Genomic DNA, 56314 nt, shown 5'->3' with positions numbered 1-56314 from the left:
CTGCGCCTCGACGCAGCGCCGTCCGGCCGAGGCTCCGTCACGGAGCCAGTCGAAGGCGGGCCGGTCGTCGTCGTACACACCGAACTTGCCGGCGGCCGCGGAGGGAGCCTCACCCCTCGACCACGGGTACTTCGTGCAGGCGTCGAGCGTGGCCCGGGTGAGGTTGAGTCCCACGGACTCCCCTGCCGCGTCGACCGACTTGGCCTCGAGCCGGGTGAGCAGCCTCAGCGTCTGGGCGTTGCCCTCGAAGCCGCCACACTCCGTGGCCAGCGCGGCCAGCGCCCGCTCGCCGTTGTGCCCGAACGGCGGATGGCCCAGGTCGTGCGCGAGTGCAGCGGTCTCGGTGATGTCGGGATGGGTGCCCAGCGCCCGGGACAGGTCCCGCGCGATCTGGGCCACCTCGAGGCTGTGGGTGAGCCGGTTGCGGACGAAGTCGTCGCTCTGCGGGCCGACGACCTGGGTCTTGGCTGCCAGTCGCCGGAACGAGGCCGCGTGCACCACCCGGGCCCGGTCGCGCTCGAAGGGCAACCGCTCCGGCGCCTCGACCCGCTTCGGGGGCTCGGGAACGATGCGCTCGCGCGCGTGCTCGTCGTACAGCCCCTCGACCCGGTCCACGCCGCGACCCTATCGGCGTCCTCCTCGATCCGTGGGTTCGGTGGTGGACGGCGACGTAGGATCACCTCAGGTCGAACGGACGCCGGTGCACTCGCGCCGGGGCCGTCGACTGCCAGGAGAGGCGGCGCCATGGGTGCCCCCGATTTTCCCTACCCGCACCGGGTGGCCCAGCCGCTCGGCGTGCTCCGCCTCCAGCTGACGCCGGCGTCCACCGGCGCCCCGCCGAGCGGATTGTGGTGTCCCTACAGTCGGGACCTCACGCGGGAGATCCCGCACCTGGTCGACCACTTCCCACGAGGCCGGATCGACCGCGTCGTCTACGCACCGCGCGACTGGGAGGTGGTGGCGACCGAGGTCTTCACCCGCCACGGCCGGATCAAGGTCGGCTTCCTGCCCGAGGACCGCGCGGGCGGTCTGGTGCTGCTGCGCCAGATCGGCGGCGACATCGTGCGACTGCAGGTCGCCTGGCGCGACGGGCACTGAGCACGACCCCGACGCCGGGACCGCTCAGCGGTAGGTCGTGACGTGCACGTGGTCGTAGTGGTTGGCCGTGGCCGACCCTCGGTTCGACATCCCGCGCCACCCCTCGCCCGACCGGTCGACCGACCAGATCTTCTGCGAGTAGATGACGTAGTTGACGCCGAGCGCCTGGTAGTTGGCGCGGACGAACTCCGCGATCTCCCAGCCTCGTGCACCGGAGACCATGATGTCGACCGCGAGACCCTGCGAGTGCTCGCCGTCGCTGCGGAAGGTGCCGTAGGCACTGATCTCTGGGAAGTTCGCACAGACGGCCGCGTGGACCTTCTTGATGTTGCCGCTGACGCCACCCGGCACGGTGGTGCCGTTGGTGCACGCGCCACCGAGGGTCGGAGGCTTCTCGGCACTGAGATGACCGGCGGTCACCCAGCGCGCCTTGCCCGCCACGACGATCTCGACCCGGTCGGCGTACTTGCGCCCGGTCACGAGGACCTTCTCACCGGACTCGATCTCGCCGACCTGCTTGGCCCGCTTGTCGGGGCGCGTCCAGAGGTTGAGCCCGGCCGTGGTCCAGCGCCGGGTGTCGGCTCCGGCAACGGCCGTGGCCGTGGCCTTCACGTCGATGATCCGGTCCAGCCGGGTCGTGACCGCGTCGGCGGAGCGGTCGCTGCTGCGGGAGATGACCGGCAGGTCGCGCGTGGCGTCCTGGACCGATCCGGCCGCAGCCGAGCCGTCGACCGCGAGCAGGTCGGAGTCGGAGTCGGGGGCAGAGGAGCTCATCACTCCTGCAGAGACGACCGCGCCGGTCGCCAAGGCGGCCAGGGAGCCGGCCAGAAGGGCGGCTCGCGGTGTACGTCGCGCGGTTTCCCGCTTGTGGCTGGTGGCCACGCGCTGATTCCTTTGCTGTTGCTGACAGAGACAGTCCCGAGGACCCTAGCCGGAGCCAGGGCATCGTGTGAGTGAAGCACACCGATTCAGGCTTCAATCAATTGGTGAAGGCGCTCAGGGGGTGAGCCCGATCACCCCCCGGTGGTCTCGTTCACGTCCTCCAGCGGCCCTGCCGAACCCTCGCAGAGGCCGTCGGTGTCGTCGAGCCAGCCCTCGGGGAGCACGACCTTGTGGCGGGGCGCACCCTGCCGTCCCCGGGGTGCCCCGAGCGCGGAGACCGGGAACGGCTCACTCGGGTCGAGGTCCGCGAGCATCCGGTCGAGCGCGGCCAGGGAGTCGACCAGGCCGAGGGAACGGCGCAGCTCGCCACCCGCACGGAAGCCCTTGAGGTACCACGAGACGTGCTTGCGGAACTCCTTGCAGCCGCGCTCCTCCCCCATGTGCTCGCACAGCAGCTCGGCGTGACGCCTCATCATCGCCGTGACCTCACCGAGCGTGGGCAGCACGACGGAGCCGACGCCCTCGGGACCGAAGGCCACGGCGAGGTCGCGGAACAGCCACGGCCGACCCAGGCAGCCACGGCCGACGACGACACCGGCGGCGCCGGTCTGCTCGACCATGCGGATCGCGTCCGCGGCCTCCCAGATGTCGCCGTTGCCCAGGACCGGGATGTCGACGTGCGCGACGAGCTCGGCGATGGCGTTCCAGTCCGCGTCACCGGAGTAGGCCTGCGCGACGGTCCGGCCGTGCAGCGCGATGGCGGCGCACCCGGCGTCCTGCGCGATCCGGCCGGCATCGAGGTAGGTGAGATGGTCCTCGTCCAGGCCCTTGCGGGTCTTCATGGTCACCGGGACGCCGTAGGGCGCCGCAGCGGACACCGCCTGCTCGAGGATCGCGCCGAGCAGGTTGCGCTTCCAGGGCAGCGCGCCGCCGCCACCCTTGCGGGTGACCTTGGGCACCGGGCACCCGAAGTTGAGGTCGACGTGGGCGACGCCGTACTCCTCGCAGAGGATCTTTGTCGCCTTGCCGACGTACGTCGGGTCGGTGCCGTAGAGCTGCACGGACCGGACCTGCTCGGCGTCGTCGAACACGAGCATCCGCTTGGTCGTCTCGTCGCCCTCGACCAGTCCGCGGCTGGTGATCATCTCGCAGACGTAGAGGCCGGCTCCGTGCTCGGCACACAGCCGGCGGTAGGCGGCATTGGTGATGCCGGCCATGGGCGCCAGCACCACCGGGGTGGGGACCTCGAGACTCCCCAGACGCAGACCGGTCACGACGCCGAGGCACTCGAGGTCGCGCTGGGCGTGCCGCCCGGCGTGCCGGACGGGGTGCCGGAGGGCGTCTCGATCGACTTGTCGCCCTTCTTGCCACCCTTCTTGCCGGGCTTCACCGGCTCGGTCACCGGGCTCAGCTCACCGCTCCAGGTGATCGCGTCGAGTCCACCGAAGGGTTGGAAGGACACGCCCTGGAGGGTGTGGGCCGGCGCGATGAAGTAGGTCAGGCAGATCTCGGCGGTGGCGTCCTTCACGAAGGGCGTCGGCAGCGGGTCCGCGTGACAGACCGGCAGCAACGTCGAGGCGTACGCCGTGGGCGCTTCGAGGTTCTCGCCGTCCTCGGCCCACAGCACGCTGTCGACGACATAGCCGCCGAGGTCGAGGTCGCCGAGGTTGGTGACGGTCGCGCGAACGAAGTACGGAGTGCGCGCCGCGGTGACGTCGTTGACGTTCCAGCCGTCGAAGGACTCCGTGAAGGACGTGCGCTCGATCCGGTCCACCGACACCGAGAGCACGCCGATCTCCTCCTGGCGCTTCTGGAAGGCGACCACGCCGGACTCCCCGAGCTCTAGCACCGCGCCGGGCTCGGTCAGCGAGACTCCAGCAGGCACCTCGAGATAGGGCTCCGCCGTGGTGGGCGTCGCGGACGGGCTCGTGGCCTTGTCCCCGTCGTCCGCCTCGTCGTCGCCCTGGTTGGAACCGCACCCGGCCAGCGCTGCGAGCGCGAGGCCCGCAGCGACCACCAGCCGGGTGCGCCTCAGCATCCGACGAGCCGCTCGGCGAAGTAGGAGGTGAGCTTGTCCAGGGACACCCGCTGCTGCGCCATCGAGTCGCGGTCGCGGACCGTGACGGCCTGGTCGTCGAGCGTCTCGAAGTCGACCGTGACACAGAACGGCGTGCCGATCTCGTCCTGACGGCGGTAGCGCTTGCCGATCGCACCGGCGTCGTCGAACTCGATGTTCCACAGGGCGCGGAGCTCGGTCGCGACGGCGCGGGCCTTCGGGGTGAGGTCCTCGTTGCGGCTGAGCGGGAGGACGGCGACCTTGACCGGCGCCAGGCGCGGGTCCAGACGCAGCACCGTGCGCTTGTCGACGCCGCCCTTGGTGTTGGGCGCCTCGTCCTCGGCGTAGGCGTCGACGAGGAAGGTCATCAGGCTGCGCGAGAGACCGGCCGCCGGCTCGATGACGTAGGGCACGTAGCGGGTGTTGTTGGCCTGGTCGAAGTACGACAGGTCCTTGCCGGAGTGCTCGGCGTGCGTCGAGAGGTCGAAGTCGGTGCGGTTGGCGATGCCCTCGAGCTCACCCCACTCGGAGCCGGCGAAGTTGAAGCGGTACTCGATGTCGGTCGTGCCCTTCGAGTAGTGCGACAGCTTCTCCTTCGCGTGCTCGTAGTGGCGGAGGTTGTCGGGGTTGATGCCGAGGTCGACGTACCAGGCCGTGCGGGCCTGGATCCAGTACTGGTGCCACTCCTCGTCCTCGCCCGGCTTGACGAAGAACTCCATCTCCATCTGCTCGAACTCGCGGGTGCGGAAGATGAAATTGCCGGGCGTGATCTCGTTGCGGAAGCTCTTGCCGATCTGCGCGATGCCGAACGGGGGCTTCATCCGCTGCGAGGTGACGACGTTGGCGAAGTTGAGGAAGATGCCCTGCGCGGTCTCGGGGCGCAGGTAGTGCATCCCGGACTCGTCCTCGGTGACACCGAGGTGCGTCTTGAGCATGCCGGAGAACTCGCGCGGCTCGGTCCACGCACCGCGGGTGCCGCAGTTGGCGCAGGCGACGTCCTTGAGGTCGACGGCGTCCGGGTCGTCGAGACCCTTCTTCTCGGCGTACTGCTCCTGGAGGTGGTCGAAGCGGTAGCGCTTGTGGCACGAGAGGCACTCGGTCAGGGGGTCGTTGAAGGTCGCGACGTGACCCGACGCCTCCCAGGTCTGGCGCGGCAGGATCACACTGGAGTCGAGGCCGACGACGTCGTCACGACTCTGCACCATCGAGCGCCACCACTGGCGCTTGATGTTCTCCTTGAGCTCCACGCCGAGGGGGCCGTAGTCCCAGGCCGAGCGGGTGCCGCCGTAGATCTCCCCGCAGGGGTAGACGAAGCCTCGGCGCTTCGCGAGGGAGACGACGTGGTCGACGGTGGACGGGGGCGGCTTGGCCACTGGAATTCCTCTGGTGGGACGTGCCCGACTGGCGGCCGGGCGTGACGTGTTCTGACTCGCGGAGCAAATGCCTAGGTTACGCGAGACTCCGCGACGTTCAGCACCGCATTGGGCTCGACGACCTCGTAGGCGCCGGGCTCGTCGATCGCACGGCTGAGCACGGGCACCCCGTGGAGCTTCAGGTCGTACGACGACAGGGCCCGCCGGTACGCGCCGACGTTGGCCCAGCGCGTGGTCAGCACCCACAGGTCCGGCTCGTCGAGGTTGCGCCCGATCGAGCCGTCGACGTACCCCGCCTTGTCGGCGAGCAGCTGGTGGACGTGCTCGAGGTCGGCGCGCAGCTCCTCAGGTCGCTCTCCGGCACGGAAGCGGTTCATCACCAACACCCGAGCAGCCTATCGTTGCGGGCGAGGCGAGGAGGCGGTTCGAATGCGGGTGTGGACCGGTCGTCAGCGGTCGCGGTGGTGGCGCGGCAGCGCAGCCCTCGGCGGCGTCCTGCTCCTCGGCGCCGTGACACTGGGCGCCTTCGTGCCCCAGGCGGTCCGGGCCGACGACACCTTCCGAGAGCAGGCGGTGCGCGTCGAGGCGCAGGTCGTGGACACCTCCTGCTCGTCGCGGTGCAACCGGGTCCGCTACACCGTCGACGGCACGACGTACACGGTGGAGCGCGGCGGTTGGGACCGACCACTCGGTGACCTGTTCACCGTCCATGTCGACCCTGCTGATCCCGAGCACTTCGAGATCGGGTCGTCCACGGGACGCGCACTCTGGCTCGCCACGGGCTCGATGCTCCTGCTCGTCCTGGGCGCCGGCTGCCTCAGCATGGCGATCGGCAACCGGCCACTGGTCCGGCAGGACGGACTCATCCGGCTGCCGGCGGCCCTCACCGGGCGCGCCGCCGATCTGATGCTGGCCGCGATCGCGGGACAGGTCGTGGGGCTGGGCTCGGCCGCGCTCCTCGCAGGATCCGGATGGAGCAGCGTGCTGATCGCCACCGGGTCCACATTGCTGTGCGGCGCCCTCGCCCTCCTGGTCCTCTCGACCCGGCCCTCCGCTGTCGAGCTCCGCGAGGACCGGATCGTGAGCACCGGACGTCGCCGATCTCCCGCCGTCGACCTCGGGCCCACGACGACCTGGCGCGAGCTGCGTCGCCGAGGCGGACAGGCGTCGGGCCACTGGCCCCTGCGGGTCGACGACGGGCAACGGGTCCTCCGGATCACCCCTCACCGCTGGGGCGCGGACCCGTCGCTGACCCGCCGTGTCGTCATCGACCACCTCCGGGGCCACGGGAGCCGGGAGCAGGCGGCGCGGGTCCCGTGAGCCGGGCGAGCACACCGATTTGACCGAGCGACGAGCACATATGAGAATGATTCTCATGCGCTTGTCCTCCCGCTTCGTCTCCCTGTCCGCCCTCGCCCTGCTCGCACCGGCGTTCGCAGCGTGCTCCGCGTTCAGCGAGGGCGGCGGCGACACGACCAGCGGCAACGGCGTGAGCGTCGCCGCTGCCTTCTACCCGCTGGCGTGGGTCGTGGAGGAGGTGGCTGAGGGCACCGGCACCGAGGTCGAGCTGCTCACCAGCCCCGGCGCAGAGCCGCACGACCTCGAGCTCACCGTGAAGCAGACAGCGGTCGTGGTGGATGCCGACCTCGTGCTCTACGAGTCCGGCTTCCAGCCCGCCGTGGACGACACGGTCGCCCAGAACGCCGAGGGCGCGACCCTCGACGCCGCCGGGATCGTCGACCTCATCCCGGTCGAGGAGTCCGCTGAGGAGCACGAGGAGCACGCCGACGAGGAGGGACATGACCACGATCACGACCACGGCGGCCTGGACCCCCACTTCTGGCAGGACCCGCTGCGCATGGCGGCCCTCGCCGACGCCGTCGCCGGTGAGCTCGGCGCGCTCGACGAGGAGAACGCCGACACCTACGACGAGAACGCCGCCGCACTGCGCACCGACCTGGAGGCGCTCGATGCCGAGTACGCCGCTGGCCTGACCGACTGCGAGCGTGACACCATCGTGGTGTCGCACGACGCGTTCGGCTACCTCGAGAAGTACGGGGTGCACCTCGCGTCGATCGTGGGCCTCTCCCCCGACGCCGAGCCGACCGGCGCCGTCCTGGGCGAGCTGCAGGAACTGATCGGGGAGGAGGGCATCACCACGGTGTTCAGCGAACCCCTCGAGCCCGCCCTGGGCGAGGGCCTGGCCACGGACCTGGGCCTCACCAACGGCACCCTCGACCCGATCGAGGGACTCTCGGACGCCACCTCCGGCGAGGACTACCTCTCCCTCATGACCTCCAACCTCGCCGCCATCCAGACCGCCAACGGGTGCCGATGACCGAGAACCCACCTGAGCCCGGCGTCCCGGCGGTCTCGATCAGCAACGGCAGTGTCGCCCTCGGCGGTCGCCCGGTGCTGCGCGGGATCGACCTGGAGGTCGGGAGCGGCGATTTCGTGGCGCTGATGGGCGCCAACGGATCGGGCAAGTCCACCCTGGTCCGCAGCCTGGTCGGGCTGCGGCCCCTCGTCGCCGGCGAGGTCCGCCTGTTCGGCACCCCGCTCGACGAGTACGACGAGTGGTGCCGGATCGGGTTCGTCCCCCAGCGGGCAACGGCCGCTGCCGGCGTACCCGCCTCCGTGTGGGAGGTCGTCGCCGCCGGCCGCCTCACCCGCCGCCGACTCCTCCGGCCGCTCTCGCGCGCCGACCGGGCCGCGATCACCGACGCCCTCGAGGTCGTCGGGCTGGAGCACCGTCGCCGCGACGCCGTCAGCAACCTGTCCGGCGGCCAGCAGCAGCGGGTGCTCATCGCCCGCGCCCTGGCCGGCGAGCCCGAGCTCTTCTTCCTCGACGAGCCCACCGCCGGCGTCGACCTCCCGAACCAGCAGGTCCTCGCCGACACCCTGCGCAAGCTCAAGGACCGCGGCGCCACCATCGTCCTGGTCGCCCACGAGCTCGGCCCGCTCGCCGGACTGGTCGACCGGGCGGTCGTGATGCGCGACGGGCGCATCGTCTACGACGGCGCCCCGCTCCAGGACCACGAGGTCCACCAGCCGTGGCTCGGCGAACCGCACTCGCACCATCACCACCACCCCGACCGCCCCGGGCGGGGCGACCACGTCCCCGTCGTCGCGTCACCGATCGACCGACCGGAGCGCCGATGAGTCCCGTCGAGCTGTTCTCGCTGCCGTTCATGCAGCGCGCGCTGATCGCCGCGCTGCTCACCGGATTGGCCGCGCCCGCCATCGGGACCTTCCTCGTCCAGCGGCGCCTCGCCCTGATGGGCGACGGGATCGGACACGTCGCCGTCACCGGCGTCGCGCTCGGCCTGCTCACCAACACCTCGCCGGTCTGGACCGCGGTCGTGGTCGCCGTGCTCGGTGCCGTCCTGATCGAGATCATCCGCGAACGCGGACAGACCAACGGCGACGTGGCCCTCGCGCTGCTCTTCTACGGCGGCCTCGCCGGCGGCATCTTCCTCAGCGGAGTCGACGGACAGAGCGCCGCGTCCCTGAACCGCTACCTGTTCGGCTCGCTGACCACCATCTCCGCCGACGACGTCATCGTCACCATGGTGCTGGCCATCGCGGTCGTCGGACTGTGCGTCGGGCTGGCGCCCCAGCTGTTCGCCGTCGCCCAGGACCAGGAGTTCGCCCGCGTCGCCGGTCTGCAGGTCCGGTTCTACAACGTGCTCGTCGCGGTCCTCGCCGCCGTCAGCGTCACCGTCGCGATGCGCACCGTCGGGCTCCTGCTGGTCTCCGCCCTGATGGTGGTGCCCGTGGCGACCGCCCAGCAGCTGACCCGCTCGTTCCGGGCCACCATCGTCGCCGCCATGGCACTCGGCACCGTCGCGTCGGTCGGCGGGCTCGTCGTGGCCACCTTCGCGTCGTACGAGGTCGACGTCGCGCCGGGACCGACGATCGTCCTGCTCGCCCTGGCCTGCTACGTCATCGCCTGGCCGATCGGCATCTGGTCCCGTCACCGGGCGCGGCTGCGCGAACCGTTCGCCGAGGGCCAGCTCCCCGGCCACGACGCGTGCGACGAGCACCCGCACACCCACGGACCGACCTGCGGCCACCTCGCGGTCCCCCACGACGACCACGTCGACTACGTGCACGACGGGCACCGCCACGCCGTGCACGAGGGGCACTACGACGAGCACTGAGCGCGGCCGACGGCCGCGCCGTCAGACCTCGTTCGGCACCGCTCCGCCGTAACGGCGGTCCCGCCGCGCGTAGGTGTCGATGGCCTGCCACAGGTGCCGCCGGTCGACGTCGGGCCACAGCACGTCACTGAAGACGAACTCCGAGTACGCCGCCTGGTAGAGCATGAAGTTGGAGAGCCGCTGCTCGCCGGAGGTCCGCCAGATCAGGTCGGCGTCGGGGAGCTCGGGCACGTAGAGATAACGCCCGAGCGTGCGCTCGTCGACCCGGTCGGGGTTGACCTTGCCCGCGGCGACGTCGCGCGCCAGCGCCCTGGCGGCGTCGCCGAGCTCGGCACGCCCGCCGTAGTTGACGCACATCGTGAGGGTCAGGACGTCGTTGTGCCTGGTCAGCTCCTCGGTCGTGCGCAGCTCGTCGATCACCGACTTCCACAGCTTCGGCGCCCGGCCCGCCCACCGCACGCGAATCCCGCGCTCGTGCATCTCCTCGCGACGGCGGCGGACGACGTCGCGGTTGAAGCCCATGAGGAACTTCACCTCCTCGGGACTGCGCGACCAGTTCTCGGTGGAGAACGCGTAGGCCGACACCGCCTTGACCCCGATCTCGATCGCACCCTCGACGACGTCGAACAGGCTCGACTCACCCTCCAGGTGGCCCTGGGTGCGCGGCAGGCCGCGCTCCTTGGCCCAGCGCCCGTTGCCGTCCATCACGATCGCGACGTGGTGCGGCACCAGCTCGGCCGGGACCGCCGGCGGGCGGGCACCGGAGGAGTGCGGCGTGGGCGGCAGCGGATCGGCCCGGCGGGGGGTGTCAGCAGCGCGGGCACGACGGGAGGAGCGACTCACGGGCGTCAGTCTGTCAGGCCGCCCCCGCCCGGTGGCTCAGCGTTCGACGTAGGCGAGCGAACGCAGGCCCCGCTCGAGCTGCCACTGGACGAAGGCCGCAACGAGGCCGTTGGCCTCACGGACGTGCCGGGGGTCGGCCGCCTCCACCACGGCCCAGCTCCCGGCCAGGAGCGCGCCCAGCAGGGTCAGCGTCTCGGGGGCCGGGGTCGCGGAGCCGGGGATGCGGCAGGTGGAGCAGAGCACCCCGCCCATCGAGGGGTTGAACCAGCGGTGGTGGCCGAGCTCGCCGGTGGCGGTCACGGGAGGCCGGCCGCAGTGGGCGCAGTCGACGAACGAGGGCGTGTAGCCGGCGATCGCGAGGGCGCGCAGGAGGTAGGAGTCCATGACGTGGCCGGGCAGCCGCTCGCCCCCGGCCATGGCGTTGAGCCCGCCGAGCAGCAGTCCGAACTGCTGGCGCGCCGGCTCCCGCTCCTCCACGACCAGTCGTTCTGCCGTCTCGAGCATCGCCGTCCCCGCGGTGTAGCGGTCGTAGTCGCAGCCGATCGTGGCGGCGTAGGCGCCGCGGGTCTCGGCCTGGGTGACCACGTCGAGGTTGCGTCCTTCGGCGAGCTGCAGGTCGACGTGGGTGAAGGGCTCGAGGCGAGAGCCCCACCGCGACGTCGTCCGACGCACGCCCTTGGCCACCGCACGGACCCGGCCGTTCTCCCTGGTCAGCAACGTGATGATGCGGTCCGCCTCACCCAGTTTGTGGGTGCGCAGGACGATCGCTTCGTCACGGTAGAGGACCACCCTCCTATTGTGCGCTCATGGCACCGACAGATCCCTCCGCCACCCCGCACGGCAGCGGACCTCCTCGCCGACCCGGGAAACCGGCGGCACCTCCCGTCAGCTTCATCGACTGGGCGATGCTCGTGCTCGCCATCGTCTCGGTCGCCCTGCTGGTGTGGATCACGTTCTGGGACGTCAGCGACGAGGTGCACGACCGGGTGGTCCGCCTCGACTACGCCATCTGTGCGGTGTTCGCGCTCGAGTTCGCCTGGCGCTGGCGGCGCTCCCGGATGGGATGGCGGTTCCTGCGGTCGTACTGGTACGAGGTGCTCGGCATGATCCCGCTCTCGGACCCGGCCTTCCGCAGCTTCCGGTTGCTGCGGATCGTGGTGATCCTGGCCCGGCTGGGACGGGCCGCGGACCGGGCGTTCGGGGACCGTGCGACGGCGTACGTCGTCAGCCGGTTCGCCGACACCATCGTCACCATCATCCGACGGCCGGTGACGGTCGCGGTGCTCGACGAGGTGATCGCGGTCGTGCAGACCGGGCACTACGCCGAGCACGTCGCGGCAGCCATCCAGGAGAACCGCGCCGAGCTGGACGCACTGATCGTGGAGCTGATCCGGGAGGACCAGACCACCGGCCGGTTGAAGTTCGTCCCCTTCCACGACGACATCGTCCGGCTGGTCAGCGACACGGTCTTCCGGATCGTCGAGGGCGGCCTGGCCGATCCCCGCGTGCACGAGCTGATCTCGGACGCGATCCGGGAGTCGGCGGTCCAGCTCCGCGCCAACGTGCGGGGCCGGATGCACGAGGAGGTCCGGGGACTGCCGGAGAAGGTGGGGACGTAACGGCGGGGGCCGCCCCCGCGTTGTGACGTCGTGCGACGCATCCTGATCGGCCTGGTCCTGCTCACTGCCACCCTCGTGGCCGGACCGGGACCGCTGACGGCCGCGCCGGCCCGGGCTGGGGCCACCTCGCCGTCGTACGCGCCGCTCGACCGGCCGGGGCCTGCGCTGTCGGTGCCGGCCGCGACGCTGGACGCCGCGCTGGACTGCCACGGCGATCCCGCGACCGGACCGCGGCCGATCCTGCTCAACCCGGCCACGAGCGTGACCCCGGTCGAGAACTACTCGTGGAACTGGTCCAAGGTGTTCGCCGCCCAAGGTCGCTACACCTGCACCGTGACGATGCCCTTCCACACCTTCGGCGACATCCAGGTCGCCGCCGAGTACCTCGTGCACGCGATCCGCACCATGCACCAGCGCACAGGCAGGAAGATCGCGATCCTCGGCCACAGCCAGGGCGGCATGAGCCCCCGGTGGGCGCTGCGCTTCTGGCCGGACGTGCGTCCCCAGGTGGCCGAGGTCATCGGCATGGCTCCCTCGAACCACGGCACCGCGGTCCTGCTCGGCTGCATCCCCGGGCTGACCAGGTGCGTCCCGGCTGTGTGGCAGCAGAAGGCCGGATCGGCGTTCATGAAGGCGTTGAACAGCGGCGCCGAGACCTTCAGCGGCATCGACTACACGAACGTCTACACGATGCTCGACGAGGTGGTCGTCCCGGCGCCGTCGTCGGCGCTGACGACCGGCTCCGGTCGGATCAGCAACGTCAAGGTCCAGTCCGTCTGCCCGCTCGAACCCTACGAGCACGTCCTGATGGGCACGGTCAGCCCGACGGTGCACGCCATCGTGATGGACGCGCTCGACCACGACGGACCTGCGCAGGTCGCGCGGGTCGACCGATCGGCCTGCACCAAACTCTTCATGCCCGGCATCGACCCGACTGACGTCGCGTCCTTCGTGCCGGTGCTGACGGCGCTGCCGAGCCTGCTCACCACGGTGCTCCCGAACGTCACCTTCAGCGGTGCCCCGCTGGTCCCGAAGGAGCCGGCGCTGCGCTGCTACGTGCTCGCCGCGGGCTGCTGAAGGGCAGGCCTCCGGGCTGGGCCGTCAGGCTCCCGAGGAGCGGGTACGACGTCCGCGCAGCGTCGTGCGGGAGCACTCCCGCGCGAACCTGGTGACCACCAGGTCGATGCGCTCGGGGCGACGGCGCCACTCCAGGGGCACCTCGGCGTGCTCGAGCGTGGCGCCGGAGATCTCGCCGGCGACCATCTCCGCGTCGCCGACGGGATGGAACAGGTCGCGTGGGCGGGACAGGACCAGCGTCCGGGCACTGATCGAGGAGCGTTCCTCCGCCGACGGCGCGAGGCGACCGAACAGCACGCCGTGGATGACAGCGGCGACGGTGCCGGGGCGCTGGTCGAGGGTCTCGCGGCTCAGGCGCACCCACTCCGGCAGCACCCGGGACGGCAGGGGTCGCGACGCGAGGCGCAGGGCACTGAGGGCGAGCGGCACGAACCGGGCGGCGTACATCACCGGCCCGAGGACGGCGAGCTGCGCGGCGAGGGCGTTGTCGAGCACGGGGCCGTCGAGAAGCAGTCCGGCGACGCGCTCGGGCGCGGTCACGGCGACCTCGAGCGCGATGTTGGCTCCGATCGAGCTGCCGCCGATCACGGCACGGGTCGCCCCGACGTGGTCGAGGAGCGCGACGACCTGCTCGGCGAACGTGGTCACGGAGTAGGCCAGCGGATCAGCGGGCCGGTCGGACCGTCCGTGGCCCAGCGGATCGAGGACGAGCACGTGCAGACCCGACGACGCGAGGGTGCGCGCGGTCTGGTCGTGCACCGAGCGCGGGACCAGCAACGGCGGCACGAGCACGACCCAGGCCTCCCCGGCGCCGTACTCGGTGAACTCGAGGCGGTCCCGTCCGCGCCGGCTCTCGACGAAGAACTGACCGACCTGCTCCGAAGCCAGCGCCGCTCGCGCCATCTCAGACCACCTCTCGTGAGAATGCCGAGGCTCGCTCCACCTGCTCCGGGGTCGCGGTGACCCCGGTGTAGAGCCGGAACTGCTCGGCTGCCTGCAAGGCAATCACCTCTGCACCCGTGATGACCAGCCTGTTCGCACCGTGGGCAGCCCGCACGAGGGGCGTGTCGGCAGGAAACGCCACCACGTCGAGGACCACCGCGGCCGCCGCCACGGCTGCGTCGTCGAAGGACTGCACCCCGGCGTCCGGCCCCCGCATCCCCAACGGGGTGGCGTTGACGAGCACTGCCGCCCGCACGTCGCCGACCTCGGGGAGCCAGGAGGCGTCGTACCGGTTGGCCAGCGCCCGCCCGGCCTCGGGGTTGCGCGCGACCACGGTGACGTCATCGAACCCGGTCTCGGAGAGAGCGGCGAGCACGGCCCGGGCCATGCCGCCGCTCCCCCGCAGGAGCACGCTCGACGACGGGTCGACCTCCCGGTCCCGCAGCAGGGTGGCCACGGCCAGGACGTCGGTGTTGTAGCCGGTGAGCACACCGTCGTCGTTGACGATCGTGTTGACGGAGTCGATCGTGCGCGCACTCCGGTCGAGCCCGTCGAGAAGCGGGATCACCGCTTCCTTGAAGGGCATCGACACCGATGCTCCACGGATCGGCAGCCCGCGCACGCCGGCGACGGCCTGCCCGAGGTCACGCGGTGCGAACGCCTTGTAGACGAAGGGCAGGCCCAGCTCGTCGTACAGGAAGTTGTGGAACCGCGTGCCGATGTTGCTCGGGCGGGCAGCCAGCGAGACGCAGAGCTGCTGATCCTTGTGGAGGACGGGCATCAGCGGGCGTCGCCCAGGTCAGCCGACAGGCGCGATGGGTGTCGCCGGGATGGTGGTCGCGCGCGCCCGGTTGGCCGCACACACCACTGCCCGGAGCGAGGCCGTGACGATGTTGTGGTGGATGCCGATGCCCCACACGATCTCGCCGGAGATCTCGCACTCGACGTAGGCCGCCGCCACCGCATCGCCCCCGGACGAGAGGGCGTGCTCGGCGTAGTCGAGCACGCGGATCTCGGCTCCTGCCTGACGCATCCCGTCGACGAACGCCGCGACGGGTCCGTTGCCCATGCCGGTGAAGGTCTGGTCCTCGCCACGGACGCGGAGCTGGACCTCCTGGCGGTCGTCCCCGCCCTGGTCGGTCGTCGAGGAGAAGGCGACCAGGTCGTAGGGCTCGTCGCGGTCGAGGTACTCCTTGCGGAAGATCGCCCAGATGGCCTCCGGCGTGACCTCGCCGCCCTGGGCGTCGGTGTGCTGCTGGATGACCCGGCTGAACTCGATCTGGGCGCGCCGCGGCAGGTCGAGGCTGTGCTCGGCCTTGAGGACGTAGGCCACGCCCCCCTTGCCGGACTGGCTGTTGACCCGGATCACGGCTTCGTAGGTGCGGCCGACGTCCTTCGGGTCGATCGGCAGGTACGGCGCCTCCCACGGGATCTCGCCGACCGGCACGCCCTGCTCGGCGGCGATCTTGTCGAGGTCCTCCAGACCCTTCTTGATCGCGTCCTGGTGCGAGCCGGAGAAGGCCGTGTAGACGAGGTCGCCGGCGTACGGGTGCCGGGGGTGGACGGGCAGCTGCGTGCAGTACTCCACCGTGCGGCGGATCTCGTCGATGTCGGACAGGTCGACCTGCGGGTCGATGCCCTGGCTGAACAGGTTCATCGCCAGGGTGACCAGGTCGACGTTGCCGGTGCGCTCGCCGTGGCCGAACAGGCAGCCCTCGACCCGGTCCGCTCCGGCCATCATCGCCAGCTCGGTCGCGGCCACGGCCGTGCCACGGTCGTTGTGCGGGTGCAGGCTGATCGCGCTGTGGGCACGACGGCTCAGGTGGCGCGAGAAGTACTCGATCTGGTCGGCGTAGGTGTTCGGGGTGGACATCTCGACGGTGGCCGGCAGGTTGAGGATGATCTCGCGACCCTCCTCCGGCTGCCACACGTCCGAGACGCGCTCGCAGACCTCGATGGCGAAGTCGGTCGGCGTCTGGGTGAAGATCTCCGGGCTGTACTGGTAGCCGAAGCTCGTTCCGTCGAGCAGCTGGTCGGCGTACTTCATCACCCACTCGGTGCCGCGCGTCGCGATCGCGATGCACTCGGCCTCGGTGACGCCGAAGACGACGCGCTGGAACAGCGGCGCGGTCGCGTTGTAGAGGTGCACGGTGGCCTGCGCCGCGCCGGCGAGCGAGGAGACCGTGCGCTCGATCAGGTCCTCGCGGGCCTGGGTCAGCACCGAGATCCGGACGTCGTCGGGGATCCGGTCCTCCTCGACGAGCTGGCGCACGAAGTCGAAGTCGGTCTGGCTCGCGGCCGGGAAGCCGACCTCGATCTCCTTGTAGCCCATCGTCACGAGGAGCTCGAACATCTTCATCTTGCGCGAGGGGCTCATCGGATCGATGAGCGCCTGGTTGCCGTCGCGCAGGTCGGTGGAGAGCCACCGGGGTGCGCGGGTGATCTTCTGGTCGGGCCAGGTGCGGTCCGGCACGGTGACGGGCTCGAAGGCCGTGTAGCGACCGAAGGGCATCCCGCTCGGCTGCTGGGTGGGGATGGTGACGCGCTTGCTGTTCATGACTTCCTCAGCTGGTGGATGACAGGGCGCCGGGCGCGCGACTCACTCCGCAACGAGGGGGTCCGGGCCCTAACAGAACTGGGGCGAGACCTCGCTGCGGCCGCTAAGAAGGAGCGCTCGCGTCATGATGGCGCCACTTTAGCAGCCGTGATCCGTAGGCTGGCGAGGTGCCGCAGCTGCTCGTCGTCCACCACTCCCCCAGCCGATCCCTCGAGACGCTGCTGGAGCAGGTGGTCGCGGGTGCCCACGACGAGGACGTGCAGGCGCAGACCGCCGTCGAGGTCGTGGTGCGCCCTGCGCTGGAGGCGAGCGCCGAGGAGGTGCTCGCCGCCGACGGCTACCTGCTCGGCACCTCCGCGAACTTCGGCTACATGAGCGGTGCGCTCAAGCACTTCTTCGACTCCACCTTCCTCGCGGTCGGCGGCGCACTCGACCCCGACGGCGCCCCTGCGGACGGGTCCGGCGCCACGTCGGGCCGTCCCTACGGCCTGTGGCTCCACGGTCGCTACGACCTCACGGGAGCCCAGCGCTCGGTCCAGTCCATCGTCGGGGCTCTCGGCTGGCGTCAGGGGTACGACGTCGTGGGCGTCCTCGGCGCAGTGGACGACCCGGCGTTGGAGTCGGCCTATGCGTTGGGCGCTACCATCGCGGCACTGCTGACCGACGGATGACCTGTGGGGGGAATGCCCGGTCGGCGACCGGGGCCACCGCACGAGAAGGGACATCGATGACGCTGCACCGCGCCCTCGCCTCCCTGCTCCTGGTCCTGCTCGGCCCGCTCCTGGTCGCGTGCAGCTCCGAGGACCAGGGCGACAACGCCGACCCCGGTCAGGTCGACTCGGTCGAGGTCCCCGCCGTCGGCGTGTGCCGGGCGTTGACGCCCGACGACGTCGCGATGCCGGCGAACGCCACCAAGACCGTCGACTGCAAGCAGGAGCACACCGCGGAGACCTTCGCCGCCGCTGAGCTCCCCGACGAGTTCGAGGACGCCGAGTACGACGACCCCGAGCTCGGACACTTCGCCTACCGCACCTGCTCGGCCGAGTTCGCGAAGTTCGTCGGCGCCGACGAGAGCCTGGTCCTGCGCACCACCCTCAGCTGGGCCTGGTTCCGACCCTCGGAGAAGGCGTGGAGCAAGAGCGCCCGCTGGTACCGCTGCGACGCCGTGGGCGGCAACGCCGCCAGCCCCACCTACCGCCCGTTGCCCGAGACCGCGAAGGGGATGCTGTCGGGTCGCCCCGACGACTCCTGGCTCAGCTGTGCCAGCGGCCCGTCGGTGGCCCAGGGCGCCAAGGTCCCGTGCTCGCAGAAGCACGACTGGCGTGCTGTCACCACCGTGAAGCTCGGCCAGCCCACCGACGAGTACCCCGGCGACCGGGTGATGGAGAGCCGGACCCGCTCGTTCTGCTCCAACTCGGTCAAGGCGTGGCTCAACTACCCCTCGGAGTTCGAGTTCGGCTTCACGTTCTTCCATCGCGCCGAGTGGGACGCCGGCATCCGCCGCTCCGTGTGCTGGGCGAAGACGACCAAGTAGACGACGAAGCGACGACGAAGCAGACGACGACACGATGCCCGAGAACCCCCGCCTCCTGCGCCGCTTCCCCCTGCGCAAGCTCGCCCTGACCGTCCTCGGCACCAGCCTCGCGGCCAGCCTGGTCGCCTGCAGCGGCGAGGACGAGCCGGTGGACGCCGACGCACCGGGCGCCACCCAGACGAAGGCCGCCGATCCTCCGGCCGGTCCGGCGACCGGCGCGTGCTACCCGCTGCCCTTCGAGACCGCGGTGGCGCCGACCTCGGAGATCGCTCCCGTGCCGTGCACGAAGGCCCACACCAGTGAGACGGTCGCCGTCGGCACGATCGACGCACTGGTGGGCGGTCACCTCGTGGCCGTCGACTCCGCGCGGGTGCAGGCCCAGGTCGCCACCTCCTGTCCGCAGGCCCTGACGACGTACGTCGGCGGCAATCTCGAGAGCCTGCGGCTGAGCATGATCCGCCCGGTCTGGTTCACCCCGACCGTCGAGGACTCCGACGCCGGCGCCGACTGGTACCGCTGCGACGCGGTCCTGCTCGCCGGCACCTCCGAGCTCGCCGAGCTCACGACCACCCTCAAGGGCGCGCTCGCCAGCGCGAAGAGCCGGAAGCGCTATGCGATGTGCGGCACCGCCGCGCCGGACGCGAAGGACTTCCAGCGGGTGCTGTGCACGGCGAAGCACTCGTGGCGCGCGATCGATGTGGTGGTCTTCCGCGAAGGCGCCTACCCCGGTGAGAAGAAGGTCCGGGCCGCAGGTCGCTCGCAGTGCGAGGACGCCGCCGCCGACGTCGCCGAGGACCCGCTGGTCTTCGAGTGGGGCTATGAGTGGCCCACCAAAGAGCAGTGGGAGATGGGCCAGATGTTCGGGCGGTGCTGGTCCCCCGACTGACCGGCCGTCCCCGCCGCTCGTGCCCGCCGCTGATCGAGCAGCCCGAGCCCAGCCGTCCCCGCCGCCGATCGAGTAGCCCGAGCCCAGCCGTCCCCGCCGCCGATCGAGTAGCCCGAGCCCCTGGGCGAGGGCGTATCGAGATCACCTCACCGAGATCTCGATACGCGCGTCGCGACCTCGTTCCTCGGTCACGGCGCTACTCGATCTGCCCGTCAGATCGCTGCCGGACCTCGTTCCTCGGTCCGTCAGCCGACGGTCAGAACCCCAGCTTGCGGAGCTGCCGGGGGTCGCGCTGCCAGTCCTTGGCGATCTTGACGTGCAGGTCGAGGTAGACCGGGGTGCCGAGGAGGGCCTCGATCTGCAACCGGGCCACGGTGCCGACCTGCCGCAGGCGGGCGCCCTTGTGGCCGATCATGATCCCCTTCTGGGAGTCGCGCTCGACGTACAGGTTGGCGTGGATGTCGAGGAGCGGCTTCCCCTCGGGGCGCCCCTCGCGCAGTCCCATCTCCTCCACGACGACCGCGATCGAGTGCGGGAGCTCGTCGCGGACCCCGTCGAGGGCTGCCTCGCGGATGAGCTCGGCGGCGAGGATCTCCTCGGGCGCATCGGTCAGGTCGCCGTCCGGGTACAGCGGCGGACCCTCGGGCATGAGTCCGACGAGGAGCTCGGCCAGCAGGCCGATCTGGTCGCCACCGACCGACGACACGGGGACGATCTCGGCCCACTCGGTGCCGGTCTCGCGACCGAGCTCGGCGATGTCGAGCAGGTGCTCACCGATCCGCTCGGCACTGGCCAGGTCGGTCTTGGTCACGACCGCGATCTTGGTCGTACGACGGACCTTGGCCAGCTCGTTGACGAGGAACCGGTCACCCGGCCCGATCTTCTCGTCGGCGGGGAAGCACACGGCCACGACGTCGACCTCGGCCCACGTCGTCTTGACCAGGTCGTTGAGCCGCTCACCGAGCAGCGTGCGTGGCCGGTGCAGACCCGGGGTGTCGACGAGGATCAGCTGGCCGTCGGCGCGGTGCACGATGCCGCGCACCACGGTCCGGGTGGTCTGCGGCTTGTCGGAGGTGATCACGATCTTCTGGCCGACGATGGCATTGGTCAGCGTCGACTTGCCGACGTTGGGGCGTCCCACGAAGCAGGCGAAGCCGCTGCGGAAACCCTCCGCGATCGGCCCGTTGGCGAACACCGGCGCGGACGGCGGCGGCAGCGCCCCGAAGTCCTCGTCGAAGTCGTCGTCGTCGAAGTCCTCGTCCTCCTCGACCTCGTCGTCCTCGTCGATCTCGTCGGTCGGGTCGGTCGGGTCGGGCTGGTCGGTCGGGTCGTTCTCGTTGGCCTCAGTCATTGACTGCTCCCTGTGCTGCGTCGTAGTCGGCCCAGATCTCCTCGTCGGACTTGCCGGCGGCCTTGCCGGCGCGCCAGATCGGTCCGGGATCGACGGCACGGGGCTGGCGTTGCGCGACGGCGCGCCAGTAGCCCATGACGTCGTAGTGGGTGCTGGGAAGCGTGCGGTCCCGCATCAGGTGCTTGCGGATGGCGCGCATCTGCGCGGACTCCCCCGCCATCCAGAAGTAGCCGGGGCCCTCGGGGAAGTCGAGCGTCTCCACGACCTCGGCCAGCCGGCTGGGGCCGTCGGTCGGGAGCCAGGTGACGTCCACGCCTGCGGGGAAGTAGTCCTCGACCCGCGAGTCGAGCGGAACCTCGGCGACGATCCGGGTCGGGAGCGTGGTGGCGTTCTCGGCGGCGATCCGGGTCATCGCGGGCAGCGCCGTGAGGTCGCCGACCAGGAGCAGCCAGCCGGCGTCGGGGGGCGGGAGGAAGGAGCCCTTGGCCTCGGTGATCGTGACCTGCTGGCCGACCGGGTCCCCGGAAGCCCATTCGGTCACCAGGCCCACCGGGTGCACGACGACGTCGAGCACCAGCGTGCTGCCCTCCACGGAACGGACCGTGTAGTAGCGGCTCTGGAACTGACCGGGCACCACGAGGCCGATCCACTCGTCCGAGATGCCGGTCGAGACGAAGCCCGGGACCTCCACCGTCAACCGCACCAGGTGCGGGGTCACCTGCTCGCGCGCGACGACGTCGGCGACGTACTGCTGGGCGCGGGTGCTCACCCGCCAACACTAGTGGCCGCGGGCGCCTCCGCCCTCATCGGTTGTTGACGACCACCCGATAGGTCCGGCGGTGCTCGTCGGTCGGCACCAGGAACAGCGAGGTGGCCGAGAACCGCTTGCGGCTGACGGAGTAGGTGCCCTGCTCGGGGCCCTGACGGGTGGCCCGGAAGGTCAGCTCGAAACTGCGCAGGGAGCCGCGGGACGCGCCGACCCGCAGGTCGCTCACCTTGATCAGCTTCATCGGCACCCGGACGCCGGTTCCGGTGACCCAGAAGGACAGGCCGCGGCGTTGGGCGAAGCGTCCGCGCCGGTAGAGCCCAGCGCTGGAGGTGAAGCGCCGGGCGATCGGTCCCGGGGCCTGCGGCGCGGCGAGGACCGGCTCGAGGGTGCTGGCCCCCACGACGACTGCGGCCACTCCCGTGGCGCCGGCACCGAGGGCGGTACGGCGGGTGATGTCGGACATCAGATCCTCCTGGTCGGGGCGGTGTGCCCGTTTCGAACTTGGCGTTCAAGGTCGCGCCACTCGAGCAGACGGTGGGCCCCGCGGACCTCGAGCTGACGGAAGCCGAGCCGTTCGTACAGTCGCGCGGCCGGGTTGTGGATCTCCACGTGCATGCTGACCGTTCGCCCGCTGGCCGCGGCCTCGTCCAGCACCTCACGCAACAGCATGGTTCCGATGCCCCGTCCACACGTCGCGCCGGACAACGCGATGTCGACGACCCGGAGATCCGTCGGGCGCCGGTCCACGCTGAGTCGGCCGGCGAAGCGCCCGTCCACCTCGACCACGTCGAACGACGCGTCGGGGTTCACGCTCAGGTAGTGGTGCTCCCGGGCGTCGTACTGCATCCGGAGGAAGGTCTCGCGCTGTCCGGGTCGCCAGGGCACCTGGTCGAGCTCGGCCGAACGGCCCTCGGCGTACAAGGCCACGAGGTCCTCGCGGTCCTCTGGCCGAACCGGGCGCAGCGCGATCCCGGCGGCGGTCAGGGTGGGCGTCATCTCAGGGCCGCGGGGGGAAAACACCCTCGAGGGCGATGCAGAAGTTGAGCGTCAGGTAGGGCTGCATGTTGTTGTGGGGCACGTTGCCTCCGGCAGTCGCGAGCGCACCGTGGCCGAGGTCGGTGTTCGAGGTGGCCTGGTAGAGCGCACCGCCACTCGAGGGGCCGAAGGTCGCGCTAGCGGAGGGTGCGCTGCTGTCGGCCAGGTCGATCGTGTGGGCCGCCAGGGTGTGGGCGTGGGACGGCATCTCGGAGTTCAGGAGCGTGACCGTCTCCGTTCCGCCGAGCTCGCCGAGGTCGTACAGGCTCAGACCCGGTCCCTGGCCGTGGTGCATCGGTGCGCAGCCCTGCAGGTCCGGCAGCGCGAAGGTCGACTTCCCGTCACCGCCGTAGGTCGTGCCGAGGAGCGCGAACAGCGCGGTGTTCTGCGAGATCGGTAGGAGCTGGCCATCGCAGAAGGCCCAGCCACGCGGAGCGAAGTTGAAGCCGAACATCCGGATCTCGGCCACGAACGGGTCAGACATGTGCGCTCCTCAGGTCTGGGAGGGGTAGAGGCCGAACAGCGAGATGATGAAACTCACGCAGAGGTACGGCTGGAGGTTGGTGTGCGGCTGGCTGCCGCCGCTCGCGGTGATCGCCGACGCTGCCAAGGCGCCCGTGGTCGTGTCGTTGACGTAGGGCACGACGTTGAGCGACATCGCCGGAAGGTTCCCGGCCGGACTCGCCTGGTTGCCGGGAAGTCCGTTGACCGCCTGCATCGCGTGGGTGTGCTGCGGGATCTGCTGCGTCGACAGCGTGACGTGCTCCACACCTCCCTGCTCGGCGAGGACGAACCCGCTCCCCTGGTGCAGTGGGAGTCGGCCGCGCAGGTCCGGCAGACCGAAGGTCGACTCACCGTCCCCGCCGTACGACGTGCCGATCAGGTTGAAGAGGGTCTCGTTCTCGCTGATGGGTAGCATCTGGCCTGCGCAGAACTCCCAGCCCGCAGGCGCGAAGTTGCCACCGAACATGCGAATCTCGCCCACATAGGGTTGTGCCATCGTTCAGCCCTCCTCAGGTCTGACTCGGGAAGATGCCCTGCAACGCGATGCAGAAGCCGATGGTCAGGAACGGTTGCATGTTCGGGTGGGCCTGGCCGCCGCCGACGGAGGTGACCGTCTCGCCCGACAGGGCGACGGTGCTCCCACTGTCCCGGTAGACGTTGTTGCCGCCACCGAGATAGCCCCCCGAGGGGCTGGTCGTTCCTCCCGCGACTGCGCTCGAGGCGCGGACCGGGTGGGTGTGCGTCGCCATCTCGGCCTGGGTCAGTGTGTGCGCCTGCTCGCCGCCCGTCTCCCCCAGGGTGTGACCGGACCCGGTGTGGATCGGGACTCGGCCCTGGAGGTTCGGCAGGGCGAAGTTGGTCTGCCCGTTGCCCCCGTAGGTGGTGCCCAGGAGCGCGAACAGCGCCTGGTTCTGGTTGATGGGCAGCAGTTGCCCGTTGCACGCTGCCCACCCCTTCGGAGGGAAGACGAAGGACATCAGGCGGATCTCGGCCAGAAACGGTTCAGCCACGGTGACTCCTGTTCGGGTCAGGGGAGTTGGGGAAGGGCAGGACAGGCAGCGCCCAGGAAGCCGCCGCCCGTGCCGGGAGACGTGTTGGCAGCGAGCACCGTCGGCGTGCCCGTGGGGTTGGTGTCGGCGACGAAGGCCTGCACGGCGCTGTTGTCGTTGGCGGCGCCGGCATACCCGGGCAACCGGACCGTGGTGCCGAAGCGTTGCCGCAGCCTGATGTCGGCGTCGATGGTGCTCGGCACCGAGTCCGCACCACCGCTGGCGACGATGTTGTCCAGCACCGTCGCGCAGACCAGGAAGCTCGCACCCGCCTGGGTGCCGACGTTGTAGAGGATCGCGTGCTTGGCCAGGCCGAGGGTGGCTGCCGAGGTGCCGGGCTCCGTCACGAGATTGCCCACCAGCGTCGTGTCGAAGGTGCCGTCCTGCACACTCCCGCCGCCGCCGGCGAGCACCTCGATGCCCATGTTGTTGTAGCCACGGATCTGGTTGCCGGAGACGTTCCATTGGGACGAGCCGCCGCTGACCATCTGCAGCTTGACCCCGGACCCCTCCGCGGAACCTGAGTTCACCGTCCCGGCGACACCGATCGTGTTGGCCGTGAAGTGGCCCGCCTGCCGGCTGTCGCCGGCATCCTTGGCGATCAGGACACCCGGACCGACCGCGTCGCGGAAGGAGTTGCCCGTGATCTCCATCCCCGTCATGCCGGACGTTCCCGTCTGGGTGAGGGTGACCCCGCCACCACCTGAGGCGATCGCCGGGTGAGCGTTGCTGAAGGTGCTGTCCTCCACCACCAGGTCGCCCGCCCCGCTGCCGCCGTGGCTGAACTGGAGCAGGTCCCCGGCCGCGGCCAGGAAGGTGCTGTTGGTGACGGTCAGCTTCAGGACGTTCGCTCCGCCGGTCGACTCGACCGCGAGGGCGTCGTTCGTGGGTCGAGCCGCGCTGGCTGCCAGGGTCACCTGGTCGAGGGTCAGCCGGTCCAGGGAGCCCGCACCGTTCAGGACCCGCAGGTTGTCCTCGAGCCCGCCACTGACGTACGTCGAGGTGACGGAGGCCACTCCCGTGAGGTTCGTGAGCAGGATGCTCGACTCGTCGTACGGCGTCGCGGCGTTGTCGCCGTTGGTCCCGTTGACGACGCTCTGGGCAAGCGTGAGACCGCGGACGGACGAGCCACGGATGGCGTAGTTGCTGTGGTCGTGGATCCACATCCGGGTCAGGCTCGGTGCCGCCGTGTCGCGCAGCACGACGCCGGTGCCGGTCGGCGTCTCCGAACTGTTGTCCGCGCCGACCGTGTGCGCGATCGCGCCGCCGCTGCAGCCGCTGGTGTCAGCGGCCGTGCAGGTGCCACCCGTCCCGGTGACCTGGAGCGAACCCGCCGAGCCGGTGGTGTCGAGCAGGATGCCGTTGCCGGCACCGTCGCTGCTGATGCGCTGCAGGACGAGGCCGGCTGCTCCGATGTCGGTGTTCTGCACCGCGAGCGCGCGACCCGTGCCGCTGTCGATGACGTTGGACGTGCCGGCGATGACGAGGGTTCCGCTGCCGAGCGCCTCCACGCCCTTGCCACTGGTCGTGGTGACCGCGAGGCCTCCGCCGGTGAAGCGCAGGGCATGGCCGTCGCTGCTCGTCATGCCCACCGCTGTGGAGGGACCGGACGCGATGGTCGTCGAGGATCCGTTGACGACGGTGCTCCCGCCGGTGTTGGAGAACACCGCGATCCCACCGCCGGTGTCGGCGGAGTCGGTGACCGTTCCGGAGAGCAACACGGTTCCGCCGCTGCGGCCACTCACTTCGAGAGAGGCACCGCTGCCGTCGCCGATGTTCCCGCCGTAGCTGATGTCGCCGCTGCCGCCGTGGACGTCGAACGCGACGGTGCTGGCGCCGCTCAGGGTGCCGCCGGAGGCCGAGAAGGTGCCGGTCGTCAGGCCGTCGAGGTTGACGCCGTCCGATGCGCTGGTCGTCGACGTCACCGTGTCGAAGGAGAGTGAGGCCGTCGGAGTGGACTGGACGTCCACCGCCGGCCCACCGGACGCGGCGACGAGCGCCGTCGACGAAGCGGGGACCCGCACATCGTCAGAAGACTGGACGGAGAAGGCCGCACGTGAACCTCCCACGGTAGCGAGCAGGAGCCCGTCGAAGACGACCGCACCGGTTGTCGTCGCCAGGTCGATCGCTCCGCTGGAGGACCCCGTCACGGTGATCTGGTCGAAGGTGCTGGCGCCCAGGGCCGTGCCGGAGACCGCGAGGGCGCGGGCACCGTTGGTGATCAACGAGATCGTGCCCGTGGACTCGAAGGTGACCGCCCCGGCGTCGGCGAGACGAACACCGATCGATCCGCCGGTGGCACCGGTGGCGGCGCTGTTGTCCACCCGGAGATCGGTGATCGACATGGTTCCCGTGGTGCCGTCGAGCTCGAGTGCGGGCTCGGTGCCCGCAGTGGCGGTGTCGATGATGCGGACGTCGGTCAGGGTCGCGTTGCCCGCGCCCGCCGCGCCGGAGATGCCGCCGCCGGTGCCGGCGGGGTCGATCGTGAGGCCGGTGACCACGTTGCCGGTCGCCAGCGTGACCACGTCACCGCCGGATCGGGTCAGCGTGGGCCGCTCCCCCGCGTCGCCGGAGGCCAGGACGTGGCCACCGACCTGGAGGTCGACCGCCGCTCCGACGAGACGCTGACCGGCCTTGAGCGCCACCCCGGTCGCGAGCCCTGTCGTGGAACCGTCGCCGAGGGCGACGTGCAGGGTGTCGCCGGAGGCTCCGGCCGCGACCGCCTGCGCGATCGTGTCGAATGGTGCGGACGACGTCCCGCTGTCGCCCGGGGCGTCGTTGTCGACGTACCAGACACAACCGGAGAACTGGATCGTCACCTGGCCGTGGCCGACGGCGGCACCGTCGGTGACGCCGAACTCGAAGGTGTCGGGCACCCCGCTGCAGCTGGCCGGCGGCAGGTAGACGAAGTCCCCGTCCTCCTGCAGCGTGACCGAGCCGCCCCGGGACGTCGTGACGGTCTCCGCGACGATCACGAGCGAGCCCGGGCTCTCCACGTCGGCGGCACCGGCCAACAGGTCGCCGGTCACCGTCTTGCGGGCGGCAGCACCGGTCGGTGCACCGTCCGACGGGTCGTCGACCACGAGCACTGTGTTGCCGACGGCGGAGCCGCCGCCGGAGAAGGTGACGTCCGCGGCCCGCGGGGCGTCGTTGACACAGGTCACCACGACGCTGACGGTCGCCGTGGAGCCGCCCGTGATCGCGTAGTCGAAGGTGTCCACGTCCGTGGCGAGATTGCAGTAGTCGCTGTCCGGCGTGTAGCGGAGGAGCCCGCTGGCCAGGGTGACCGTTCCGTGCGCCCCCTGCGTCGCAGCGATGACGACGGGCGCAGCTCCGTCTCCGACGACGTCATTGGTCAGTACGTCGACGATCGTCGCCGCGCTGTCCTCGACCACCGTGAGCTGGTCGTCCACCGCGACAGCGGTGTCCGCCAGACAGCTGACCGCAACACTGACCGTGGTGGAGGACCCACCCGGGGAGAGTGTGTAGGTGAAGGTGTCGGACGAGACACCGGGTGGGACATTGCAGTAGTCGGCGGCCGGCGTGTAGGTCAGACCGGCGCCAGAGCCGGTGATGCTGACCACCCCGTTGGCGGGCTGGGTGAGGGCGCCGATGCTGATCGGACCACCGTCGACGTCAACGTCGTTCGCCAGCACGCTCAGGGCGGTCGCGGGATCGTCCTCACTGAGGAGGAACGAGTCAGCGACAGCAGACGGGAAGTCGTCGACACAGGTGACAGCGATCGTCACGGTGGCCGGGGCGCTCGTGGGCGAGAGCCGGTAGGTGAAGGCATCGGGATCGTTGCCCGGCGGGGTGTTGCAGTAGTTCGCCTCCGGCGTGTAGCGGAAGCCCTCACCGGGGTCCGACACCGTGCCGTGCGCCGGTGCCGTCACGACCTCCGGCACCAGGTCGTCGCCGTCGATGTCAGTGTCGTTGGAGAGGACGTCGAGCAGGACGCCGATCACGTCCTCGGTGAGCGTGACGTCGTCGTCGACGGCCACGGGCTCGTCAGGAACGCAGGTGAGGTCGATCCGGACCAGGCCGTTGTCGCGCCGCGCGGTGGTGTCCTCGACGGCGTAGGTGAACCCGGCGAGGTCCTCGCCGCAGAGGTTCGACTGGGGCGTGAACCTGATCTCGCCGCCGGTGATCTCGACGGCACCGCCGGTGGCGGCGGACACAGCGAGGACCCTCAGCTCGTCGCCGTCGGCGTCGGTGTCGTTGGCAGCAGGACTTCCCGGGCCGCTCAGCGGGAGGACGAGCACCTCGTCCTCGGTGCCGGTGAGCTCGTCGTCGACGGCGACCGGAGCCGACGCGGGTGTCGGCGGGTTCGGGGGCGTCGGGGGCTTGGGCGGGTTGGCCTTGATCGACCGGGACTCGCACGACCGGATCAGGTCATTGGCGTTGGCCAGGACGCGGTCGCGGCCGAGGCCGCAGTCGAGCACCTCCCGGAGCGCCGCACTGTCGACCCCGCGGAGCTCGTCGTTTCCGCGGCCTCCCACGAGGCGGTCCATGCCAGCGCCTCCGGAGAGCAGGTCGTCGCCCTGCTCGCCGAACACGCTGTCGTCGCCGGCCTCGCCGGCCACCGTGTCGTCGCCGGCCTGGCCCCGCAGCCAGTCATTGCCGGCACCGCCCAGGATCCGGTCCCTGCCGAGGCCGCCGTAGATCCGGTCGTTGCCGTCGCCGCCCACCAGGACGTCGCTGCCGCGACCACCACGGATCACGTCGTCGCCTCCGCGGCCATCGATGCGGTCGTTGCCGCCCCGACCACAGATCACGTCGGTACGCGAGGTGCCGACCAGGACGTCGTTGCCCGCCGTTCCCACGATCGTGCAGGCCGGCAGCTCGGCTGCGGCGCGCTTCAATGGCTCGGACGCTGAGATGGATCCCCCAGCGAGCACGATGACAGCACTCCAGGTCGTCGCACGCAGGACCCAGCTCTTCCGAGCGTTCTTCATCTCGTCTTCGTCCCTCACGGCCACGACCTGCAGGACGCCGGACAGCGCCCCTCCCGGCGCTCACTGTGGCAAAGGCGCACCAAGAGTGGGACGGAACGGGGAAATGCAGGACCGTCCCGGGACCCGGGACCTGCTCCCGGACGACGGCTCAGAAGTCGTGCCGCAGGGGGTAGCCGCTCACCCCGTCGTCCGTCCTCGTAACGAGGACCTGGTGGAGCTGGATCTCGTTGCGGTCGAACGCGATCCGCGACCCCGCCATGTAGAGACCCCACACCCGGGCGGTGCCCTCGTCGGTCTCCGCGACGCAGGCCTCCCAGTTGTCGGCGAGGTTCCGCGACCAGCCGGCGAGAGTCCTCGCGTAGTGGACCCGGAGGTTCTCGTGGTGCTGGACCTCGAGTCCGGCGTCCTCCATCGCCGTCACGATCGTCCCGGAGCCGGCGAGCTCGCCGTCGGGGAAGACGTAGCGGTCGATGAAGGCTCCGGTCGGACGGTTCTCGTTGTCGTGGCGGGTGATGCTGTGGTTGAGCATCCGCCCACCGGGCCGCAGCCGGTCGTGCGCGAAGGTGAAGTACGCCGGGTAGTTGGCGATGCCGATGTGCTCGGTCAGACCGATCGAGCTGATCGCGTCGAAGTCGCCCTCGGCGACGTCGCGATAGTCGGCATGGCGGACCTCGGCGACGTCGTCGAGGCGCTGGCGCTTGATCTCGTCCGTCGCCCACGTGGCCTGCTCCCGCGAGAGGGTCACCCCCAGTGCCGTGACGCCGTAGTGCTGGGCGGCGTGCCGGACCATCCCTCCCCAGCCGCACCCGATGTCGAGCAGGCGCTGCCCGGGTCGGAGCCCGAGCTTGCGGCAGACCAGGTCGTACTTGGCCTCCTGCGCCTCCTCGAGGGTGGTGTCCTCGGTCGGGAAGACCGCACAGGTGTAGGTCATCGACGGTCCGAGGACGTGCTCGTAGAAGGAGTTCGACACGTCGTAGTGGTGCTGGATCGCGTCCGCGTCCCGCTCCTGGGAGTGCCTCCCCCACCGGGTCAGGGGGCGGCCGAGCGAACGCATCCCCTCCAGCCGGTGCCGCCAGGCCGGCAGGTGCTCCTGCGGAGGCGGTGGAGGCGGGACGAGGTGACCGATCCCGAGCGCACCGACCACGCCGAGGAGCTCGGTCGGCTTCGGGACGCCGAAGTCCGTGGACCCCTTCAACAGCATGAACGCGTCGTAGGGGTCACCCGCAGGCACACCGTGCAGGACCAGGTCGCCGGCCACGTAGGCCCGGGCCAGACCGAGGTCGCCCGGTGCGGTCAGCAGGTAGGAGAGGCCACGCTCGTTGAGGAGCTCCAGGCCGTAGGGCTGGTCGAGAGGTCCGGCCACGCTGCCGTCGTAGGCCCGGAACCAGACGGGAAGGCCTCCCTGGAACAGGGAGTCGATGACGGGAGCGATACCGGGAAGGTGGGGAGTGGGAGTCAGCCTCATCGGCTCTTCACCGCCTTGTCGTAGAGAGTGGTCAGCCGGTCGTCGGGGTCGTGCTGCCGCTTCACTGCGGCGAGATGCGAGGTGTTGTAGAGGGCGTCGAAGGTCTCGCGGTCGTAGAACGCGTCGGAGTAGAGCGACTTGTGACCGCCCAGCTCGTGGACCTTCGCCTCGATGGCGCGGTTGCGAGGCGCGTCGGCCGCGTCGGGGCCGACGTGGACCGTGCCCCAGAAGCCGATGTTGACGTAGAGACGGCCGGGCTCGAGGGGGTAGAGGGGCCAGGGGCGGGAGGACACGAGCGGGCAGATCCACACCGGCCGCATCCCGATCTCCTCGTCGAACCAGGCCAGGAACTCCGCGAGCCGCTCGACGGGGACCTCGACGTCCTGCACCACGCGCTCGCGCTGCGGGCGCCCTGCCCTGCGGTCCAGCCGATCGGCGATGCCGAAGCGACGGTCCAGATGGAGCAGCCGCATGTAGACGTCCGACCGACGCAGCCGCCGCGGCCACAGGCGCCTGATGCGGGGGTTCTGCGCGCCGAACGCTCCGGAGCACCAGAACCAGTCGGTGTCCCAGCGCCAGAGGTAGTCGTGGGCGGTCAGCCGGTCGCGGTCACAGGTCTGGAGCGAGCGGAAGTAGATGTCCTGTCCGGCGTAGTCGGAGGTGCGCCCGGGTTCGTCGGTCCACCGCGCAAGCGTCAGGACGTGCGCACCGGGACCGAAGGAGACCCCGTCGAGCCCGTGGACCGCCTGGCCGTCGTACTCCTGCTTGTCGGCGATCTCGCCGATCGCGACGGCCAGTGCATCGGCGTCCTCGAAGCGCAGGTGCCGCAACGCGGCGTACGCCGGCACCCGCTCGAGCCTGATCCGCAGCCGGGTTGTATAGCCGAGCGAGCCGTAGGAGTTGGGGAAGGCGTCGAAGAGCTCGTCCCCCGGACTCGTCGTCACGACCTCGCCGGCACCGGTGAAGACGTCCATCTCCAGCACCGACTCGTGCGGCAGTCCCGAGCGGAAGCTGGTCGACTCGATGCCCAGCCCCGTGACGGCGCCGCCCAGCGTGATGGTGCGCAGCTGCGGCACGACGTACGGGACGAGGCCGTGTGGGAGCGTCGCGTCGACGAGGTCTTCGTAGGTGCACATGCCCTGCACCTCGGCGATCGGACCGTCCGGGCTGTCCGGGACGACCTCGATCACGCCGTCGAGGCCGGACACGTCCAGGCCCGGCGCCGACTGCGCCGCACGGGCGCGGAACAGGTTGGTCGTGCGCTTCGCGAGTCGAACCGTCTCCCCCACCGGGATGCGGGAGTACGACGTCGCGAGACGCTCCACGGCTCGCTGGTGCTGGTGCCAGCCTCGATCTGCCACGGCGAAAAACATACTCCGGAGCAGCGACAACCGCGCCCCGATTCTCTGGCCGCGCCGAGCGGCAGTGGAGTGGGCCGGGGTCAGCCGGGGTCAGATGATGCTGGTGGTGGCGATCGCACCTCGTGCGTCACCCAGGTGGACCGTCACCCCGGCCCCGCCCGAGAAGTCCCCCAACACGGCCGCATCGGACTCGGTCAGGTCCTGCGCGTCACCGAGCACGACGCACGCGTCGACCCCGGTGGACCCTGACGCCACGGCCATCGCGACGACGGCCTGGACGGCGGTGAGCTGGAGCGAGGGAAGCTCGACCGTCGCTGCGGCGTAGGTCCGACCGTCGGTGTCCCGCACCGCCGCACCTTCGGCTGCCTGGATGCGCGCGCGAGTGGCGCGGGCGAGGGTGACGAGCTTCTTGTCCTCGGCGGAGACGTCGGTCATGGCGCTGATTATCCCGGGCCGCGCCGGTGGCGTGCGAAGGGCCCCGGCGGTTGAGGTGCGAGGCGGCGCGGCCGAGCCTCGAGACCTCAGGGGTCGATCGCCCGGGGTGGGTCGAGTGCCCTCGTGCCGCCGGGGCCGACGAGGAAGAGGCGTCCGTGGGGGCTGGTCCAGAGGAAGTGCCCGGGTGCGATCTGCAGGTAGTGCCACTCGCTGAACGTCTTGGCACGGTGATGCCTGCGGCAGAGCGGGTTGAGATTGCACGGACACGTCGGTCCGCCCTCGGCGTGCGGGACCTCATGATCGATGTCGCACTTCACAGCCGGCGTGGTGCAGTTCGGGAAGCTGCAGGTGTGGCGTCGTGACCGGACCCTGTGCTTGTGGCGGTCGGGGATCTCGTAGGAGCCCACGGGGATGCAGTCGGCGAGGTCGATGACCGGGCGCACGACGATGGAGGTGGTTTCCCGGGAGCGGAGCCACTGCTTGATCTGTGCGGTCGTGACCGGTTCGTCGCCCCACCTTCCGACGGGGTTTTCACCGGTGAGGGTGGTGTCGGTGATGTGGAGGTCCATCACGACCTTGCGGCCGGCGGAACGGACGGTGATCTCACCGGTGTCCTCGTCGGTGGTCAGGAGATCCAGGGCCAGGTCGCGTCGCGCGATCGCACCGACCGCTTGTGCTCGGCGGGCGTCGAGGGATCCTTCGTCGCCGAGGCGGCCGCGGACTTCTGCTTCGCGGGCGATGGCGGTGTTGAAGTCGTGACCGTCGGCAATGTCGACGACGGCGGTGATGAGCGCGTTGCCGTGCTCATCGACGTCGGAGACCTCGCAGAACCGGTGCTCACTCGCCTTCTTCCGCTCGGCCTCGGCGCGTTCGGGGTCGAACCGGAGGATCGCTTCGGTGATGAGTCGGTCGAGCTGCGCCCAGCTCACGTTCGCCACGGCCGCGAGCTGGCGGTCCACGAACGCTGCCGCGTCTGGTGTCAGTGACCTGGTCTGGTCGGCGATGCGGTGGGCCTTGTACGGCGGGATCCGACCAGCTATCACTGCGGCGTAGACCGACGGGAGTCGCCAGGCGCACTCGATGATCCGACCGACGTGCATCCGACCCCCGTCAGGGGTGCGGCCCAGGACGGCGATGAGCTCCATCAGCTCGAACTCGCTGACCAGTGGGGCACCGGGTCCGGCGATCGGAACACCAGTGTCCACGACGTTCTGGTCCGCCCACGCCACGACCGCGACCCATTCGCGGATCTCGGAGGCCAGACGGGCCTTGGATTCGGCACTGAGCTCGGTCAACAGCTCACCGACCGAGCAACCGTCGTAACGGCCGATCAGTGCGGTAGGTGCGGTCCCGAGATCCATACCCATATTGGATCACGGCTTACCGACACAACCACCGGCAGGCGGAAGCCCGGTGGTCGAGGAGGTCGCGCAGCGACCGTCCCGAGACCCGGTGAGTCGATGCCGGAACCCCACACATGGGCAGGTGGGTGCACCGTGGCCAGAGGTCTCGAGACGGCCGCGGGCGGCCTCCTCGACCAACGGAGGTCAAGTAGCTCGTTGGTCGAGGAGGTCGCGCAGCGACCGTCTCGAGACCCGGTGACTCGGTCCCGGAACCCCGGACGTGGGCGGGTGGGTGCACCGTGGCGGGCGGTCTCGAGACGGCCGCGGGCGGCCTCCTCGACCAACGGTGGGACCGGTGATCTCCTCGGAGGTCGAGAAGGTCGAGGAGGTCGCGCAGCGACCGTCTCGAGACCCGGTGAGTCGATGCCGGAACCCCAGACGTGGGCGGGCGGGTGCACCGTGGCGGGCGGTCTCGAGACGGCCGCGGGCGGCCTCCTCGACCAACGGAGCCGTCTCGAGACCTGGCGACCCGGTGCCGGAACTGGCCCACGGGCAAGCGGGTGCACCGTGGCGGGTGGTCTCGAGACGGCCGCGGGCGGCCTCCTCGACCAACGGGGCGCCTCGAGGCACCACCGAACGGGGATCCGGCAGGATGGGGGCATGCCTGCCTACTGGATCAGCAACTACCGCGAGGTCACCGACGAGGAGAAGCTGGTGGCGTACGCGACGCTCGCCGGACCGGCCCTGATCGCGGCGGGTGGGCGCTTCCTGGCGCGCGGCCTGCCCGCGAAGGTGTACGAGGCCGGGCTCGAGCAGCGCAGCGTCCTCATCGAGTTCGAGAGCGTCGACGCAGCGGTTGCGGCCCACGACTCGGCGGCCTACCAGGAAGCGCTCGCGGCTCTCGACGGAGGCGCCGTGCGCGACATGCGGATCGTCCCCGGCGCCTGAGGGCAACGGCAGTGCGCCTCAAGCTCGGGCGTCCGGACATCGGCAGGTACGCCGACAGGTTCGACGTCCCGGCGTCCACGGACACCTTCGGCGCCACCTTCCTCGGCGTCTCGAGCCTGCTGCTCGACGACGGAGAGACGGCGGTGCTGACGGACGGGTTCTTCTCACGTCCGTCCCTGCCGCGAGTCGCTCTCGGACGGATCGCCCCGGACCACGCACGCATCGACGCAGTGCTCGCGCGCGCCGCCATCGGCCGGCTGGCCCTGGTGGCACCGGTGCACACCCACTTCGACCACGCGATGGACTCGGCCGTCGTCGCGGAGCGGACGGGCGCCGTCCTCGCCGGCGGCGAGTCGACCGCCAACGTGGGACGCGGCGCAGACCTTCCCGAGGACCGGATCCGGGTGGTGACTCCCGGCGAGACCGTGTCGTTCGGTGCCTTCCACCTGACGTGGATCGAGTCCGAGCACTGCCCGCCGGACAGGTATCCGGGCGAGATCACCGAGCCCCTCGTCCCCCCGGTTCGTACGACGGCCTACCGGTGTGGCGAGGCGTGGTCGATCCTCCTCGCCCACGACAGCGGCCGCACCGCACTCGTGCAGGGCAGCGCCGGCTTCGTGCCGGGCTCGCTCCACGGGCGACGGGCCGGGGTCGCCTACCTCGGCGTGGGGCAGCTCGGCGTCCAGGACGAGGACTACATCCGGACCTACTGGGCCGAGACCGTCACGGCGGTCGGGGCACAGGAGGTCGTGCTGCTGCACTGGGACGACTTCTTCCGCCCGCTCGACCTGCCCCTGCGGGCGCTGCCCTACCTCGGCGACGACCTCGACGTCACGATGCGGGTGTTCACCGAGCTCGCCGCACAGCAGGGCGTCGGCCTGCACCTGCCCACCGTGTGGCAGCGCGAGGACCCCTGGGCGATCAGGACTGGCTGAGGACGTCGCCGTCGGCGACCCGCGAGATCAGGACCGTCTCGATCTTGTTGCGGCGCCCGGCTGCCTGCTCGGCCTCGAACCGCAATCCGTGGGCCTCCACGACGGATCCCGCGATCGGGACCCGGCCGAGGTGCTTGGCGAGCAGGCCGCCGACCGAGTCGACGTCCTCCTCCTCGATGGTGAAACCGAATATCTCGTCGAGGTCGTCGACCGGGTAGCGCGAGGAGACCCGCACCATGCCGTCGCCGACGCCCCCGATCTGCTCGACCTCGACCTCGTCCTCGTCGAACTCGTCGGTGATCTCACCGACGATCTCCTCGAGCAGGTCCTCGATCGTGATCAGGCCGGCAGTGCCGCCGTACTCGTCCACGACGACCGCGATGTGCTGGCGTCGGGCCTGCATCTCGCGGAGCAGGTCGTCGACCGGCTTGGACTCCGGCACCCAGTGCACCGGGCGCATGATCTCCTCGACACGCTGGGTCAGCTCGACGTCCGGCGCCTCGAAGTCACGGCGCACGACGTCCTTGAGGTAGGCGAAGCCGCGGACGTCGTCGAGGTTCTCGCCGATGACCGGCACTCTGGAGTAGCCGGAGCGCAGGAACAGCGACATCGTCTGGCGGAGGTTCTTGTGGGCCTCGATGTAGACGACGTCGCCGCGCGGGACCATCACCTCGCGCACCGTGGTGTCACCGAACTCGAAGACCGAGTGGATCATCCGCCGCTCCTCGGCCTCGATCAGCTCGGAGGCCTCGGCGATGTCGACCATCTCGCGCAGCTCGGTCTCCGTGGAGAACGGGCCCTCACGGAATCCCTTGCCGGGGGTGATCGCGTTGCCGACCAGGATCAGCAGCCGCGGGATCGGGCCCAGCACCGTGGTGAGCGCCGACAGCGGCCAGGCCGACCAGATCGCGATGGTCTCGGCGTGCTGACGCCCGATGGTGCGCGGCGCGACCCCGATCACGACGAAGGACACGACCAGCATCACGCCGAGCGCGAGACCTGCTCGCGCCCACCAGGACGCGTCGACCCGGTCGTCGATGTGCAGCGTGACCATGACGATCGCGGCGATCTCGCAGAACAGCTGCAGCAGCAGGGCGGTGTTGAGGTGGCGCGGTGCGTCCTCGAGGACGGCGACGAGGCGCCGGGCGCCGCCGCGGCCCTCCTGCAGGAGCTCCTGGGCGCGCGCCCGGGAGAAACCGGCGATCGCCGCGTCGGCAGCTGCGAAGAGTCCGGCAAGAACAACGAGCACGGCCGCCACGACGAGCGGCCACAGACTGCCAGCGATCACCGGATCACGAGGCCGCGAGGTGGTCGCGCCACTGGACCAGCAGCTGGTCCTGGAGCCCGAACATGACCTTGTGCTCCTCCGGCTCCGCGTGGTCGTAGCCGAGCAGGTGCAGGATGCCGTGGGTCGTCAGCAGCTCGAGCTCAGCGAGGGTGCCGTGGCCGGCCGCAGCACCCTGACGCTCGGCGATGACCGGGCAGAGCACCAGGTCGCCGAGCACGCCCTCCTCGGGCTCCTCGTTGACCAGGCCGGGCCGCAGCTCGTCCATCGGGAAGGCCAGGACGTCGGTCGGGCCCTCCTTCTCCATCCACTTCTCGTTGAGCTCGGCGATGGTGGCCTCGTCGACCGCCTTGATGCAGAGCTCGGCGAGCGGGTGCACGCGCATCTGGTCCATCACGAACCGCGACAGCCGCGAGAAGTGCTTGACGTCGAGCCCGGCCCCGGACTCGTCGAGGATCTCGATGCTCACTCGGCGTCGTCCTTCTGGTTCTCGAAGCGTCGGTTCTGGCGGATGTCCCGCTCCGCCTTCTGGGCTTCCTTCTGGGCTTCCTTCTGCGCGTCGAACTCGTCGTAGGCTGCGACGATGCGCGCCACCAGCTTGTGGCGCACGACGTCGCTGCTCGTGAGCCGCACGAACGCGAGGTCCTCGACACCGTCGAGGATCCCCTCGATGATCCGCAGGCCGGAGGTCGTCCCGGACGGCAGGTCGACCTGGGTGACGTCACCGGTCACCACGATCTTCGAGCCGAAGCCCAGACGGGTCAGGAACATCTTCATCTGCTCGGGCGTGGTGTTCTGCGCCTCGTCGAGAATGATGAAGGAGTCGTTCAGCGAGCGACCGCGCATGTAGGCCAGCGGCGCCACTTCGATCGTGCCGGCGGCGAGGAGCTTGGGCACCGACTCCGGGTCGAGCATGTCGTGGAGGGCGTCGTACAACGGCCGCAGGTAGGGGTCGATCTTCTCGCTGAGCGTGCCGGGGAGGTAGCCGAGCCGCTCCCCCGCCTCGACGGCCGGACGGGTCAGGATGATCCGGTTGACCTGCTTGGCCTGGAGGGCCTGCACAGCCTTCGCCATGGCGAGGTAGGTCTTGCCGGTGCCCGCCGGGCCGATGCCGAAGGTGATCGTGTGCTGGTCGATGGTCTCGACGTAGCGCTTCTGGTTGAGCGTCTTGGGCCGGATCGAGCGGCCGCGATTGCTCAGGATGTTGAGGGACAGCACGTCCGCGGGTCGTTCCGAGGTCGGCGTCTGGGCACGGAGCATCGCCTCGACGCGCTCGACGACGTCGACGGTGATGCCCTGCCCGGTGCGCAGGATCACCACGAGCTCCTCGATGAGCTTCTGGGCGAGCTCGAGCTCGTGGGTCTCGCCGGTCAGTGTCAGCCGGTTGCCACGGACGTGGATCTGGACGCCGAAGTTCTTCTCGATGATCCCGAGGTGTTCGTCGCCCGGACCGAAGAGCGTGACCATGTCGATGCTGTTCGGCACCACGACGGTGTGCCGGGTCGCTGTGATCGGGGTGGGAGGTGAGTCGGTCATGGATGCCCGAGGACGGGCGGCCTTTCAGGGACGACGAATGGTCCCTCCATGCTACGGGAGGCCCCCGCCGGGGCCCACCCGATTACCCCCGACCGGTGCTGACCAGCCCTGACCAGGCCTGACCAGGCCTGATCAGCCCGGGGGCCAGGTCATCGAGCGCCCGGCGAGCACGTGGCCGTGGGTGTGGAACACCGTCTGGCCCACGCCGGCGCCGGTGTTGAACACGAGCCGGTGGTCGTCGTACCCCTCGGCGGTGGCGATCGCTCGCGCCGTCACGGCGATCTCGGCGAACATCTCGGGACCCGCCTCCGCGCTCGCCGCAGCGTTCGGCGCGTGGTCACGGGGCACGACCAGCACGTGGAGCGGCGCCTGCGGGTTGATGTCGCGGAAGGCGACGGTCCGCTCGGTGGAGTGGAGGATCTCGGCGGGGATCTCGCCGGCGATGATCTTGCAGAACAGGCACTCGGGATCGGCAGTCACGTCTCCCAGCCTCCCAGATCGTGCGATCGCCGTGTCAACCGATCCCCGGGGGTGCGCGTGGAACTACCGTGACGATCCATGCGGTCCTCGGCGCTGCTCCGCTCCACCCCGGCTCCCCTGCCGGGGCACGTGGGCGTGCCATGAGCGAGGACGTCGACGCCGCGATCGAGAGCCTGTACGTCGCCCACTGGGACCAGCTGGTGCGGCTCTCCGTCCTGCTGGTGCGCGACCGGGGCCAGGCCGAGGAGGTCGTCCAGGACGCCTTCGTCGAGCTGCACCGTCGGTGGTCGCGACTCGACGACCCGAGCCGTGCTGCGGCGTACCTTCGCCAGAGCGTGGTGAACCGGTCCCGTTCGGCGCTGCGGCACCGCGGTGTGGTGCAGCGGCACCTCGCCCGGCAGCACCACGTCGACGTCGTGCCGGGCGCCGACGAGCCGGTCCTGGCCGACAGCAGGAGGCAGACCGTGCTGGACGCGCTCCAGCGCCTGCCGCGTCGCCAGCGCGAGGTGCTCGCGCTGCGCTACTACCTCGACCTGTCCGAGGCGGAGATCGCCGACACACTCGGGATCAGCAGAGGTGCGGTGAAGAGCCACGCCTCGCGGGGCTCGGCGGCGTTGCGGCCACTGCTCGCCACGCACCAGGACAAGGACGGCCAGTGATGGCGAAGGACCACGACCTCCTCGACGACGTCGGCGACGACTTCCCCGACGACGACCTCCGCTGGCTGCTGAGCGACGCGGTCGCCGACGTCGATCCCGGCGACGGTCTCGGCGCGATCCGGCGGCGCACGGCGCAGGTCCCCCGCCGCACCCCACGCCGCTGGCCACTGCTGGTCCTCGGTGCCGGGACCGCGACCGCTGCCGTGATCGGAGCGGTCGCGCTCGTCGGCAGCCTCGGACGCCCGGGCGGAGAGGACGGCCCGGCCGACCAGCCGGCCGAGCGCCTCGACGCCGTGGCGACGTACTTCCTCGGCACGACGCCCGAGGGCGACCGGCTCTACCGGGAGTTCCAGTCGGTGCCGCACACCGGCGACGGCACGGCCCGCGCGCTCTCGGCGCTCCGTCGCCTCGAGACGGACGCCGGACCGGACGACCCCGACTACCGCACCGCATGGCCCGACGGCGCCTTCCTCGCTCTCGACGCGACGGCGGAGGCCATCACGGTGCGCATCAGCGAGGGTGCCGCGGCGGATCCGGCAGCCGTGGCGGTCGAGAGCATCCAGCAGGTCGTCTACACCGCGCAGGCGGCGGTGGGACGCGTCGTGCCGGTCACCGTCGAGACCGCAGGCGGGACCGTGCGCACCGATGTCGTCCGCGACGGCGACGTGCTCACCCCGGTCAACATCTCCGATCCCGCGGAGGGCCACACCGTCGACGACCTGCTGACCGTGCGCGGCACCGTCCGGCCACCGACGGGACTCGACTCCCTGCCGTGGACCCTGGTCGCCGACGGCGAGGTCGCCCTGTCCGGCGAGGCTCCCGTGACGGGCGGGACGTGGGAGCAGACCACTGACATCACCGACCTCGCGCCGGGCACCTACACCTTGGTCGTGAGCCTCCTCGTCGGGCCCGACGACCCCGCCGTCGACACGCGGACCCTCACGGTCCGCTGACCCACCCACCGAGCACGGAAGGATCGCCCTCATGAGCCTCCCCACCCGCCGTTCCCTGACGGCACTCGCCGGCGCGACCCTGGCCCTGGGCCTCCTCGTCGCGTGCAGCGACGACGGCGGCGCGGCCGACCCGGCCAGTGGCACCAGCACCACACCGTCGGACCCGAGCGAGGCGGGCACCCCGTCCTCCGACGGGACCGACGGGACCGACGGGACCGACGCGGGCCAGGCGCCCGACGCCGAGGTGATCCCCGTCTACTACGTCGGCGACACCCCGCAGGGCGACCGTCTCTTCCGCGAGTTCACGCAGGCCTCGGGGATCGAGCCCCTCGTCGCGGCCGCCGCCGCGGTGACCGCCGGTGACCCGGTCGACCCCGACTACCGCACGCTGTGGCCGAGCGGCCGGTTCGCCTCGGTCGAGCAGACCGAGGACGCGATCGTGGTGGAGGTCGACGACGAGGCCTGGCTCTCCCGCGGCAGCCTCGACAACGCCCGCGCCCGGCTCGCCGTCCAGCAGCTCGTCCTGACCCTCCAGGGCGTGGTGGGCGAGCGCCTCCCCGTCACGGTCGAGCACGACGGCCGGCCCGCCGCCACGCTTCTCGGGGTCGACGCGAGCAAGGGGCTCAACGCCCGTCCGCAGCTGGACGTGCTGGCCCTGGTCAACGTCACCGAGCCCGCCGAGGGCACGGCGGTGAAGGGCTCGATCACGGCCAACGGCCGGGCGAGCTCCTTCGAGGCCACCGTGCCGTGGACGATCGAGGACAGCACCGGCGAGGTCGTGCTCGACGGCTTCGCCACCGCCGAGGGCTGGATCGACAAGCTCTACCCCTGGTCCGTCGAGATCGACGTGAGCAGCCTGCCGGCCGGCGCCTACACCTTCGTCGCGCGCACCGACGACCCGTCGAACGGCGAGGGTGGCGGCCCGACCGAGGACACGAAGCGGATCACGATCGAGTGAGGACGGCGTCGAGGTGAAGTTCAGCCGACAGCGGCTCAACCGCACCCTCCTGCTCCGCCAGCACCTGCTGGAGCGGGTGGACGCGACGCCGGCGAGCATGATCGGGCACCTGATCGGGCTGCAGGCGCAGGAGCCCCTGCCGCCGTACCTCTCCCTCGCCGCGCGGCTCACCGACCTCGACCCGTGGGAGGTCAGCCGCGCGCTGGAGGACCGCTCGCTCGTCCGGGTCCTCAGCATGCGCGACACCGTCCACCTGCACCTGCCCGACGACGCGCTGAGCCTGCCGGTGTGGGCCGCGCCCGTGCGCGACCGCGAGCTGCGCCAGAGCCAGAGCATCGGCGAGGCGCGGACCGTGGACCGTGCGGCCTTCGCCGAGGCCGTCCGGAGCGCACTCGCCGACGGACCGCTCCCCCAGCGTGCTCTCGGCGCCGCCCTGGCCGAGCGGTTCCCCGAGTTCACGGCGGCCCAGCTCGGCCAGGTCGCCCGGGTCACCGAGGTCCTGGTCCAGCTGCCGCCGCGCGGCTGCTGGAAGCCGGAGGCCTCCACCGCCGTGGCCTACGACTTCGCGGCTCGCTGGCTCGACGCGCCGCTCCAGGAGCCGGACGTCGCCGCGATCGTGCGGCGCTACCTGCGGGCCTTCGGCCCGGCGAGCGCCGCCGACGTGACCGCCTGGTCGGGCATCACCCGGCTCGTCCCCGTGCTCAAGGCCATGGCCGACCTCGTCGTCCACGAGGACGAGAACGGCAAGGTCCTGTACGACGTCGAGGGCGCGCCGGTGGCCGAGGAGGACGTGCCTGCTCCCGTCCGGCTGCTCGGGACCTACGACAACGTCTGGCTCTCGCACGCAGCGCGCGACCGGGTCACTGCGCCGGAGCGCCGCAACGCGTGGATGGGCGTGAACGGTGCGCAGGCCAGCGGTTTCTACGTCGACGGCTGGCTCGAGGGCCTCTGGTGGATCGAGGACGGCCGGGTCGTCGTCGGCGAGGTGCTGCGGCCGTTGAGCCGCACCGAGAAGGCGGAGCTGGACGAGGAGATCGGCCGCGTCGAGGCGCTGCTGGCGCGCTGACGTCGAGGCTGGTCAGCCGCCCCAGCGCGGGGTCCGGGCAAGGAGTGCGGCGACGGCCGCGACCCCGGCCGTGGACGTGCGCAGGACCTCGGCACCGAGCCGGACAGCGACCGCACCGGCCGCGACGAACTGCGCCACCTCGTCGGCGGTGAGGCCTCCCTCGGGGCCGACCACCACGAGGATCTCGCCGTCGGCAGGCAGCGCGAGCGCGTCGATCGGCTCCGTGGCGTCCTCGTGGAGGACCACGGCGACGTCGGCAGCACTGATCCGCGCCAGGACCTCGGCCGTCGACTCCAGCGGCGGCACCTCCGGGTGCCAGGCGCGACGCGCCTGCTTGGCGGCCTCCCGTGCCGTCGACTGCCACTTCGCGTGGGACTTGGCCGCCCTCTCGCCCTTCCAGACGGCGACACTGCGATCGGCTGCCCACGGCACGATGCGGGCGGCGCCGATCTCGGTGAGCACCTCGACGGCGAGCTCGCCGCGCTCGCCCTTCGGCAGGGCCTGGACCGCGGTGATCCGGGGCAGCGGCTCGGGGACGTCGGTGACCTCGCGTGCCACCACGGAGAAGGTGCGCTTCGCGGTCGCGGTCACCTCACCGGTGACCACTCGGCCCGACCCGTCGGTGAGCAGCAGTGACTCCCCGACCCGCAGGCGTCGTACGACGACCGCGTGGTGGGCCTCGTCGCCCTCGACGCTGACCTCGGAGCCGACGACGACGCCCGCCAGGGTCGGGACGAGGTGCTGCGGGAGGGTCACGGGAGGACCGGTCGTCTCAGTGGGTGAAGGCGTCGCGGAGCCGGCCGAACATCGACCGGTGGGACGGACGCACGTCGCCGGTGGGCTGCTCCTCGCCACGGAGGGCGGCGAGCTCGCGCAGCAGCTCCTCCTGGCGCGCGTCGAGGCGGGTGGGCGTCTCGATAGCGATGCTCACGATCAGGTCGCCGCGGCCACCGCGCAGACCGGGGACGCCGCGTCCACGCAGCTGCACCTCGTGGCCCGACTGCGTGCCGGCCGGGATGGGCAGCTCGAACCCGGTCTCCAGACCGGAGTCCTCACCCTCGGCGATGTCGGCCTCCAGGGTCGGCATCGTGATGGTGGTGCCGAGGGCGCCTGCGGTCATCGGAACCGAGACCGTGCAGTGCAGGTCGTTGCCGTGGCGCTCGAAGACCGCGTGCTGGGCGACGTGGATCTCGACGTAGAGGTCGCCGGCAGGTCCGCCACCCGGACCGACCTCGCCCTGCTCGGTGAGCTGGACCCGGGTGCCGGTGTCGACACCGGCCGGGATCTTGACGGTGAGGGTACGACGCGAGCGGACCCGGCCGTCGCCGGCGCACTCGCGGCAGGGGTCGGGGATGACCGAGCCGAAGCCACGGCAGGCCGCGCAGGGCCGCAGGGTGCGGATCTCGCCGAGGAAGGACCGCTGCACGTGCGCGACCTCGCCGACACCGCGACAGGTCTCACAGGCCACGGGGTGGCTGCCCGGCGCAGCGCCCTCGCCGTCGCACGCCTCGCAGCGCACAGCGGTGTCGACCTTGAGCTCGCGGGCGACACCGAAGGCCGCCTCGGCGAGCTCGACCTCGATCCGGATCAGCGCGTCCTGGCCGCGGCGTACCCGGGGCCGGGGACCACGACCGCCGCCACCCTGGCCACCGCCACCGCCCTGGCCGCCGAAGAAGGCGTCCATGATGTCGGTGAAGGAGAACCCGGCGCCCTGGCCGCCGCCGAAGCCGCCGCCGAACGGGTCGCCGCCGCGGTCGTAGGACGCCCGCTTCTGCGGGTCCGAGAGGACCTCGTAGGCCGCGGTGACCTGCTTGAAGGTCTCCTGGCTCTCCGGGTCGGGGTTCACGTCCGGGTGCAGCTGCCGGGCCAGGCGCCGGTAGGCCTTCTTGATGGTGTCGGCGTCCGCGTCACGGGCGACGCCGAGCAGCTCGTAGAGGTCTTGACTCACTTCTTCTCCATCAGCTGGGACTCGCTCAGCTCTCGTCGAGGATGCGCGACACGTAGCGCGCAACTGCACGCACGGCCGCCATCGTTCCGGGGTAGTCCATGCGCGTGGGACCGACGATCCCGAGCGACGCCAGGGCATCGTCCGGGCCGTAGCCGGTCGCGACCACGCTGGTCGAGGACAGCTCTTCGTAGGGTCCTTCGGTGCCGATCCGCACCGTGACGGCTCCGCCGCCGCTCGCCTCACCGAGCAGGCGCAGCAGCACGACCTGCTCCTCGAGCGCTTCGAGCAGCGGGCGGATCGAGGTGTCGAAGCTCTCGCCGAACCGGGCCAGGTTGGCCGTGCCACCGACGACCACCCGCTCGTCGGAGCGGTGGTCGCTCATCGCCTCGACCAGCGTGTCCACGACCGCGGTCAGGGCGGCGGGGACCTCCGGGCCGTCGGGGACCGGGCGGACCAGCGCGTCGAGCGCGGCCGCGGCGACGGCGATGATCTCACCGGTGGCAGCGAGGTTGATCCGGGATCGCAGGGCGGCGAGCTCGTCGTCGGCGAGCTCGGCCTCCAGCTCGACGTGGCGCTGCTCGACGCGGCCGCTGCTGAGGATGAGCACCAGGAGCAGGCGGGTCGGCGTCAGCGCGACGACCTCGACGTGGCGCACGGTGGAGCGCGAGAGGCTGGGGTACTGCACCACGGCGACCTGTCGGGTCAGCTGGGCCAGGACCCGGACCGAGCGGTTCACGACGTCGTCGAGGTCCACCGCGCCGTCGAGGAAGCCGGCGATGGCGCGTCGCTCGGCCGTCGTCATCGGCTTGACCGTCGACAGCCGGTCGACGAACAGGCGGTAGCCCTTGTCGGTGGGCACGCGGCCGGCGCTCGTGTGGGGCTGGGCGAGGAAGCCCTCGTCCTCCAGCGCGGCCATGTCGTTGCGGATAGTGGCCGGCGAGACGTTGAGGTGGTGGCGCTCGACCAGGGCCTTGGAACCGACCGGCTCCTCCGTCGCGACGTAGTCCTGGACGATCGCGCGCAGCACGGCGAGCCTGCGTTCCTCCTGCATGCCCACCTCCTGGGTGATGTCGACGCTCTGGCACTCCGCTCCGAGGAGTGCCAATGCTACCGCCGGTCCCCCGGAATGCCCGGACCGTGGGACACGAGGCTTCCGACACGTCGCACTGGGTAGTAGGTTAGGCTCACCTAAGACCCGATCGAAGGAGCAGGCCATGTCCCTGGACCCCGGCATCGACGCCAGCCGCGCCGACGTGCACCGACTGGCGGCCGCAGCCCGCAGCATCCTGGCGTGCCCGGCCGACGTACGCCTGGTCGTCGACGGCATCGACGACGTCACCGCAGGCCTCGAGGACGCGCACCTGGAGATGCAGGACCACGGCGGCCTCCCGATGTTCTCCTGCCCGGCCGACGCCGCCCTGGCCGTCGCGGCCACCGACCGCAGGGGCGCACTGCTCACGCTGCGCAGCGGCCTGGGCCGCGCCGGGTCCTCTGACCGGGACGCGACCCTGACCCTCTCCGGACGCCTGGAGGCCAGCGGCCTCGAGGAGTGCGAGTGCTGCGCCGAGGTGCGGATGCGGATCACGCTGCACCTCGACTTCGCCGTGCTCGCCCGCGAGGGCGATGACCACGCCCCCGACGACGCCCGCATCCGCGTCCCCCTGCACGCCTTCGCGAGCCGGGCCCACGACCTCAACCGCGGCTTCCTGCAGCGCTCGGTCGAGCACGCCAACGTGTGCCACCAGGACGAGCTGCGACGCGCGATCGCCACCCGCACCTCCACCCGGCTCGGCGACATCCTCGGCGTCCACCTCGCCGAGCTCAGCGCCTCGAGCGTCGTGCTGCAGTGGGTGGACCTCACCGGGTCCCACCAGAGCGAGCTGCACTTCCCCCGTTCCGCCACCAGCACCCCCGAGCTCGGCGAGCTCCTGCGCTCCGAGCTCCACGCCGGCCTGTGTTGACCTGGATCACGCCCTCGCTACGGTGAGCGGGTGCCGTTCACCGAAGTAGCCGACCGGATCTGGGTGCGCCGCGTCGCGTCGTACGACGTCAACCTGGTCGCGATCCGGGGCGAGCGTGGCTTCGTGGTCGTCGACACCCTCGCCACCCCCGCAGAGGCCGACGAGGCCATCGCCGCGCTGGGCGACCTGGGGCCGGGACCGGTCCTCGCCGTGGTCAACACCCACGACCACTTCGACCACGTCCTGGGCAATGCGGCCTTCCGCACGCACTACGACGGCGTCCCGATCCACGCGACCGAGGAGGCCGCGGCGCAGACCGACCCGGCCGCACCGCCGGCCGACCACACCTTCTCCAGCGCGGTGGTCATCGACCTCGGGGACCGTCAGGTCGAGCTCATCCACCCCGGCCGCGGCCACACGGCCGGGGACCTGGTGGTGCGTGTCCCCGACGCGGACGTCCTGCTCACGGGCGACCTGGTCGAGGAGTCCGCACCTCCCTCGTTCGGTGCGGACTCGTGGCCCCTGGAGTGGCCGCAGACCCTCGACCTGGTGATCGGTCTGCTCACCCCGGCCTCGGTCGTCGTCCCCGGTCACGGCGCCGTCGTCGACCGGAGCTTCGTGGAGACCCAGTGCGACGAGCTGCGCGCGGTCGCCGAGACCCTGCGCGACCTGGTCTCGCGCGGCGTGCCCGAGGCCGAGGCGATCGCCTCCGCGACGTGGCCCTTCCCCGTCGACGCCCTGCACCACGCGGTCCCCCGCGCCTACGCCCAGCTCCCCCGGGCGCGCCGCCACCTGCCGATGGCCTGAACCGCCTAGGTTGGTCCGTCGTGGATCGCTACGGGACCGATGTGCTGGCAGGTGACTGGAAGGTCCCCAAGCGGGGCCGCGCGGTGGAGACGCCCGCCGATCCCGGCCTGGTCGTCGAAGAGGTCACCACGGACTGGTGCGGCGAGATCGTCGCGTTCGACCGCGACCTGGACACCGTGACCCTCGAGGACCGCCGCGGCAAGCGGCGTACCTTCCCCCTCGGCCCGGGCTTCCTGCTCGAGGGCAAGCCGGTCATCCTCACCCCGCCCCTGGGCGCGAACGCAGCAGGCCCGCAGAAGCCGACGCGTACGGCGAGCGGCTCGATCGCCGTCCATGACGTGAAGGCCCGCGTCGCCCGGGCCAGCCGCATCTTCGTCGAGGGCCGGCACGACGCCGAGCTCGTCGAGAAGGTCTGGGGCGACGACCTGCGCATCGAGGGCGTGGTCGTGGAGTTCCTCGGCGGCGTCGACGACCTGGCCGATCACCTGCGCGACTTCAAGCCGGGTCCGAACCGACGCGTCGGCGTCCTGGTCGACCATCTCGTGCCGGGCTCCAAGGAGAGCCGGATCGCCCAGGGCATCAAGAAGTCCCCGGTCGGCAAGGACGTGCTGATCGTCGGGCACCCGTTCATCGACATCTGGCAGGCCGTGAAGCCCGAGCGACTCGGGTTCACCGAGTGGCCGTCGGTCCCGCGCAGCATCGACTGGAAGAAGGGCACCTGCCAGCAGCTCGGCTGGCCGCACCGCGACCAGGCCGACATCGCCCGGGCATGGAAGCACGTCCTCGGGGGCGTGCGCGGATTCCAGGACCTCGACCCGACCCTGTTGGGACGGGTCGAGGAGCTGATCGACTTCGTGACGGCGGTCTGAGGCCGGTCCGGATCCGTCCGGCCGGGCTCGGCGGGGTCAGAGACCCTGCTGGTACCTGCTCAGCACCTCGTCCACCCGGTCCTGGTCACGCGCATCGAGCGGGATCAGCAGCTCGGTGACGACGTCGGTCAGCTCGGCGATACGGCGGTTGAGCTGACGGTTCTCCTGGACCTCGGCCTCGAGCACGCGGACCCGGTCCCGCAGGCTGACGCGGCCGCGGATCCGCTCGACGACGGGGCCGGGCAGGCGATCGCGAGCCTGCGACCGGAGCCGGGTCCGGATCTCGTGGGTGCTCATCGGGTCTCCTCGGTGGGTGCAGCGGAGGCCGGCGCGGTGGGCGCGGGCCAGACGGCGCGGATCCGGCACACGGCCAGGTCCGGGTGGTCGAACATGTCCTGACCGGGGGCGAGGGTGATCCGCTCGACGATCCCGCCGGACCTCTCGATCCCGGCCCGGACGGCGGCGGGGTCGACGCGGCGGACCAGTCCGTCCGGCTCGACCGCAGTGCCGGCCGCGGTGTCGGGCACCTGGTCGTCGACGGCCTGGAACTCCAGGAACAGCGAGCCCCCACCGGGCCGGAGCGCCATCCGCGCGAGCAGCCAGAGCTGGTCCAGCGCGGCGTCGTCCAGGCACCCCAGGAGGTGGCGGGCGTAGAGGTGGTGGGGGTCGCGGGCGAGCCGCGTGCCCAGGCTCAGCGTCGAACGCAGCTCGCCGAGGATCAGCTGCCCGGCCTCGACCTCGAGGCCCCGGTGGCGCGCCAGACGGCGTACCCGTCCCAGACCCGCGCGGGAGAAGTCCACGGCCCCGGTGCGGTGGCCCTGACGGGCGAACCAGAGTGCGTCGCGTCCGGTCCCGGTGCCGAGGTCGAGCACCGGGAGGTCCCCGAGCTGCGGCTCGACCCATCGCGCGAAGGGCGAGGCCGTGCGCGGCACGTCGGTGACCCGGGGGCCGTTGAGGAACCCGGTCCACAGCCCCATCTCCGAGCGGAAGCCGCGGAGCCAGCCGTCGAGACGTCGTACGCCGTCCGGCGGGTCCTCGTAGCGGAAGGACGGGTCGGGCGTGCGCCAGTGCGGCCCGTAGAGGAAGGCGAGCATCGCCTCGGGGTCGCGCGGGGCGGGGAACTCGTGGCCATGGAGCTCGATCGTCGAGAACGGCTCGATCGACGAGCGCGGCAGCGAGCCGCTGCGGTTGCCGAGCTGGAAGAAGGTGTCGCCGACGTGGAACGCCACGAACACGTCGATGTGGCAGATCCGGCCGTCGGAGAGCGGCAGGAGCAGCTTGATGTCGCCGCCGGACATGCGCAGGAGGTTCCAGCCGAGGGCGCGCATGGCGCGCGAGATCCGGTAGGACTCGGCGATGATGTCGGCCGGCGAGGTGTGGTCCGAGAGGTAGCAGAGGTCGGTGTCGGAGTCGTGGGCGAGCATCCGGCCCTCGCGGATCGCCCCCAGGAGCGCGCCGTAGTTGAGGTAGGCGTTCACGCCGGCGTGCTCGCGCAGGTCGTCGAGCGCCCGCCTGGTCCCGACCAGGATCTCCTGCTGGACAGCCTCTCCGGTGTCCGCGAAGGAACGGGCGAGGTGGCCGACCTTGTCGACGCTGAGCCGGTTGCCCTGCGCGTCGACGACCGCGAGCGGGCCCTCCCCGGCACCGAGACCGACCTCGGCATCGTGCAGGACCTCCTCGCCGGTGGTGTCGGTGATCCGGATCCGGCCGCGGCCGGACAGGAACGGTCGCAGGACTCCGGGCCACGGCACCAGCACTCCCCCGCTGCGACGCACCCCGTCGCGGTCGGGGGTCAGCGACCAGACGTAGTGGCCGTCGATCTCGACGAGGAACGGACGCGAGGCTGCAGGAAGGAGGATGCCGTCGTCGGAGACGACGGTGGTCATGACGCCCCGCGGTGGGCGAGCGCCTTGCGCAGCGCCGTCGAGGAGGTCTGGAGGGTGTAGGGGAAGTAGGTGACCTGGACGCCCAGCGCCGCCATCTCCTGCTCGAGGCGGCGTCCCTTGGCCGTGCCCTGCCAGTCGTCACCCTTGAAAATCCGGTGGAAGCCCACGTCACGCCAGGAGTCGGTCTTGCTCGTGGTGTCCTCGGCGTAGACGGCGTCGACGATGCCGATCGCCTCCACGATCTCCAGTCGCTCCGAGAGCGGGACGGTGGGCTGCACGCCCTTCGTCTCCAGGCAGACCTCGTCAGCCACCACCCCGGCCACCAGCACGTCACACCACTGGCGCGCCTGGCGCAGGGCGTTGAGGTGACCGATGTGGAACAGGTCGAAGGCACCCGGCACGTAGCCGATCACGGGACCCATCGAAGCCTCCTAGCGGGACAGCGCCGTCCTTCGGCACCTATTTCTACTGTATCACTAGAGTTAATGGGCAATGAAGTCGCGGCCACCACCGCGCGGCGGGGCAGGGCCGGGTCAGGCCGAGTCAGGCCAGGAGGGTGTGCACGACGCCGTCGGCCAGCAGCCGGCCACGGCGGGTGAGGACCAGGCGGTCGGCGCGGTCCTCGATCAGGTCGTCGGCGACGAGGCCGCGCAGGACCGCGGGGTCCTCGAGCAGCGAGACGTCCAGGCCCTCGCGCAGGCGCACCTCGAGCAGGACCCGCTCCACGCGACGGGTCGCCGCATCGAGGACCTCGCGGGCGTGCGCCGGGCTGTCGCCGGCGGCCAGCCGGCCGGCGTACGCCGCCGGGTGCTTGACGTTCCACCAGCGGACCCCGCCGACGTGGGAGTGCGCACCGGGCCCCACGCCCCACCAGTCCGCGCCGGTCCAGTAGGCCAGGTTGTGGCGGCACCGGGCCCGGTCGTCGCGGGCCCAGTTGGACACCTCGTACCACCCGAGACCGGCGTCGACGAGGCGCTCGTCGGCCTGGACGTACTTGTCGGCGAGATCGTCGTCGTCGGGCATCGGCAGCTCACCGCGGCGCACCCGGCGCGCGAGCGCGGTGCCGTCCTCGACGATGAGGGAGTACGCCGACACGTGGTCCGGCGAGCACGCCAGGGCCGCGTCGAGGGTGGTCTCCCAGTCGTCGGCACTCTCCCCCGGCGTGCCGTAGATCAGGTCGAGGCTGATCTGCTCGAAGCCTGCGGACCGTGCGGCCTCCACCACGCGCGGCACCCGCTCGGGATCGTGGGTGCGATCCAGGACCGCCAGCACCGACGGCACCGCGGACTGCATCCCGAAGGACACCCGGGTGAACCCGGCCTCCCGCAACGCGGTCAGGTAGTCGAGGTCGACCGAGTCCGGGTTGGCCTCCGTCGTCACCTCGGCGCCCGGCGCGAGTCCGAAGGTGTCGTCGATCGCGCCGAGGATCCTGCCCAGGTCGGCTGCCGGCAGCAGCGTCGGCGTCCCGCCACCGAGGAAGACGGTCCCCACCTCCGGCGCCTGCTCACCCAGCACACGGCGGGCCAGGTGCACCTCGGCGACCGCCTGGTCGGCGTACGTCGACCGGGAGACACCGGGTCCGAGCTCCTCGGCCGTGTAGGTGTTGAAGTCGCAGTAGCCGCACCGCACCGAGCAGAACGGCACGTGGGCGTAGAACCCGAACGGGCGCTGGCCGAGCTCGGCGAGCGCCGCGGGTGGGAGTCCTCCGTCACTGGGGGCGGGATCTCCCTCGGGCAACGCGGACGGCACACGCCCAGTGTCTCAGACCGGGATGTTGAGCGTGACGGTGTAGCCCGCCTCGACCGAACCGGTCACCTTCGCGAGCTGGAGCGAGTGCCCGTCGCTGAAGATGTTGTCGGTCTCCAGGCTCAGCTGTCCCAGGTTGCTGACGCTCGTCTCGTAGCCCTCGGTGGCGTAGACGGTGTCGCAGACGTCCTGGGGCAGCGCCAGCTGCGAGGTCCGCAGCTTGTTGTCGGCGCTGGTGGCCTTCGACAGGCTCTCGTAGACCTCGAAGTGCATGTGCGGCCAGCGACCGGTGTAACAGGCAGGGAAGATGGTGGTGAAGCTCAGGTTGCCGTCGTCGTCGGCCTCCTGGACCCCGCGCAGGTAGTTCTCCTCGGTGACCTGGTCGTCGTACATCGAGTAGCGGCCCTCGCGGTCGCAGTGCCACAGGTAGACCGCGGCACCGGCGAGCGGGGTGATCGACTCGCCGTTGAGGTCGTAGACCTTCAGCTTCACCGTCGTGGGGATGCCCTCCGCCACGCCTGACGCCGAGCCGAAGCTCGTGGTCAGGTCGCTGCGGACCACACCCGACTCGGTCAACACGTTCGGACCGTTGCTGCCGTCGCCCGGGTAGGGACCGGCCGTCTCCTCGGGGATCTCCCCCTCGGCGACCTCGACGCTGCTCTCGCCGCCCATCCCGCCGGGACCACCCTCGGGCGGCGCTCCCCCGCCGCCGGGACCACCGTCGGCGCTCGCGGAGGCGTCCGTGCTGGCCGAGGTGGACGAGCTGGTCGTCGTACCGTCCGTGCCGCAGGCGGTCAGGGCCGCAGCGGCCCCGACCCCGCCCAGGAGGCCGAACAGCCCACGACGCGCCATGATCTTCGGCAGGTCGTGGGCCAGTCCGAGGTCGTGCTCTTCGGTCTCGTCAGCGTGGTGGTGGCTCATGCGGACCAGTCTGCGCCGCACTCCTGTGCACTTCCTGTGGAGTCCCTGTAGGAGCGCCCAGTCCCCACACGCGGCTCTAGCCGTAGAAGCTGGCGATCAGTTCCTTGTTGTTGGCCTCGACGATGTTGCGCTTGACCTTCAGCGACGGCGTCAGCTCACCGGACTCGATCGTCAGGTCGTGGTCGAGCAGCTTCCACTTCTTGACGGTCTCCCAGCGGTTGAGCTGGGCGTTGAGCAGGTCGACGTACCCGGCCACCATCGACTGCACGGCCTCGTCGTTGACCAGGGCGGTGTAGTCGGTGCCCGCCTTGCCGTTCTCGGCCGCCCAGCCGGCGATGGCGTCGGGGTCGAGCGTGATCAGGGCCGAGACGAAGTTGCGCTCGGCGCCGAAGACCATGAACTGGCTGACGTAGGGGCACAGCGCCTTGAACTTGGCCTCGAGCGCCGGTGGGGCGATGTACTTGCCGCCGGAGGTCTTGAAGAGCTCCTTGATCCGGCCGGTGATCTTGAGGAAGCCGTCGGAGTCGAGCTCGCCCTTGTCGCCGGTGCGCAGCCACCCGTCGGCGGTCAGTGCCTCGGCGGTCGCCTCGTCGCGGTTGTGGTAGCCGGCCATGATGTGCGGGCCCTTGAGCTGGACCTCACCGCCGTCGCCGATGCGGACCTCGGTGCCGGGGAACGGCTGGCCGACGGTGCCGAGCTTGTAGGCGTCCGGGTGGTTGACCGTGGCGCCAGCGGCGTTCTCGGTCATGCCGTAGCCCTCGAGGATGAGGATGCCGGCGGCGTGGAACCACGCGGCGATCTCGGCGTTGAGGGCAGCCGAGCCGGAGATGAAGAACTTGACCCGTCCACCGAAGCGGTCACGGACCTTGCTGAAGACCAGCTTGTCGAACAGGCCGTGCTGGAGCTTCAGCGGCAGCGGGACGGACTTGCCGGCGAGCCGGAGCTCGTCGACCTTGGCGCCGACCTCGAAGGCCCTCTTGAAGATCTTCTCCTTGGCACCGCCCTCGGCGGCCTGCATGGTGACGATCCGCGCGTGCGCCTTCTCGAAGATGCGCGGCGCGGCGCCCATGAAGGTCGGCTTCACGATGCCGAGGTTCTCGACGATCTTGTCGACCCGGCCGTCGATCGCGGTGGCGAAGCCACAGGCGAGCTGCGTGGAGAGCAGCACCTTGCCGAACGAGTGGGCCATCGGGAGCCAGAGGAACTGCAGGTCGTCCTCGTCGAGGATCCCCTGGGCCTTGATCGCCTCGCCCTCGAACACCCACGCCTTGTGCAGCGTGCGCACGCCCTTGGGCTTGCCGGTCGTCCCGGAGGTGTAGATCAGCGTCGCGAGGTGGTCGGGCGCGATCGATCGGGCGACCACCTCGACCGCATCGGGGGTGGCCGCGAGGTGCGCGTCACCGAGCTCGGAGAGCTGCTCGAGGGAGAGCACCCAGTCGTCGTCGGCGAGCGCGGGGTCGAAGGAGATGACCTTCGCCAGCGCGGGGAGGTCGGCGCGGTGGTCGCGCAGCTTGGCGAGCTGGGTCTCGTCCTCCGCGAAGACGATCACGCTCCCGGAGTCCCCGACGATGTACGCCGTGTCCTCGGCGCCCGTGGAGGGGTAGACCGTCGTGGTCGCGCCGCCGGCGCACATGACGGCGAGGTCGGCCAGGATCCACTCGTAACGGGTGGAGGCCGCGATCCCGACGCGCTGTTCGGGCTCGAGGCCCAGGGAGATCAGGCCTGCGGCGAGGCGCCGGACCCGGTCACCGGCCTGACGCCAGGTCACCGACTCCCAGGCCTCACCACGCGGGAAGCGGAAGGCTTCCCGGTTGGCGCTCGCTTCCACCCGCTCCAGGAACTGCACGGCGCAGTTCTGGGGGAGGTCGTCGAGGAACTTCGTGTCGTGATTGATGGGCATGACGCTCCTGCATGCTCGTCCGAGACCGGCCTAACTGATCAGTAACCTAGATCACCGGTTCAACAGGAGGAAGCGGCGGCACCGCCTGTCGGACGAATTCCTCCGCTTTCACGCGCACTTTGTCGAGCAGCCCGTCGATCACGAGGAGCTCGGGCAGCCGGCTCCGGTCGGTGTTGAGGGCCACGAACATGTCGCGGATGCTCACCCCGTGGCCGGGCCGGTGGACGATGTCGATCGGTGCGCCGGCGGTGATGGTGCCGGTCTGGATCACCCGGAAGTACGGACCGGGCCGGGCTTCGGCGGTGAATCTCTTGACCCAGGCCCGCGGCTCGTAGCCGCTCTCCCCCATCCAGCCCTTGAAGTCGTTGCAGGGCGTGCGGACGTGGACGGCCTCGAGCAGGATCCCGTCGACCTCGTCCCCGATCCGCAGGCGGGTGCCGACCTCGAGCGCGTTGAGGTCGATCCCCTCGGTGGTGAGGTTCTCGCCGAACTGCCCCGCACGGATCGGTCGACCGAGCTCGGCCTCCCAGAAGTCGAGGTCCTCGCGGGCGTAGGCATAGACGGCCTGGTCCGGACCACCGTGGTGGCGGGTGTCGGAGACGGTGTCGCCCTCGATGCCGAGCTCGTGGACCGCGACCGGACCCGTCAGGTTGGACTTGTCGATCGAGGTGCGGCCCAGGGCCGCCCACTCCTTCGACTGCGAGAGCCCCGCGCTGATGGCGAGGACGGAGGGGGGCGGCGACGGGATCGGTGAGGACACCGGACCAGTGTCCTAGTCCTGGACCGCTTTCGCGACCGAAATGCACGCGGTGACGTGATCCCGTTCGGCGGTGTCGAGGGCCCGGCCGGCACGAACGGCGTCCTCGTGCGCCCAGTGCGCGTTCAGCACCGAGCGCACGACCACCCAGTCCCTGGCCCGCGACTCGTCGAAGCCGGCCACGTCGACCAAGGTGTGGAACCGGCGCCGGATGCCGTCGCGCACCGAGCCCACGGCGCCGGGCGCGGCGTACTCCTCGAACCGGTTGCGGAGCATCGGCTCGAGCTCGTAGTGGGGGTCGCCGTTGGTCGGCTTCGGATCGATCGCGAGCCACACGTCCTCGCCGTCGCGTCGACCGCGCAGGACGTTGCCGTCGTGCAGGTCGGCGTGGATGACCGCGGTCGCGGGCTCGGCGCCGAGGTCCTCGGCCAGGGCCAGCGCCTGCTCCACCATCCGGCGCGGGACCGGCACCTCGCGCGCGTCGCGGCGCAGCGCCGCGGTCCACTGCTCGACGTACGACGCCTGCTGCCTCAGCTGCGGCAGCGGCGCGACGTGCAGGTCGGCGTACAGCCCCGCCACGACCTCGCAGGCCTCGACGTCCCAGACCTCGGCCAGGTCGGTGCGGTCGAGTCGCTCCAGGAGCAGGGCGCGGCGGCCGGGATCGGCACGCAGGAGCCGGGCCGCACCACGGCCGTGCCAGTGCTGGAGGGCGAGGTGCTCGTGCTCGGACTCCTGGTCCGGCAGCCCGATCTTGAGCGCTGCGGGCGCGCCCGTCGCCGTGGTCACCGGCAGGACGAGCGAGCAGAACCCGTGCCAGCTCCCGCCCTCGGGCGTGAGAGCCCAGTCGTCGAGGACGCCGTGGGCCAGGCCGGGCAATCGGTCGAGCCACGCCGCCCAGTCGGCGCCGAGGCGGCGCTGCTCGTCGAGCGCCGCGGGTACGACGACCGGGGGCACTACTTCTTCGGCTTGTCCCCGGCCGGACCGGAGGTCGCGAGCGCGGCGACGAAGGCCTCCTGGGGCACCTCGACCCGGCCGACCATCTTCATCCGCTTCTTACCTTCCTTCTGCTTCTCGAGCAGCTTGCGCTTGCGGGTGATGTCACCGCCGTAGCACTTGGCGAGCACGTCCTTGCGGATCGCGCGGATGTTCTCGCGGGCGATCACCCGGGCGCCGATGGCGGCCTGGATCGGCACCTCGAACTGCTGGCGCGGGATGAGGTCCTTGAGCTTGCCGGCCATCATCACGCCGTACGCGTAGGCCGCGTCCTTGTGGATGATCGCCGAGAAGGCGTCGACCGGCTCGCCCTGGAGCAGGATGTCGACCTTGACCAGGTCGGCGGCCTGGTCGCCCGAGCGCTCGTAGTCGAGCGAGGCGTAGCCCTTGGTGCGGCTCTTGAGCTGGT

General features: G+C 70.9%; 58 protein-coding genes (2 of these 58 cut by a window edge). 19 read left to right on the top strand and 39 right to left on the bottom strand.

The genetic code is table 11. The features are described from left to right. Positions 1-615 carry the 5' end (the start) of a deoxyguanosinetriphosphate triphosphohydrolase gene (locus ASE01_RS12785; protein WP_056752001.1) on the bottom strand. 627 nt of this gene lie to the left of the window's left edge, so 615 of the gene's 1242 nt are visible here — the first part of the coding sequence; the start codon lies at positions 613-615; the stop codon falls past the left edge of the window. A 129-nt stretch (positions 616-744) separates the two neighbouring features. Here ASE01_RS12785 and ASE01_RS12780 point away from each other — a divergent pair, with 129 nt between their 5' ends. Further along, on the top strand, positions 745-1098 hold the full coding sequence (locus ASE01_RS12780) for a DUF5994 family protein (RefSeq protein WP_056751996.1): 354 nt from the start codon (positions 745-747) through the stop codon (positions 1096-1098). A gap of 24 nt (positions 1099-1122) precedes the next feature. Here ASE01_RS12780 and ASE01_RS12775 read toward each other — a convergent pair whose 3' ends face one another. The 5 genes from ASE01_RS12775 to ASE01_RS12755 form a co-directional block, all read right to left on the bottom strand. Further along, positions 1123-1872 (bottom strand): hypothetical protein, encoded by a 750-nt coding sequence (locus ASE01_RS12775; RefSeq protein WP_056751993.1) that lies wholly within the window; start codon positions 1870-1872, stop codon positions 1123-1125. Positions 1873-2111: 239 nt separating this feature from the next. Continuing rightward, positions 2112-3254: a tRNA dihydrouridine synthase DusB gene (dusB, locus tag ASE01_RS12770; protein ID WP_056751989.1), complete on the bottom strand. Its 1143-nt coding sequence runs from the start codon at positions 3252-3254 to the stop codon at positions 2112-2114. Continuing rightward, complete coding sequence (locus tag ASE01_RS12765; protein WP_056751986.1) at positions 3251-4018, bottom strand: hypothetical protein; 768 nt, start codon at positions 4016-4018, stop codon at positions 3251-3253. The genes dusB and ASE01_RS12765 overlap by 4 nt, the downstream gene beginning before the upstream one ends. Further along, positions 4012-5409 carry a glycine--tRNA ligase gene (locus tag ASE01_RS12760; RefSeq protein WP_082606016.1) on the bottom strand — a complete coding sequence of 466 codons (1398 nt, stop codon included), beginning with the start codon at positions 5407-5409 and terminating at the stop codon, positions 4012-4014. Before ASE01_RS12760 ends, ASE01_RS12765 begins: the two co-directional genes overlap by 7 nt. A gap of 71 nt (positions 5410-5480) precedes the next feature. Continuing rightward, positions 5481-5786 (bottom strand): antibiotic biosynthesis monooxygenase, encoded by a 306-nt coding sequence (locus ASE01_RS12755; RefSeq protein WP_235535981.1) that lies wholly within the window; start codon positions 5784-5786, stop codon positions 5481-5483. 52 nt (positions 5787-5838) lie between these two features. Between ASE01_RS12755 and ASE01_RS12750 the strand changes: the two genes are divergently transcribed. From ASE01_RS12750 to ASE01_RS12735, 4 genes are read left to right on the top strand one after another with little or no spacing between them, the layout of a single operon-like run. Beyond that, positions 5839-6729: a DUF3592 domain-containing protein gene (locus ASE01_RS12750; protein ID WP_056751983.1), complete on the top strand. Its 891-nt coding sequence runs from the start codon at positions 5839-5841 to the stop codon at positions 6727-6729. 55 nt (positions 6730-6784) lie between these two features. After that, the gene (locus tag ASE01_RS12745; protein WP_056751980.1) at positions 6785-7747 is read left to right on the top strand and encodes a metal ABC transporter substrate-binding protein; all 963 of its coding nucleotides are present in this window, start codon (positions 6785-6787) and stop codon (positions 7745-7747) included. Further along, complete coding sequence (locus ASE01_RS12740) at positions 7744-8571, top strand: metal ABC transporter ATP-binding protein (protein WP_056752246.1); 828 nt, start codon at positions 7744-7746, stop codon at positions 8569-8571. Before ASE01_RS12745 ends, ASE01_RS12740 begins: the two co-directional genes overlap by 4 nt. After that, on the top strand, positions 8568-9572 hold the full coding sequence (locus ASE01_RS12735; RefSeq protein WP_056751977.1) for a metal ABC transporter permease: 1005 nt from the start codon (positions 8568-8570) through the stop codon (positions 9570-9572). The genes ASE01_RS12740 and ASE01_RS12735 overlap by 4 nt, the downstream gene beginning before the upstream one ends. Positions 9573-9593: 21 nt before the next feature. Here the strand turns inward: ASE01_RS12735 and ASE01_RS12730 are convergent, their stop codons facing one another. Then, the gene (locus ASE01_RS12730) at positions 9594-10415 is read right to left on the bottom strand and encodes an isoprenyl transferase (RefSeq protein WP_082606014.1); all 822 of its coding nucleotides are present in this window, start codon (positions 10413-10415) and stop codon (positions 9594-9596) included. 36 nt (positions 10416-10451) lie between these two features. Further along, on the bottom strand, positions 10452-11204 hold the full coding sequence (recO, locus tag ASE01_RS12725) for a DNA repair protein RecO (protein ID WP_056751974.1): 753 nt from the start codon (positions 11202-11204) through the stop codon (positions 10452-10454). 17 nt (positions 11205-11221) lie between these two features. On the opposite strand from recO, the gene ASE01_RS12720 reads away from it, so the two are divergent. Both ASE01_RS12720 and ASE01_RS12715 read left to right on the top strand, forming a co-directional pair. Continuing rightward, the gene (locus ASE01_RS12720; RefSeq protein WP_056751970.1) at positions 11222-12034 is read left to right on the top strand and encodes an ion transporter; all 813 of its coding nucleotides are present in this window, start codon (positions 11222-11224) and stop codon (positions 12032-12034) included. A gap of 30 nt (positions 12035-12064) precedes the next feature. Further along, positions 12065-13111 carry a lipase family alpha/beta hydrolase gene (locus ASE01_RS12715; RefSeq protein WP_056751967.1) on the top strand — a complete coding sequence of 349 codons (1047 nt, stop codon included), beginning with the start codon at positions 12065-12067 and terminating at the stop codon, positions 13109-13111. 24 nt (positions 13112-13135) lie between these two features. On the opposite strand, the gene ASE01_RS12710 is transcribed toward ASE01_RS12715, so the two are convergent. From ASE01_RS12710 to leuA, 3 genes are read right to left on the bottom strand one after another with little or no spacing between them, the layout of a single operon-like run. After that, on the bottom strand, positions 13136-14014 hold the full coding sequence (locus ASE01_RS12710; RefSeq protein WP_056751964.1) for an alpha/beta fold hydrolase: 879 nt from the start codon (positions 14012-14014) through the stop codon (positions 13136-13138). A 1-nt stretch (position 14015) separates the two neighbouring features. Beyond that, positions 14016-14834: a shikimate 5-dehydrogenase gene (locus ASE01_RS12705; RefSeq protein WP_056751961.1), complete on the bottom strand. Its 819-nt coding sequence runs from the start codon at positions 14832-14834 to the stop codon at positions 14016-14018. Positions 14835-14852: 18 nt separating this feature from the next. Continuing rightward, positions 14853-16610, bottom strand: coding sequence for a 2-isopropylmalate synthase (gene leuA, locus ASE01_RS12700; RefSeq protein ID WP_056751959.1), 1758 nt, complete (start codon positions 16608-16610; stop codon positions 14853-14855). 167 nt (positions 16611-16777) lie between these two features. Between leuA and ASE01_RS12695 the strand changes: the two genes are divergently transcribed. From ASE01_RS12695 to ASE01_RS12685, 3 genes are read left to right on the top strand one after another with little or no spacing between them, the layout of a single operon-like run. Further along, on the top strand, positions 16778-17281 hold the full coding sequence (locus ASE01_RS12695) for a flavodoxin family protein (protein ID WP_056751957.1): 504 nt from the start codon (positions 16778-16780) through the stop codon (positions 17279-17281). Between the two features lie 56 nt (positions 17282-17337). Beyond that, entirely contained in the window at positions 17338-18144 is an 807-nt protein-coding gene (locus ASE01_RS12690) for a septum formation family protein (RefSeq protein ID WP_056751954.1), read from the top strand. 34 nt (positions 18145-18178) lie between these two features. Then, on the top strand, positions 18179-19030 hold the full coding sequence (locus tag ASE01_RS12685; RefSeq protein WP_056751951.1) for a septum formation family protein: 852 nt from the start codon (positions 18179-18181) through the stop codon (positions 19028-19030). 256 nt (positions 19031-19286) lie between these two features. Here ASE01_RS12685 and era read toward each other — a convergent pair whose 3' ends face one another. From era to ASE01_RS12625, 12 genes are all read right to left on the bottom strand, one after another. After that, positions 19287-20381 (bottom strand): GTPase Era, encoded by a 1095-nt coding sequence (gene era, locus ASE01_RS12680; RefSeq protein WP_235535971.1) that lies wholly within the window; start codon positions 20379-20381, stop codon positions 19287-19289. Beyond that, positions 20374-21150, bottom strand: coding sequence for a siderophore-interacting protein (locus tag ASE01_RS12675; protein WP_056751948.1), 777 nt, complete (start codon positions 21148-21150; stop codon positions 20374-20376). The genes era and ASE01_RS12675 overlap by 8 nt, the downstream gene beginning before the upstream one ends. 34 nt (positions 21151-21184) lie before the next feature. After that, the gene (locus ASE01_RS12670; protein ID WP_056751946.1) at positions 21185-21613 is read right to left on the bottom strand and encodes a DUF6916 family protein; all 429 of its coding nucleotides are present in this window, start codon (positions 21611-21613) and stop codon (positions 21185-21187) included. Continuing rightward, entirely contained in the window at positions 21613-22146 is a 534-nt protein-coding gene (locus ASE01_RS12665) for a GNAT family N-acetyltransferase (RefSeq protein ID WP_056751944.1), read from the bottom strand. The genes ASE01_RS12670 and ASE01_RS12665 overlap by 1 nt, the downstream gene beginning before the upstream one ends. Before the next feature lies 1 nt (position 22147). After that, positions 22148-22669 (bottom strand): phage tail protein, encoded by a 522-nt coding sequence (locus ASE01_RS12660; protein ID WP_056751940.1) that lies wholly within the window; start codon positions 22667-22669, stop codon positions 22148-22150. Between the two features lie 9 nt (positions 22670-22678). Then, complete coding sequence (locus ASE01_RS12655; RefSeq protein WP_056751937.1) at positions 22679-23185, bottom strand: phage tail protein; 507 nt, start codon at positions 23183-23185, stop codon at positions 22679-22681. 13 nt (positions 23186-23198) lie between these two features. After that, positions 23199-23699 (bottom strand): phage tail protein, encoded by a 501-nt coding sequence (locus tag ASE01_RS12650; protein WP_056751934.1) that lies wholly within the window; start codon positions 23697-23699, stop codon positions 23199-23201. A 17-nt stretch (positions 23700-23716) separates the two neighbouring features. Continuing rightward, on the bottom strand, positions 23717-28693 hold the full coding sequence (locus tag ASE01_RS12645) for an Ig-like domain-containing protein (RefSeq protein WP_056751931.1): 4977 nt from the start codon (positions 28691-28693) through the stop codon (positions 23717-23719). Between the two features lie 148 nt (positions 28694-28841). Continuing rightward, positions 28842-30158, bottom strand: coding sequence for an SAM-dependent methyltransferase (locus tag ASE01_RS12640; RefSeq protein ID WP_056751928.1), 1317 nt, complete (start codon positions 30156-30158; stop codon positions 28842-28844). Further along, a complete protein-coding gene (locus tag ASE01_RS12635; protein ID WP_235535970.1) occupies positions 30155-31519 on the bottom strand; it encodes an FAD-binding oxidoreductase in 1365 nt (454 codons plus the stop codon). The genes ASE01_RS12640 and ASE01_RS12635 overlap by 4 nt, the downstream gene beginning before the upstream one ends. Positions 31520-31609: 90 nt before the next feature. After that, the gene (locus ASE01_RS12630; RefSeq protein ID WP_056751921.1) at positions 31610-31954 is read right to left on the bottom strand and encodes a hypothetical protein; all 345 of its coding nucleotides are present in this window, start codon (positions 31952-31954) and stop codon (positions 31610-31612) included. Between the two features lie 86 nt (positions 31955-32040). Beyond that, on the bottom strand, positions 32041-33315 hold the full coding sequence (locus ASE01_RS12625) for an HNH endonuclease signature motif containing protein (protein ID WP_056751915.1): 1275 nt from the start codon (positions 33313-33315) through the stop codon (positions 32041-32043). A 642-nt stretch (positions 33316-33957) separates the two neighbouring features. Here ASE01_RS12625 and ASE01_RS12620 point away from each other — a divergent pair. Beyond that, a complete protein-coding gene (locus ASE01_RS12620; RefSeq protein WP_056751911.1) occupies positions 33958-34245 on the top strand; it encodes a DUF1330 domain-containing protein in 288 nt (95 codons plus the stop codon). 11 nt (positions 34246-34256) lie between these two features. Continuing rightward, positions 34257-35180 carry an MBL fold metallo-hydrolase gene (locus tag ASE01_RS12615; protein WP_056751908.1) on the top strand — a complete coding sequence of 308 codons (924 nt, stop codon included), beginning with the start codon at positions 34257-34259 and terminating at the stop codon, positions 35178-35180. Here ASE01_RS12615 and ASE01_RS12610 read toward each other — a convergent pair. The 4 genes from ASE01_RS12610 to ASE01_RS12595 form a co-directional block, all read right to left on the bottom strand. Next, entirely contained in the window at positions 35167-36468 is a 1302-nt protein-coding gene (locus ASE01_RS12610; protein ID WP_235535969.1) for a hemolysin family protein, read from the bottom strand. The genes ASE01_RS12615 and ASE01_RS12610 overlap by 14 nt on opposite strands. Before the next feature lie 4 nt (positions 36469-36472). Continuing rightward, positions 36473-36934 (bottom strand): rRNA maturation RNase YbeY, encoded by a 462-nt coding sequence (gene ybeY / locus ASE01_RS12605; RefSeq protein ID WP_056751904.1) that lies wholly within the window; start codon positions 36932-36934, stop codon positions 36473-36475. Beyond that, a complete protein-coding gene (locus ASE01_RS12600; RefSeq protein WP_056751900.1) occupies positions 36931-38001 on the bottom strand; it encodes a PhoH family protein in 1071 nt (356 codons plus the stop codon). Before ASE01_RS12600 ends, ybeY begins: the two co-directional genes overlap by 4 nt. Before the next feature lie 132 nt (positions 38002-38133). Continuing rightward, positions 38134-38481: an HIT domain-containing protein gene (locus tag ASE01_RS12595; RefSeq protein ID WP_056751896.1), complete on the bottom strand. Its 348-nt coding sequence runs from the start codon at positions 38479-38481 to the stop codon at positions 38134-38136. Positions 38482-38549: 68 nt separating this feature from the next. Here ASE01_RS12595 and ASE01_RS12590 point away from each other — a divergent pair, with 68 nt between their 5' ends. From ASE01_RS12590 to ASE01_RS12575, 4 genes are read left to right on the top strand one after another with little or no spacing between them, the layout of a single operon-like run. Beyond that, complete coding sequence (locus ASE01_RS12590; protein WP_235535968.1) at positions 38550-39140, top strand: RNA polymerase sigma factor; 591 nt, start codon at positions 38550-38552, stop codon at positions 39138-39140. Then, positions 39140-40093, top strand: a complete 954-nt coding sequence (locus ASE01_RS12585) for a hypothetical protein (protein ID WP_056751888.1) — start codon at positions 39140-39142, stop codon at positions 40091-40093. The genes ASE01_RS12590 and ASE01_RS12585 overlap by 1 nt, the downstream gene beginning before the upstream one ends. 31 nt (positions 40094-40124) lie before the next feature. Beyond that, positions 40125-41051, top strand: coding sequence for a Gmad2 immunoglobulin-like domain-containing protein (locus ASE01_RS12580; protein ID WP_056751885.1), 927 nt, complete (start codon positions 40125-40127; stop codon positions 41049-41051). 13 nt (positions 41052-41064) lie between these two features. After that, positions 41065-42117, top strand: a complete 1053-nt coding sequence (locus tag ASE01_RS12575; protein WP_056751881.1) for a winged helix DNA-binding domain-containing protein — start codon at positions 41065-41067, stop codon at positions 42115-42117. Positions 42118-42129: 12 nt separating this feature from the next. On the opposite strand, the gene ASE01_RS12570 is transcribed toward ASE01_RS12575, so the two are convergent. From ASE01_RS12570 to hrcA, 3 genes are read right to left on the bottom strand one after another with little or no spacing between them, the layout of a single operon-like run. Further along, a complete protein-coding gene (locus ASE01_RS12570) occupies positions 42130-42873 on the bottom strand; it encodes a 16S rRNA (uracil(1498)-N(3))-methyltransferase (RefSeq protein WP_056751878.1) in 744 nt (247 codons plus the stop codon). A gap of 16 nt (positions 42874-42889) precedes the next feature. After that, entirely contained in the window at positions 42890-44065 is a 1176-nt protein-coding gene (dnaJ, locus tag ASE01_RS12565; RefSeq protein ID WP_056751875.1) for a molecular chaperone DnaJ, read from the bottom strand. Between the two features lie 25 nt (positions 44066-44090). After that, entirely contained in the window at positions 44091-45116 is a 1026-nt protein-coding gene (gene hrcA, locus ASE01_RS12560; protein ID WP_056752233.1) for a heat-inducible transcriptional repressor HrcA, read from the bottom strand. Between the two features lie 163 nt (positions 45117-45279). Between hrcA and ASE01_RS24410 the strand changes: the two genes are divergently transcribed. Genes ASE01_RS24410 through ASE01_RS12545 form a run of 3 tightly spaced genes read left to right on the top strand, consistent with a single transcriptional unit; the run spans position 45280 to position 47702 of the window. After that, on the top strand, positions 45280-46026 hold the full coding sequence (locus ASE01_RS24410; RefSeq protein ID WP_056751872.1) for a hypothetical protein: 747 nt from the start codon (positions 45280-45282) through the stop codon (positions 46024-46026). Between the two features lie 30 nt (positions 46027-46056). After that, positions 46057-46833, top strand: coding sequence for an MBL fold metallo-hydrolase (locus tag ASE01_RS12550; RefSeq protein ID WP_056751869.1), 777 nt, complete (start codon positions 46057-46059; stop codon positions 46831-46833). 20 nt (positions 46834-46853) lie between these two features. Further along, positions 46854-47702: a DUF3097 domain-containing protein gene (locus ASE01_RS12545; protein ID WP_200958829.1), complete on the top strand. Its 849-nt coding sequence runs from the start codon at positions 46854-46856 to the stop codon at positions 47700-47702. A 36-nt stretch (positions 47703-47738) separates the two neighbouring features. Here the strand turns inward: ASE01_RS12545 and ASE01_RS12540 are convergent, their stop codons facing one another. The 9 genes from ASE01_RS12540 to lepA all read right to left on the bottom strand — a co-directional run. Further along, on the bottom strand, positions 47739-47999 hold the full coding sequence (locus ASE01_RS12540; protein ID WP_082606010.1) for a DUF6752 domain-containing protein: 261 nt from the start codon (positions 47997-47999) through the stop codon (positions 47739-47741). Beyond that, positions 47996-49588 carry a class I SAM-dependent methyltransferase gene (locus tag ASE01_RS12535; RefSeq protein ID WP_056751865.1) on the bottom strand — a complete coding sequence of 531 codons (1593 nt, stop codon included), beginning with the start codon at positions 49586-49588 and terminating at the stop codon, positions 47996-47998. The genes ASE01_RS12540 and ASE01_RS12535 overlap by 4 nt, the downstream gene beginning before the upstream one ends. Continuing rightward, entirely contained in the window at positions 49585-50010 is a 426-nt protein-coding gene (locus tag ASE01_RS12530) for an adenylyltransferase/cytidyltransferase family protein (RefSeq protein ID WP_056751861.1), read from the bottom strand. The genes ASE01_RS12535 and ASE01_RS12530 overlap by 4 nt, the downstream gene beginning before the upstream one ends. Before the next feature lie 121 nt (positions 50011-50131). Further along, entirely contained in the window at positions 50132-51337 is a 1206-nt protein-coding gene (gene hemW / locus ASE01_RS12525) for a radical SAM family heme chaperone HemW (RefSeq protein WP_056751857.1), read from the bottom strand. Positions 51338-51349: 12 nt separating this feature from the next. Next, positions 51350-52255, bottom strand: a complete 906-nt coding sequence (locus ASE01_RS12520; RefSeq protein WP_056751853.1) for an intradiol ring-cleavage dioxygenase — start codon at positions 52253-52255, stop codon at positions 51350-51352. Between the two features lie 76 nt (positions 52256-52331). Next, a complete protein-coding gene (locus ASE01_RS12515) occupies positions 52332-54155 on the bottom strand; it encodes an AMP-dependent synthetase/ligase (RefSeq protein WP_056751849.1) in 1824 nt (607 codons plus the stop codon). A gap of 46 nt (positions 54156-54201) precedes the next feature. Continuing rightward, on the bottom strand, positions 54202-54915 hold the full coding sequence (locus tag ASE01_RS12510) for an MOSC domain-containing protein (protein ID WP_235535967.1): 714 nt from the start codon (positions 54913-54915) through the stop codon (positions 54202-54204). Between the two features lie 12 nt (positions 54916-54927). Next, on the bottom strand, positions 54928-55866 hold the full coding sequence (locus ASE01_RS12505; protein ID WP_056751845.1) for an aminoglycoside phosphotransferase family protein: 939 nt from the start codon (positions 55864-55866) through the stop codon (positions 54928-54930). Next, positions 55866-56314: the end of a translation elongation factor 4 gene (gene lepA / locus ASE01_RS12500; RefSeq protein ID WP_056751840.1), read on the bottom strand. 1423 nt of this gene lie beyond the right edge of the window; the window shows 449 of its 1872 coding nt (coding positions 1424-1872); its start codon lies off the right edge, out of view; it ends in the stop codon at positions 55866-55868. Before lepA ends, ASE01_RS12505 begins: the two co-directional genes overlap by 1 nt.

The sequence above is a fragment of the Nocardioides sp. Root190 genome, from assembly GCF_001428565.1.
In the GTDB taxonomy this organism is placed as follows: domain Bacteria; phylum Actinomycetota; class Actinomycetes; order Propionibacteriales; family Nocardioidaceae; genus Nocardioides.
This window is presented reverse-complemented; position numbering and strand designations above follow the sequence as displayed.

Coding starts and splice junctions, on each gene's coding strand:
- ASE01_RS12780 (WP_056751996.1), top strand. CDS start 745: ATGGGTGCCCCCGATTTTCCCTACCCGCACCGGGTGGCCCAGCCGCTC.
- ASE01_RS12775 (WP_056751993.1), bottom strand. CDS start 1,872: ATGAGCTCCTCTGCCCCCGACTCCGACTCCGACCTGCTCGCGGTCGAC.
- ASE01_RS12765 (WP_056751986.1), bottom strand. CDS start 4,018: ATGCTGAGGCGCACCCGGCTGGTGGTCGCTGCGGGCCTCGCGCTCGCA.
- ASE01_RS12755 (WP_235535981.1), bottom strand. CDS start 5,786: ATGAACCGCTTCCGTGCCGGAGAGCGACCTGAGGAGCTGCGCGCCGAC.
- ASE01_RS12750 (WP_056751983.1), top strand. CDS start 5,839: ATGCGGGTGTGGACCGGTCGTCAGCGGTCGCGGTGGTGGCGCGGCAGC.
- ASE01_RS12745 (WP_056751980.1), top strand. CDS start 6,785: ATGCGCTTGTCCTCCCGCTTCGTCTCCCTGTCCGCCCTCGCCCTGCTC.
- ASE01_RS12740 (WP_056752246.1), top strand. CDS start 7,744: ATGACCGAGAACCCACCTGAGCCCGGCGTCCCGGCGGTCTCGATCAGC.
- ASE01_RS12735 (WP_056751977.1), top strand. CDS start 8,568: ATGAGTCCCGTCGAGCTGTTCTCGCTGCCGTTCATGCAGCGCGCGCTG.
- ASE01_RS12720 (WP_056751970.1), top strand. CDS start 11,222: ATGGCACCGACAGATCCCTCCGCCACCCCGCACGGCAGCGGACCTCCT.
- ASE01_RS12710 (WP_056751964.1), bottom strand. CDS start 14,014: ATGGCGCGAGCGGCGCTGGCTTCGGAGCAGGTCGGTCAGTTCTTCGTC.
- ASE01_RS12705 (WP_056751961.1), bottom strand. CDS start 14,834: ATGCCCGTCCTCCACAAGGATCAGCAGCTCTGCGTCTCGCTGGCTGCC.
- leuA (WP_056751959.1), bottom strand. CDS start 16,610: ATGAACAGCAAGCGCGTCACCATCCCCACCCAGCAGCCGAGCGGGATG.
- ASE01_RS12690 (WP_056751954.1), top strand. CDS start 17,338: ATGACGCTGCACCGCGCCCTCGCCTCCCTGCTCCTGGTCCTGCTCGGC.
- ASE01_RS12685 (WP_056751951.1), top strand. CDS start 18,179: ATGCCCGAGAACCCCCGCCTCCTGCGCCGCTTCCCCCTGCGCAAGCTC.
- era (WP_235535971.1), bottom strand. CDS start 20,381: ATGACTGAGGCCAACGAGAACGACCCGACCGACCAGCCCGACCCGACC.
- ASE01_RS12670 (WP_056751946.1), bottom strand. CDS start 21,613: ATGTCCGACATCACCCGCCGTACCGCCCTCGGTGCCGGCGCCACGGGA.
- ASE01_RS12665 (WP_056751944.1), bottom strand. CDS start 22,146: ATGACGCCCACCCTGACCGCCGCCGGGATCGCGCTGCGCCCGGTTCGG.
- ASE01_RS12660 (WP_056751940.1), bottom strand. CDS start 22,669: ATGTCTGACCCGTTCGTGGCCGAGATCCGGATGTTCGGCTTCAACTTC.
- ASE01_RS12655 (WP_056751937.1), bottom strand. CDS start 23,185: ATGGCACAACCCTATGTGGGCGAGATTCGCATGTTCGGTGGCAACTTC.
- ASE01_RS12645 (WP_056751931.1), bottom strand. CDS start 28,693: ATGAAGAACGCTCGGAAGAGCTGGGTCCTGCGTGCGACGACCTGGAGT.
- ASE01_RS12640 (WP_056751928.1), bottom strand. CDS start 30,158: ATGAGGCTGACTCCCACTCCCCACCTTCCCGGTATCGCTCCCGTCATC.
- ASE01_RS12630 (WP_056751921.1), bottom strand. CDS start 31,954: ATGACCGACGTCTCCGCCGAGGACAAGAAGCTCGTCACCCTCGCCCGC.
- ASE01_RS12625 (WP_056751915.1), bottom strand. CDS start 33,315: ATGGATCTCGGGACCGCACCTACCGCACTGATCGGCCGTTACGACGGT.
- ASE01_RS12620 (WP_056751911.1), top strand. CDS start 33,958: ATGCCTGCCTACTGGATCAGCAACTACCGCGAGGTCACCGACGAGGAG.
- ASE01_RS12600 (WP_056751900.1), bottom strand. CDS start 38,001: ATGACCGACTCACCTCCCACCCCGATCACAGCGACCCGGCACACCGTC.
- ASE01_RS12585 (WP_056751888.1), top strand. CDS start 39,140: ATGGCGAAGGACCACGACCTCCTCGACGACGTCGGCGACGACTTCCCC.
- ASE01_RS12580 (WP_056751885.1), top strand. CDS start 40,125: ATGAGCCTCCCCACCCGCCGTTCCCTGACGGCACTCGCCGGCGCGACC.
- hrcA (WP_056752233.1), bottom strand. CDS start 45,116: ATGCAGGAGGAACGCAGGCTCGCCGTGCTGCGCGCGATCGTCCAGGAC.
- ASE01_RS24410 (WP_056751872.1), top strand. CDS start 45,280: ATGTCCCTGGACCCCGGCATCGACGCCAGCCGCGCCGACGTGCACCGA.
- ASE01_RS12540 (WP_082606010.1), bottom strand. CDS start 47,999: ATGAGCACCCACGAGATCCGGACCCGGCTCCGGTCGCAGGCTCGCGAT.
- ASE01_RS12535 (WP_056751865.1), bottom strand. CDS start 49,588: ATGACCACCGTCGTCTCCGACGACGGCATCCTCCTTCCTGCAGCCTCG.
- ASE01_RS12530 (WP_056751861.1), bottom strand. CDS start 50,010: ATGGGTCCCGTGATCGGCTACGTGCCGGGTGCCTTCGACCTGTTCCAC.
- ASE01_RS12520 (WP_056751853.1), bottom strand. CDS start 52,255: ATGAGCCACCACCACGCTGACGAGACCGAAGAGCACGACCTCGGACTG.
- ASE01_RS12515 (WP_056751849.1), bottom strand. CDS start 54,155: ATGCCCATCAATCACGACACGAAGTTCCTCGACGACCTCCCCCAGAAC.